At 71.4% G+C, this 55,554-nt stretch carries 51 protein-coding genes and 1 pseudogene (2 of these 52 cut by a window edge); 28 read left to right on the forward strand and 24 right to left on the reverse strand.

Going from position 1 to position 55,554, the window contains the following annotated elements; all coding sequences use genetic code 11:
- On the forward strand, positions 1-371 hold the 3' portion of the coding sequence (locus J2Z30_RS29120) for a response regulator (protein ID WP_044575969.1). 307 nt of this gene lie to the left of the window's left edge; 371 of the gene's 678 nt are visible here — the last part of the coding sequence; its start codon lies beyond the left edge, outside the window; it ends in the stop codon at positions 369-371.
- A gap of 222 nt (positions 372-593) precedes the next feature.
- Positions 594-1,805 (forward strand): alpha/beta hydrolase, encoded by a 1,212-nt coding sequence (locus J2Z30_RS29125; protein WP_044575967.1) that lies wholly within the window; start codon positions 594-596, stop codon positions 1,803-1,805.
- A 41-nt stretch (positions 1,806-1,846) separates the two neighbouring features.
- Here J2Z30_RS29125 and J2Z30_RS29130 read toward each other — a convergent pair whose 3' ends face one another.
- A complete protein-coding gene (locus tag J2Z30_RS29130; RefSeq protein WP_044575964.1) occupies positions 1,847-2,878 on the reverse strand; it encodes an aldo/keto reductase in 1,032 nt (343 codons plus the stop codon).
- A gap of 154 nt (positions 2,879-3,032) precedes the next feature.
- Between J2Z30_RS29130 and J2Z30_RS29135 the strand changes: the two genes are divergently transcribed.
- A complete protein-coding gene (locus J2Z30_RS29135) occupies positions 3,033-4,232 on the forward strand; it encodes an RNA-guided endonuclease InsQ/TnpB family protein (RefSeq protein WP_078956911.1) in 1,200 nt (399 codons plus the stop codon).
- Positions 4,233-4,262: 30 nt separating this feature from the next.
- Here the strand turns inward: J2Z30_RS29135 and J2Z30_RS29140 are convergent, their stop codons facing one another.
- Positions 4,263-4,727 (reverse strand): MerR family transcriptional regulator, encoded by a 465-nt coding sequence (locus J2Z30_RS29140; RefSeq protein WP_044575960.1) that lies wholly within the window; start codon positions 4,725-4,727, stop codon positions 4,263-4,265.
- Between the two features lie 407 nt (positions 4,728-5,134).
- On the opposite strand from J2Z30_RS29140, the gene J2Z30_RS29145 reads away from it, so the two are divergent.
- Positions 5,135-5,947 carry a serine hydrolase domain-containing protein gene (locus J2Z30_RS29145; protein WP_044575958.1) on the forward strand — a complete coding sequence of 271 codons (813 nt, stop codon included), beginning with the start codon at positions 5,135-5,137 and terminating at the stop codon, positions 5,945-5,947.
- A 40-nt stretch (positions 5,948-5,987) separates the two neighbouring features.
- On the opposite strand, the gene J2Z30_RS29150 is transcribed toward J2Z30_RS29145, so the two are convergent.
- The gene (locus tag J2Z30_RS29150) at positions 5,988-6,656 is read right to left on the reverse strand and encodes a pirin family protein (RefSeq protein WP_044575957.1); all 669 of its coding nucleotides are present in this window, start codon (positions 6,654-6,656) and stop codon (positions 5,988-5,990) included.
- Positions 6,657-6,766: 110 nt separating this feature from the next.
- Between J2Z30_RS29150 and J2Z30_RS29155 the strand changes: the two genes are divergently transcribed.
- The 5 genes from J2Z30_RS29155 (at position 6,767) to J2Z30_RS29175 (ending at position 11,713) form a co-directional block, all read left to right on the forward strand.
- Entirely contained in the window at positions 6,767-7,951 is a 1,185-nt protein-coding gene (locus J2Z30_RS29155) for a PucR family transcriptional regulator (protein WP_020871571.1), read from the forward strand.
- Positions 7,952-8,040: 89 nt separating this feature from the next.
- A complete protein-coding gene (locus J2Z30_RS29160) occupies positions 8,041-9,033 on the forward strand; it encodes an ACP S-malonyltransferase (RefSeq protein WP_044575955.1) in 993 nt (330 codons plus the stop codon).
- The gene (locus J2Z30_RS29165; protein ID WP_044575953.1) at positions 9,030-10,040 is read left to right on the forward strand and encodes a ketoacyl-ACP synthase III; all 1,011 of its coding nucleotides are present in this window, start codon (positions 9,030-9,032) and stop codon (positions 10,038-10,040) included. Before J2Z30_RS29160 ends, J2Z30_RS29165 begins: the two co-directional genes overlap by 4 nt.
- Positions 10,041-10,122: 82 nt before the next feature.
- Entirely contained in the window at positions 10,123-10,371 is a 249-nt protein-coding gene (locus J2Z30_RS29170; protein ID WP_020871568.1) for an acyl carrier protein, read from the forward strand.
- Between the two features lie 76 nt (positions 10,372-10,447).
- Positions 10,448-11,713: a beta-ketoacyl-[acyl-carrier-protein] synthase family protein gene (locus J2Z30_RS29175; protein ID WP_044575951.1), complete on the forward strand. Its 1,266-nt coding sequence runs from the start codon at positions 10,448-10,450 to the stop codon at positions 11,711-11,713.
- A 77-nt stretch (positions 11,714-11,790) separates the two neighbouring features.
- On the opposite strand, the gene J2Z30_RS29180 is transcribed toward J2Z30_RS29175, so the two are convergent.
- Together J2Z30_RS29180 and J2Z30_RS29185 are read right to left on the reverse strand one after the other, a co-directional pair.
- Positions 11,791-12,684, reverse strand: a complete 894-nt coding sequence (locus J2Z30_RS29180) for an NAD(P)-dependent oxidoreductase (RefSeq protein WP_044575950.1) — start codon at positions 12,682-12,684, stop codon at positions 11,791-11,793.
- A gap of 60 nt (positions 12,685-12,744) precedes the next feature.
- Positions 12,745-13,239, reverse strand: coding sequence for a DUF3145 domain-containing protein (locus tag J2Z30_RS29185; protein WP_044575947.1), 495 nt, complete (start codon positions 13,237-13,239; stop codon positions 12,745-12,747).
- A 325-nt stretch (positions 13,240-13,564) separates the two neighbouring features.
- On the opposite strand from J2Z30_RS29185, the gene J2Z30_RS29190 reads away from it, so the two are divergent.
- Positions 13,565-14,539 carry an SGNH/GDSL hydrolase family protein gene (locus tag J2Z30_RS29190; RefSeq protein ID WP_107073368.1) on the forward strand — a complete coding sequence of 325 codons (975 nt, stop codon included), beginning with the start codon at positions 13,565-13,567 and terminating at the stop codon, positions 14,537-14,539.
- 243 nt (positions 14,540-14,782) lie between these two features.
- On the opposite strand, the gene J2Z30_RS29195 is transcribed toward J2Z30_RS29190, so the two are convergent.
- A complete protein-coding gene (locus tag J2Z30_RS29195; protein WP_245388567.1) occupies positions 14,783-17,353 on the reverse strand; it encodes a glycoside hydrolase family 3 protein in 2,571 nt (856 codons plus the stop codon).
- A gap of 122 nt (positions 17,354-17,475) precedes the next feature.
- On the opposite strand from J2Z30_RS29195, the gene J2Z30_RS29200 reads away from it, so the two are divergent.
- The gene (locus J2Z30_RS29200) at positions 17,476-18,081 is read left to right on the forward strand and encodes a TetR/AcrR family transcriptional regulator (RefSeq protein WP_044581986.1); all 606 of its coding nucleotides are present in this window, start codon (positions 17,476-17,478) and stop codon (positions 18,079-18,081) included.
- Positions 18,082-18,115: 34 nt separating this feature from the next.
- Here the strand turns inward: J2Z30_RS29200 and J2Z30_RS29205 are convergent, their stop codons facing one another.
- On the reverse strand, positions 18,116-18,586 hold the full coding sequence (locus J2Z30_RS29205) for a DUF6299 family protein (RefSeq protein WP_052701605.1): 471 nt from the start codon (positions 18,584-18,586) through the stop codon (positions 18,116-18,118).
- Positions 18,587-18,852: 266 nt separating this feature from the next.
- On the reverse strand, positions 18,853-20,064 hold the full coding sequence (locus J2Z30_RS29210; RefSeq protein WP_044575945.1) for an MFS transporter: 1,212 nt from the start codon (positions 20,062-20,064) through the stop codon (positions 18,853-18,855).
- 115 nt (positions 20,065-20,179) lie between these two features.
- Here J2Z30_RS29210 and J2Z30_RS29215 point away from each other — a divergent pair, with 115 nt between their 5' ends.
- From J2Z30_RS29215 to J2Z30_RS29265, 11 genes are all read left to right on the forward strand, one after another.
- Positions 20,180-21,157, forward strand: coding sequence for an ArsR/SmtB family transcription factor (locus J2Z30_RS29215; protein WP_044575942.1), 978 nt, complete (start codon positions 20,180-20,182; stop codon positions 21,155-21,157).
- Between the two features lie 119 nt (positions 21,158-21,276).
- Entirely contained in the window at positions 21,277-22,239 is a 963-nt protein-coding gene (locus tag J2Z30_RS29220) for an erythromycin esterase family protein (RefSeq protein ID WP_044575940.1), read from the forward strand.
- Between the two features lie 214 nt (positions 22,240-22,453).
- On the forward strand, positions 22,454-23,614 hold the full coding sequence (locus J2Z30_RS29225) for a mandelate racemase/muconate lactonizing enzyme family protein (protein WP_044575938.1): 1,161 nt from the start codon (positions 22,454-22,456) through the stop codon (positions 23,612-23,614).
- Positions 23,611-24,642 (forward strand): zinc-dependent alcohol dehydrogenase, encoded by a 1,032-nt coding sequence (locus J2Z30_RS29230; RefSeq protein WP_044575935.1) that lies wholly within the window; start codon positions 23,611-23,613, stop codon positions 24,640-24,642. The genes J2Z30_RS29225 and J2Z30_RS29230 overlap by 4 nt, the downstream gene beginning before the upstream one ends.
- 214 nt (positions 24,643-24,856) lie before the next feature.
- Positions 24,857-25,846, forward strand: a complete 990-nt coding sequence (locus tag J2Z30_RS29235; RefSeq protein WP_044575933.1) for a hypothetical protein — start codon at positions 24,857-24,859, stop codon at positions 25,844-25,846.
- Between the two features lie 41 nt (positions 25,847-25,887).
- Positions 25,888-26,997: a multiple monosaccharide ABC transporter substrate-binding protein gene (chvE, locus tag J2Z30_RS29240; protein ID WP_044575929.1), complete on the forward strand. Its 1,110-nt coding sequence runs from the start codon at positions 25,888-25,890 to the stop codon at positions 26,995-26,997.
- Between the two features lie 14 nt (positions 26,998-27,011).
- Entirely contained in the window at positions 27,012-28,574 is a 1,563-nt protein-coding gene (gene mmsA / locus J2Z30_RS29245; RefSeq protein WP_044575926.1) for a multiple monosaccharide ABC transporter ATP-binding protein, read from the forward strand.
- Positions 28,571-29,803 (forward strand): multiple monosaccharide ABC transporter permease, encoded by a 1,233-nt coding sequence (gene mmsB, locus J2Z30_RS29250; RefSeq protein WP_044575924.1) that lies wholly within the window; start codon positions 28,571-28,573, stop codon positions 29,801-29,803. Before mmsA ends, mmsB begins: the two co-directional genes overlap by 4 nt.
- Positions 29,804-29,846: 43 nt before the next feature.
- Complete coding sequence (locus J2Z30_RS29255) at positions 29,847-31,016, forward strand: aldose epimerase family protein (protein ID WP_209468885.1); 1,170 nt, start codon at positions 29,847-29,849, stop codon at positions 31,014-31,016.
- Positions 31,017-31,093: 77 nt separating this feature from the next.
- Entirely contained in the window at positions 31,094-32,374 is a 1,281-nt protein-coding gene (locus J2Z30_RS29260; RefSeq protein ID WP_044575918.1) for a pyroglutamyl-peptidase I, read from the forward strand.
- Positions 32,375-32,459: 85 nt separating this feature from the next.
- Entirely contained in the window at positions 32,460-33,341 is an 882-nt protein-coding gene (locus tag J2Z30_RS29265) for an NAD(P)H-binding protein (RefSeq protein ID WP_044575915.1), read from the forward strand.
- 12 nt (positions 33,342-33,353) lie between these two features.
- Here J2Z30_RS29265 and J2Z30_RS29270 read toward each other — a convergent pair whose 3' ends face one another.
- The 3 genes and pseudogenes from J2Z30_RS29270 to J2Z30_RS29280 form a co-directional block, all read right to left on the reverse strand.
- Complete coding sequence (locus J2Z30_RS29270) at positions 33,354-34,184, reverse strand: EI24 domain-containing protein (protein ID WP_044575913.1); 831 nt, start codon at positions 34,182-34,184, stop codon at positions 33,354-33,356.
- A 61-nt stretch (positions 34,185-34,245) separates the two neighbouring features.
- Positions 34,246-35,145, reverse strand: a pseudogene (locus J2Z30_RS29275) (exonuclease/endonuclease/phosphatase family protein); the annotation flags it as partial.
- An 88-nt stretch (positions 35,146-35,233) separates the two neighbouring features.
- Positions 35,234-36,307, reverse strand: coding sequence for a pectate lyase family protein (locus J2Z30_RS29280; protein WP_372453323.1), 1,074 nt, complete (start codon positions 36,305-36,307; stop codon positions 35,234-35,236).
- Positions 36,308-36,633: 326 nt separating this feature from the next.
- On the opposite strand from J2Z30_RS29280, the gene J2Z30_RS29285 reads away from it, so the two are divergent.
- Positions 36,634-37,461, forward strand: a complete 828-nt coding sequence (locus J2Z30_RS29285) for an intradiol ring-cleavage dioxygenase (protein WP_372453324.1) — start codon at positions 36,634-36,636, stop codon at positions 37,459-37,461.
- A 78-nt stretch (positions 37,462-37,539) separates the two neighbouring features.
- On the opposite strand, the gene arfA is transcribed toward J2Z30_RS29285, so the two are convergent.
- The 3 genes from arfA to J2Z30_RS29300 form a co-directional block, all read right to left on the reverse strand.
- Complete coding sequence (gene arfA / locus J2Z30_RS29290; protein ID WP_044575907.1) at positions 37,540-39,048, reverse strand: arabinosylfuranosidase ArfA; 1,509 nt, start codon at positions 39,046-39,048, stop codon at positions 37,540-37,542.
- A gap of 191 nt (positions 39,049-39,239) precedes the next feature.
- The gene (locus J2Z30_RS29295; protein WP_044575904.1) at positions 39,240-40,352 is read right to left on the reverse strand and encodes an ABC transporter substrate-binding protein; all 1,113 of its coding nucleotides are present in this window, start codon (positions 40,350-40,352) and stop codon (positions 39,240-39,242) included.
- Positions 40,353-40,424: 72 nt separating this feature from the next.
- The gene (locus J2Z30_RS29300) at positions 40,425-40,823 is read right to left on the reverse strand and encodes a hypothetical protein (protein WP_044575900.1); all 399 of its coding nucleotides are present in this window, start codon (positions 40,821-40,823) and stop codon (positions 40,425-40,427) included.
- A gap of 170 nt (positions 40,824-40,993) precedes the next feature.
- Between J2Z30_RS29300 and J2Z30_RS29305 the strand changes: the two genes are divergently transcribed.
- A complete protein-coding gene (locus J2Z30_RS29305) occupies positions 40,994-42,397 on the forward strand; it encodes a glycoside hydrolase family 30 protein (protein WP_044575897.1) in 1,404 nt (467 codons plus the stop codon).
- Between the two features lie 64 nt (positions 42,398-42,461).
- Here the strand turns inward: J2Z30_RS29305 and J2Z30_RS29310 are convergent, their stop codons facing one another.
- A complete protein-coding gene (locus J2Z30_RS29310) occupies positions 42,462-43,481 on the reverse strand; it encodes an NADP-dependent oxidoreductase (protein ID WP_044575894.1) in 1,020 nt (339 codons plus the stop codon).
- Positions 43,482-43,569: 88 nt separating this feature from the next.
- On the opposite strand from J2Z30_RS29310, the gene J2Z30_RS29315 reads away from it, so the two are divergent.
- Positions 43,570-43,998, forward strand: coding sequence for a MarR family winged helix-turn-helix transcriptional regulator (locus J2Z30_RS29315; protein WP_044581982.1), 429 nt, complete (start codon positions 43,570-43,572; stop codon positions 43,996-43,998).
- 200 nt (positions 43,999-44,198) lie between these two features.
- Here J2Z30_RS29315 and J2Z30_RS51070 read toward each other — a convergent pair whose 3' ends face one another.
- From J2Z30_RS51070 to J2Z30_RS29330, 3 genes are all read right to left on the reverse strand, one after another.
- Entirely contained in the window at positions 44,199-44,966 is a 768-nt protein-coding gene (locus J2Z30_RS51070) for an SCO2400 family protein (RefSeq protein WP_209468886.1), read from the reverse strand.
- A gap of 142 nt (positions 44,967-45,108) precedes the next feature.
- Complete coding sequence (locus J2Z30_RS29325) at positions 45,109-45,984, reverse strand: SMP-30/gluconolactonase/LRE family protein (RefSeq protein WP_044575889.1); 876 nt, start codon at positions 45,982-45,984, stop codon at positions 45,109-45,111.
- Positions 45,981-46,757: an IclR family transcriptional regulator gene (locus J2Z30_RS29330; RefSeq protein WP_044575886.1), complete on the reverse strand. Its 777-nt coding sequence runs from the start codon at positions 46,755-46,757 to the stop codon at positions 45,981-45,983. The genes J2Z30_RS29325 and J2Z30_RS29330 overlap by 4 nt, the downstream gene beginning before the upstream one ends.
- 182 nt (positions 46,758-46,939) lie before the next feature.
- Between J2Z30_RS29330 and J2Z30_RS29335 the strand changes: the two genes are divergently transcribed.
- Positions 46,940-47,563, forward strand: coding sequence for a hypothetical protein (locus J2Z30_RS29335; RefSeq protein WP_044575884.1), 624 nt, complete (start codon positions 46,940-46,942; stop codon positions 47,561-47,563).
- On the opposite strand, the gene J2Z30_RS29340 is transcribed toward J2Z30_RS29335, so the two are convergent.
- From J2Z30_RS29340 to J2Z30_RS29355, 4 genes are all read right to left on the reverse strand, one after another.
- Positions 47,538-47,963, reverse strand: coding sequence for an OsmC family peroxiredoxin (locus J2Z30_RS29340; protein WP_044575881.1), 426 nt, complete (start codon positions 47,961-47,963; stop codon positions 47,538-47,540). The genes J2Z30_RS29335 and J2Z30_RS29340 overlap by 26 nt on opposite strands.
- Positions 47,964-48,020: 57 nt before the next feature.
- Positions 48,021-48,668: a histidine phosphatase family protein gene (locus J2Z30_RS29345; RefSeq protein ID WP_044575878.1), complete on the reverse strand. Its 648-nt coding sequence runs from the start codon at positions 48,666-48,668 to the stop codon at positions 48,021-48,023.
- Positions 48,661-49,101 (reverse strand): thioredoxin, encoded by a 441-nt coding sequence (gene trxA, locus J2Z30_RS29350; protein ID WP_044575875.1) that lies wholly within the window; start codon positions 49,099-49,101, stop codon positions 48,661-48,663. The genes J2Z30_RS29345 and trxA overlap by 8 nt, the downstream gene beginning before the upstream one ends.
- 106 nt (positions 49,102-49,207) lie before the next feature.
- Positions 49,208-50,908 carry an FG-GAP repeat protein gene (locus J2Z30_RS29355; protein WP_209468887.1) on the reverse strand — a complete coding sequence of 567 codons (1,701 nt, stop codon included), beginning with the start codon at positions 50,906-50,908 and terminating at the stop codon, positions 49,208-49,210.
- A gap of 179 nt (positions 50,909-51,087) precedes the next feature.
- On the opposite strand from J2Z30_RS29355, the gene J2Z30_RS29360 reads away from it, so the two are divergent.
- The gene (locus J2Z30_RS29360; protein WP_044575867.1) at positions 51,088-51,729 is read left to right on the forward strand and encodes a CatB-related O-acetyltransferase; all 642 of its coding nucleotides are present in this window, start codon (positions 51,088-51,090) and stop codon (positions 51,727-51,729) included.
- Positions 51,730-52,252: 523 nt separating this feature from the next.
- On the opposite strand, the gene J2Z30_RS29365 is transcribed toward J2Z30_RS29360, so the two are convergent.
- Positions 52,253-53,008: a GNAT family N-acetyltransferase gene (locus J2Z30_RS29365; RefSeq protein WP_044575865.1), complete on the reverse strand. Its 756-nt coding sequence runs from the start codon at positions 53,006-53,008 to the stop codon at positions 52,253-52,255.
- A gap of 429 nt (positions 53,009-53,437) precedes the next feature.
- On the opposite strand from J2Z30_RS29365, the gene J2Z30_RS29370 reads away from it, so the two are divergent.
- Positions 53,438-54,253 carry a polysaccharide lyase family 7 protein gene (locus tag J2Z30_RS29370; RefSeq protein ID WP_107073367.1) on the forward strand — a complete coding sequence of 272 codons (816 nt, stop codon included), beginning with the start codon at positions 53,438-53,440 and terminating at the stop codon, positions 54,251-54,253.
- A gap of 45 nt (positions 54,254-54,298) precedes the next feature.
- On the opposite strand, the gene J2Z30_RS29375 is transcribed toward J2Z30_RS29370, so the two are convergent.
- Positions 54,299-55,554 carry the 3' portion of a 6-phospho-beta-glucosidase gene (locus J2Z30_RS29375; protein WP_044575863.1) on the reverse strand. The gene runs 115 nt beyond the window's last position, so only the last 1,256 of its 1,371 coding nucleotides appear in the window; its start codon lies beyond the right edge, outside the window — the gene reads right to left on this strand; it ends in the stop codon at positions 54,299-54,301.

The raw sequence follows: 55,554 nt of genomic DNA on the forward strand, positions 1-55,554 counted from the left end.
CCAGCGGCTTTCTGCTGAAGGACGCCCCGCCGGCCGATCTGATCTCCGCGGTCCGGGTGGTGGCGGCGGGCGAGGCGCTGCTCGCCCCGTCCGTCACCCGCCGGCTGATCGCCGACTTCGCCCGCCAGCGCCCCGCCCCGCGCCGCGACGGCCCGGCCCTGCGGCGCAGCGGGCTGACGCCGCGTGAGACCGAGGTGCTGGAGCTGATCGCGCGGGGCCTGTCCAACCAGGAGATCGCCGAATCGCTGGTGCTCGCGGAGCAGACCGTGAAGACGCACATCGGCCGGGTGCTGGCCAAGCTGGGGCTGCGCGACCGCGCCCAAGCGGTGATCTTCGCCTATGAGTCGGGCCTGGTGACACCGGGCCAATGACCCCGGCCGGGCGGCCACCCCCTACTGGGGTATGACATCCCACTTGGCACCGGGGGGTGACGTACCGCCACCCGACACCTCTCTACCTTTCCCTCCGCCACCGACGGAACCACCGCCGGAACCACTCACGGAACCACCGACGGAACCGCCGACGGAACCACTCACGGAACCACCGACGGAACCGCCGACGGAACCGCTGCCGGAAGAGGGAAAGCCGCCGCCATGTCCCAGACGCTACGCACCAGGCACTACGCACGACGCCTGATCACCGCGGCGCTCACCATCACCGTCATGGCGGGGACGGCCGGCTGGACGGTGGCCCACGAGGAGCAGGCCATCACCGGGCCGCCGCCGGGGACCGCCGCATGGCTGGCGGACCATTCGCTGGGCGGGGCCGGGCGCGAGCTGCCCGATCCGGCCACCGCCTCGCCCGCCGGGATCGCCCGGTTCTTCGACCGGCTCACCGAGGTCCAGCGGAAGGCGCTGGTCATCCGGCACCCCGAGGTGGTGGGCAATCTGGACGGGGCACCGCTGAGCCTGCGGTACGAGGCCAACACCCGGGCGATCCGGGCCGCCTGGCACAAGGAGCGCAAGGCCGATCCGAAGAGCCCGCTCGCCGAGCGGTACGCGGCGCTGCTGGAGCCCGGCCGCCAGATCCTCGCCTTCGATCCGCGCGGGCGCGGCCAGGTGGCGGAGGTGTACGGGGACTTGGCGGCGGCCCGGCGTACGGCCGTGATCGTGCCCGGCTCGGACATCGACCTGGACGACTTCGACCGCACGGGCGACCCGTACGGCGCCCCGGCCGGGATGGCCCGGTCGCTGCGGGCGCGGATGGCCGAGGACGCGCCCACGACCCCGACCGCCGTCATCGCCTGGGTCGGCTACACCACCCCGGTCGGGCTGGGCCCGGACGCCGCCACCAGCCGGCTGGCCAAGGCGGGCGCGCCCCGCCTGGACCGGTTTCTGGCCGGGCTCGCCGTGACCACCGCGGCCACCGCCGACGCCCCGCCCGCCGTCTTCTGCCACAGCTACGGCTCGGTGGTCTGCGGTCTCGCCGCCTCCGCGATGGACCGCGCCCGCGTCTCCGACCTGGTGGTGCTGGGCAGCCCGGGGATGCGCGCGGACAGCGCCGAGGCCCTGCGCACCGGGGCCCGGGTCTGGGCGGCGCGCGACCGCACCGACTGGATCCGCCGGGTGACCGGCTATGACTTCCTGGGCCTGGGCCACGGCGACGACCCGACCGATCCGTCCTTCGGTGCCCGGGTGGTCTCCTCCGAGAGCGCCCACGGGCACACCGGCTACTTCGCGCCGGGGACGGATTCGCTGCGCAACTTCTCGCGGATCGCACTGGGGGACTTCGACGAGGTGCGGTGCGCGGAGGAGGACGGCGGCGGTCCGGGCACGGGGCCGGACTGCCGCCAGGGCCTCGACTGACGACCGTCCCGGGCCCGGCACCGTTCGTTACTCGCCGTTCGTTACTCCCGGCCCGCGCTCGTCGCGCTCATATCGGCGTAGCGGGCGCCCGCCACCTGGCCCGCGATCGGCTCCAGCGCCGCCAGTTCGTCCGCGCTCAGCTCGATCCGGGTCGCGCCGGTGTTCTGCTCGATCCGGGCGCGGGTGCGGGTGCCGGGGATCGGCACCACGGCGAGCCGGTGCACCTCGGCCTGCTGCTGCACCCAGGCCAGCGCGATCTGGGCGAGCGTGGCCCCGCGCGCCTCGGCGATCTTCCGGAGCGGCTCCAGCAGCGCGGCGTTGGCGGCCGCGTTGTCGCCGGTGAAACGGGGCTGATGGCGGCGGAAGTCGTCCTCGCCGAGCTCCTGCTCGGCCTGGACGAAGGAGCCGGTGAGGAAGCCGCGGCCGAGCGGCGAGTACGGCACGAGGGCGACGCCCAGTTCGCGGGCGGCCCCGACCACGCTCTCCTCGATGTCGCGGCTGAACAGCGACCACTCCGACTGCACCGCCGCGATGGGGTGCACCGCGTGCGCCGCGCGCAGCTCGTTCGCCGTGACCTCGCTCAGCCCGAGGTGCTTGACCTTCCCCTCGGCCACCAGCTCGGCCATGGCGCCGACGCTCTCCTCCAGCGGCACCTCGGGGTTGCGCCGGTGCATGTAGTACAGGTCGATATGGTCCACCCCGAGGCGGCGCAGGCTGCCCTCGACGGCCTGGCGGATGTACGGGCGGTCGTTGCGTATCCGCTGGCGGCCGAACGGGTCGCTCTCGTCGCGCTCGATGGCGAACTTGGTGGCCAGGGTGATCCGGTCCCGGTTGGCCCGGACGAAGGGGGAGATGAACTCCTCGTTCCGCCCGAAGCCGTAGACGTCGGCGGTGTCGAAGAGCGTGACGCCCAGTTCCAGGGCCCGCTCCAGCGTGGCCCGCGCCTCCGCCTCATCGTGGGTCGGTCCGTAGGCCCAGCTCATGCCCATGCAGCCCAGGCCCTGGACGCCGACCTCGGGTCCGCCGGTCCCCAGGCCGACGGTCGCGATGGTCTCGTTGGTGCTGTCGTTCATCTGGAACCTCCGAGGAAGTCCCCGCCTTCAGGCGGGGGAGGAATCGGACTCCTGCGGAGCAGGGCAGGGAAGCCGAATCGCCACCGGGGCGATCCGGCGTCCGCCATTGACAATCCGTCAGGCAGTCACTAGCTGATGTGCTAGTTTGTGAGTCGTGACCACTCACGTGAAGCGGGCGTATCGGTACCGCTTCTATCCGGCCGAGGCGCAGGCAGCGGAACTGTCGCGCACGTTCGGATGCGTGCGGAAGGTCTACAACATGGCGCTCGCGGCCCGTACCGAGGCGTGGACGTTGCGTCAGGAGCGGGTCAACTACAACGCGACGTCGGCGATGCTGACGGTGTGGAAGAAGAGCGAGGAGCTGGCCTTCCTCAACGATGTGTCCTCGGTTCCGCTGCAGCAGGCCCTGCGGCACCTCCAGGCGGCGTTCACCGCGTTCTTCGCCAAGCGGTCGAAGTACCCGCGGTTCAAGTCGCGCAAGAAGTCGCGCAAGTCCGCCGAGTACACCTCCAGCGCGTTCCGGTTCCGGGAGGGGGAGCTGACGCTGGCGAAGATGGCCCAGCCGCTGGACATCGTCTGGTCGCGTCCCCTGCCGGAAGGCGCCCTCCCCTCCACGGTGACCGTCTCCCAGGACGCGGCCGGGCGCTGGTTCGTCTCCCTCCTCGTCGAGGACCCCGCTGTCCAGCCGCTGCCCGCCGGCGGCTCGGCGGTGGGTATCGACGCCGGGCTCGACCACCTGCTCACCCTGTCCACGGGTGAGAAGATCACCAACCCCAGGCATGAGCGGCGCGACCGCGCCCGCCTCGCCCGCGCCCAGCGCGACCTCGCCCGCAAGGCGAGGGGCGACGGCGCCAACCGGGCCAAGGCGCGCCGCAAGGTCGCCAAGGTCTACGCCCGTATCGCCGACCGTCGCCGTGACCATCTGCACAAGCTGACCACTCGACTCGTGCGTGAGAACCAAACGCTCGTGATCGAGGATCTCACCGTCCGGAACATGCTCAGCAACGGCAAGCTGTCCCGGGCGATCTCCGACGCGGCATGGTCGCAGTTCCGGAGCATGCTGGAGTACAAGGCCGCCTGGTACGGCCGCGAAGTGATCGCGGTCGACCGCTGGTACCCCTCCTCCAAGCTGTGCTCCGTATGCGGCACCCTGCAAAAGAGGATGCCGCTGGGCGTCCGCATCTGGACGTGCGCCTGTGGTGCGACCCACGACCGGGACGTGAACGCGGCGAAGAACCTTCTGGCCGCCGGGCTGGCGGTGTCGGCCTGTGGAGCCGGTGTAAGACCTCAATGGGAGTCCTCCCGGACGGGGCAGTCGGTGACGAAGCAGGAATCCCCACGGCGCGAGCCGTAGGAATCCCCCTCGCTCACGAGGGGGAGGAAGTCAAACGGGGTCAAACCTCTCCGACGCCCTCCGGGCGTCAGCGTAGACATCGATCTTGAAGTCGAGGACTTCGAGCGTGCTCCGGAGCTCGGCGATCCGCTCCCGCACGTTCTCGCGGTGCGTGGTCAGCAGCTCCTCGCGCTCGGCGAAGGTGTGCTCGCCCTCCCGCACCAGCTCGGCGTAGCGGACCATGTCCGCGACCGGCATCCCGGTCAGCCGCAGCTTGCCGACGAGGTCGAGCCAGTCCAGGTCGCGGTTGGTGAAGCGGCGCTGGCCGGTGTGCGTACGGTCCACATGCGGCATCAGGCCGATCCGCTCGTACCAGCGAAGGGTGTGCGCCGTCAGCCCGGTGTGGGCGACGACCTCACTGATCGAGTATCGGTCCTGTCCGGTGGGCCGGGGGTGGCCGACCCTCCCCGCACAGTTCTTCCGCGCCTTCACCGGGGCGCTCTCCATCACGGTCATGCCGATTCACCTCTCGCAGGTCGCGGATCCGCACACCTCGTCGACGTCTTCAACGCTATTGACTTCGAGTGCACTCCAAGCAAGCGGAGATTTGGGGGAACCTTGGCGCCCGCGGCGAGCTGTTCCCCTCCCCGCCCCTTCCCGAAACTGGGGCTCCGCCCCAGACCCCGGCCGGGCGCGCCGGATGCGCACGGCCATCCACCCGGCCACCCGCCGCGCCCGCGCACCGACCGCGATCAGCACGCCGGTGCGGGCGTCCCCGCCCTTACCTCCCGGCCCGCCGACGCCCTGGCGCGGCGCCGCCGGCGCCCCGGCCGGCGAGCCGGGGTCCAGGGACGGAGCCCCTGGTACGGGAAGGGGCGGGGAGGGGAAAGAGCCCCCGCCGGGCACCCCGTAGGCTCTTGGGCATGGAGAGCCTGCGGATGATCGAGAACTGGCCGGTTCCGACGGCGGCGGCCGCCGTCGTGCGCGCGGACGGCACCCTGGCGGGATCGTACGGCCCGACCGGCCATCGGTTCCCCCTCGCCTCGGTCACCAAGCCGCTCGCCGCCTACGCCGCGCTGGTCGCCGTCGAGGAGGGCGCGGTGGAGCTGGACGAGCCGGCGGGGCCCGAGGGCTCCACGGTGCGCCATCTGCTGGCGCACACCTCCGGGCTCGCCTTCGACGAGCACCGCTCGGTCGCCGCGCCCGGTGACCGCCGGCTCTACTCCAACGCCGGGTTCGAGGTGCTGGGCGACCACATCGCCAAGGCCACGGACATCCCGTTCCCGGAGTATCTGCGCCAGGCGGTGCTGCAGCCGCTCGGCATGGTCGCCACCGACCTGCCCGGCTCGCCCGCCAAGGACGGCGTCTCGACCGTGGACGACCTGGTGCGCTTCGCGGCGGAGCTGCAGGCCCCGCGGCTGCTGGCGGCCGAGACGCTGGCCGGGGCCACCTCCGTGGTGCACCCGGGTCTCACGGGTGTGCTGCCCGGCTACGGACATCAGCGGCCCAATGACTGGGGGCTCGGCTTCGAGATACGCGACGGCAAGTCACCGCACTGGACCGGCGCCTCCTCCTCGCCCCGCACCTTCGGACATTTCGGCCAGTCCGGGACGTTCCTGTGGGTGGACCCGGACGCGGGCGCCGCCTGTGTGGCCCTGACCGACCGGGCCTTCGGCCGGTGGGCGATCGAGGTCTGGCCCATGTTCACCGACGCGGTCCTGGCCGAGCTGGGCTAGAGATATCCGGTCCGCCGAACACCCCGTAGCCCTCACCCCCTCAGCCGTAGCCCGGCTCCGCGTGCATCTCCCAGATCAGCAGCTCGGCGGGGCCCTCGGCGCGCACCTCAAGACCCTCCGCGGCGGAGATCCGCGCCGCGTCGCCGGGCGTGAGGGTCTCCCCGCCGATCCGGGCCGCGCCGCGCACCGCGTGCGCGTACACCCAGGGCACGTCCGGCAGGGCGGTGCGCTCACCGTCCACCAGCCGCCGCACATGCAGCACCGCCTCGGTGCGCTCCAGTGCGTACGGGGTGCCGTCGGCGATGCCGCGCACCACCTCGTACGCCGGGTCCGTGGCGGCTCCGGGGCCCGGCATCAGCCACATCTGGACGAAGGTGAGGGGTTCGGTACCCGCGTTGCGCTCGGTGTGACGCACTCCGCTTCCGGCGCTGAGCCGCTGGACGTCGCCGGGGCGCACGACGGTCCGCGCGCCGGTGGAGTCCTCGTGGGTGAGCTCGCCCTCGACGACCCAGGTGACGATCTCCATATCGCGGTGGGGGTGTTCGGCGAAGCCCGCGCCGGGGGCGAGCCGCTCCTCGTTGCAGGCCACGAGCGTGCCGAACCGCACGTTGCCGGGGTCGTAGTACCCAGAGAAGGAAAAGGCGTGGCGCGTCTCGATGCCCGCGCCCTCCCCGCCCGGATACCGTGCACCGGACCGCTGTATCCACATCACCCGGTCCACGGTAGTGCGCCCCTGACCGTCCGCCCCCGCCCCGTCCCTACCCCCGCGTACACCTCCCGCCCCCAGCGCTCACCATCCGATAAGGCAGTCTTGTCCTCGTGCCTGAACCAGCCTCGAACACCCCGCATCCACACAGTGCCACCCTGCGCCGCCTGGAGAAGTCCTCCGGGAAGCTCGCCGCCAACGCCATCGCGCGCATGGACGAGCAGCTGCCGTGGTACCGGGCGATGCCGCCCGAGAACCGCTCCTGGATCGGGCTGGTGGCGCAGGCGGGCATCGCGGCCTTCACCGAATGGTTTCGCCACCCCGAGGCACCCCAGGCGATCAGCACCGATGTGTTCGGCACCGCCCCGCGCGAGCTGACCCGGGCGATCACCCTGCGGCAGACCGTGGAGATGGTCCGCACGACCATCGAGGTCATGGAGTCGGCGATCGACGACGTGGCGGCCCCGGGCGACGAGTCGGTGCTGCGCGAGGCGCTGCTGGTGTACGCGCGGGAGATCGCCTTCGCCACCGCCCAGGTGTACGCGCAGGCCGCCGAGGCGCGCGGCGCGTGGGACGCCCGGCTGGAGTCGCTGGTGGTCAACGCGGTGCTGTCCGGCGAGGCGGACGAGGGGGCGCTGTCCCGCGCCGCCGCCCTGGGCTGGAACTCACCCGAACATGTGTGTGTGGTGCTGGGCACCGCCCCCGACGGGGACAGCGAGCTGACCGTCGAGGCGATCCGGCGGGCCGCCCGGCACGCCAAGCTGCAGGTGCTCACCGGGGTGCTTGGCGACCGTCTGGTGGTGGTCGCGGGCGGCTCGGACAATCCGCTCCAGGCGGCGAAGGCGCTGATCGGGCCGTATGCCCCGGGGCCGGTGGTGGCCGGTCCCGTGGTCTCCGACCTGCTGGCCGCGACCCGCTCGGCGGGGGCGGCGGCGGCCGGGCTGAAGGCGTGCACCGCCTGGCCGGACGCGCCCCGGCCGGTGCTCGCCGACGATCTGCTGCCCGAGCGCGCGATGGCCGGGGATCCGGCTGCCCGTGAGCAGTTGGTGGAGGAGATCTACAGACCGCTGGAGGAAGCCGGTTCGGCGCTGCTCGAGACACTGAGTGTGTACCTCGAACAGGCGAGCAGTCTGGAGGGGGCGGCCCGGATGCTCTTCGTTCACCCGAACACCGTCCGCTACCGGCTACGACGTGTGACGGACGTCACCGGATGGTCACCTTCCGACGTCAGGTCGGCGTTTACTCTGCGCATAGCCCTGATCCTGGGACGTCTCGCCGACGCGAACATATTGCCCTGACCGTTTGTTGGACCCCCACAATTCCCCTGACGGTTCTTCGTCCTTGTCCTCACGGGCGATTCGACCCGTCCGCAAGAGAGAGTGTGAGAGTGCTCGTACTCGTCGCTCCCGGCCAGGGTGCTCAAAAGCCCGGCTTCCTGACCCCCTGGCTCGACCTACCCGGCGTCACCGAACGTCTGACCTGGTGGTCGGCCGTCTCCGGTCTGGACCTCATCCACTACGGCACCAAGGCCGACGAGGAGGAGATCCGCGACACCGCGGTGGCCCAGCCGCTGCTGGTGGCCGCCGGTCTGGTCGCCGCCCACGCGCTGTTCGGCGAGGGCGCCGAGGGCGCGACCGGTCTCGCGGAGCTGCCGAACCGTATCGGCGCGGTAGCGGGCCACAGCGTCGGCGAGATCACCGCCGCCGTGGCCTCCGGTGTACTCACCGACGAGGCGGCCATGGTGCTGGTCCGCCGCCGCGGACTCGCCATGGCGGAGGCCGCGAGCCGCACCGAGACCGGAATGGCCGCCATACTGGGTGGTGAGCAGGACGATGTCGTCGCCCACCTCGACAAGCACGGACTGACCCCGGCGAACGTCAACGGCGCCGGGCAGATCGTGGCCGCGGGCACCGCCGAGCAGCTGGCGGCGCTGGCCGAGGACAAGCCCGAGGGGGTGCGCCGCGTCGTACCGCTCAAGGTGGCCGGCGCGTTCCACACCGACCACATGGCCCCGGCGGTCGCCGCCCTCGAGGCCCTGGTCGCGGGTCTCCCGGTGGCCGATCCGCGCACCCGATACGTCTCCAACCGGGACGGCGGGGTCGTGGCGACCGGGGCCGGGGTGATCGAGCGGCTGGTCGCCCAGGTGTCCAACCCGGTGCGCTGGGATCTGTGCATGGAGACCTTCCAGGAGCTGGGCGTCACCGGGCTCATCGAGGTGGCCCCGGGCGGCACGCTCACCGGCATCGCCAAGCGCGCGCTGCCGGGCGTCACCAATGTGGCGCTGAAGACTCCGGACGATCTCGACACGGCGCGTGCGCTGATCGAGGAGCACGCCGTTTCCGTCGACACACCGGCCGAAGAGGAGCTCCGAGAAGCATGACCGCGAAGATCAAGCCCAGTAAGGGCGCCCCGTACGCGCGCATTCTCGGCGTCGGTGGCTACCGTCCGACCCGGGTGGTGCCCAACGAGGAGATCCTCAAGCACATCGACTCCTCCGACGAGTGGATCCGCTCCCGTTCGGGCATCGCCACCAGGCACTGGGCCGGTCCGGACGAGACGGTCGCCACCATGTCCGTGGAGGCCGGAGGCAAGGCCATCGCCGACGCCGGTCTGACGCCGGAGCAGATTGGCGCCGTGGTCGTCTCCACGGTCTCGCATCTGAAGCAGACCCCGGCGGTCGCCACCGAGATCGCGCATCTGCTGGGCACCGGCAAGCCGGCCGCGTTCGACATCTCGGCGGGCTGTGCGGGCTTCGGCTACGCGCTGACCCTCGCCAAGGGCATGATCACCGATGGCACCGCGGAGCATGTGCTGGTCATCGGGGTCGAGCGGCTTTCGGACCTGACCGATCTGGAGGACCGGGCGACGGCCTTCCTGTTCGGCGACGGCGCCGGCGCCGTGGTGGTCGGCCCCTCCAGGGAGCCCGCGATCGGCCCGACCGTCTGGGGCTCGGAGGGCGACAAGTCCGACACCATCACCCAGACGCTGCCGTGGGACGTCTACCGCGAGCAGAACGCCGCCGATGTGCGCTTCCCGGCGCTGCGCCAGGAGGGCCAGGCCGTCTTCCGCTGGGCCGTCTACGAGATGGCGAAGGTCGCCCAGCAGGCCCTGGACGAGGCCGGGGTCAGCGCGGACGAGCTCGACGCGTTCATCCCCCACCAGGCCAACATGCGGATCATCGACTCGATGATCAAAACCCTCAAGCTGCCGGAGCACGTCACGGTCGCCCGTGATGTGGAGACCACCGGCAACACCTCGGCCGCCTCCATCCCGCTCGCCATGGAGCGGCTGTTGGCGACGGGGCAGGCGAAGAGCGGCGACACCGCGCTCGTCATCGGATTCGGAGCGGGTCTCGTCTACGCAGCGACGGTCGTTACCCTCCCTTAGGCTCCATAGTCCATATCCACGCAGCTCCGCAGAAGTCGGACGCTGCGCCACCACCGCAACACACCGAAGAAGGAGCGCCGCAATGGCCGCCACTCAGGAAGAGATCCTCGAGGGTCTCGCCGAGATCGTCAACGAGATCGCCGGTATCCCGACCGAGGACGTCCTGCTGGACAAGTCCTTCACCGACGACCTGGACGTCGACTCGCTGTCCATGGTCGAGGTGGTCGTCGCCGCCGAGGAGCGCTTCGACGTGAAGATCCCGGACGACGACGTCAAGAACCTCAAGACCGTCGGCGACGCCGTCGACTACATCCTCAAGCACCAGGGCTGAGCCCGTATCAAGACCGGTCGTCGCCGCCCGTGCGGTGGCAGGTCCAGCACCTTCTACACGTGGAGTAGGAATTCCTGTGAACTCGACCAATCGCACCGTGGTCGTCACCGGTGTTGGTGCCACGACGCCGCTGGGTGGCGACGCCCCGTCGACCTGGGAGGCCATGCTGGCCGGCCGGTCCGGCGTCCGCCTCCTGGAGGAGGAATGGGCGGCCGAGTTGCCGGTCCGTATCGCCGCGAAGATCGCGGTGGAGCCGGGCACGATCATTCCGCGTCCGCAGGCCCGCAAGCTCGACCGTTCCGCGCAGTTCGCGCTGGTCGCGGCTCGTGAGGCATGGGCGGACGCGGGCTTCACCGCCAAGGCGGGTGAGGACTCCTCGATCGACCCCGACCGGCTCGGCACGGTCATGGCGTCCGGTATCGGCGGGGTCACCACCCTGCTCGACCAGTACGACGTGCTGCGCGAGAAGGGCGTCCGCAAGGTCTCCCCGCACACCGTGCCGATGCTGATGCCCAACAGCCCGGCGGCGAACGTCAGCATCGACCTCAACGCCCGCGCGGGCGCGCACACCCCGGTGAGCGCGTGCGCCTCCGGCGCCGAGGCCATCGGCTACGCCATCGAGATGATCCGCACCGGCCGCGCCGATGTGGTCGTCGCGGGCGGCACCGAGGCGTCCATCCACCCGCTGCCCATGGTCGCCTTCGGCAACATGATGGCGATGTCCAAGAGCAACGACGACCCGCAGGGCGCCTCGCGCCCGTTCGACGTCGACCGCAACGGCTTCGTGATGGGCGAGGGTTCGGGCGCCATCGTCCTGGAGTCGGCGGAGCACGCCGCGGCGCGCGGCGCCCGGGTGTACGCGCGCGCCATCGGCCAGGGCATCTCGGCCGACGCCCACCACATCACCCAGCCGGAGCCGTCGGGCAACGGCATCGGGAACGCGCTGCAGAACCTGGTGGAGAACACCGGCATCAGCGGTACCGAGATCGCGCATGTCAACGCGCACGCGACCTCGACCCCGCAGGGCGACCTGGCGGAGATCAAGGCGCTGCGCAAGGTGTTCGGCGACGATGTGGACCACATGGCGGTCTCCGCCACCAAGTCCATGACGGGCCATCTGCTCGGCGGCGCGGGCGGTGTGGAGACGGTGGCCAGCGTGCTCGCGCTGTACCACCGGCTGGCCCCGCCGACGATCAACATCGGCTCGCTGGACCCGGAGGCGGACGCGGACGTCGTGACCGGCGAGGCGCGGGCGCTGCCGGCCAAGGGCCCGATCGTGGCGCTGAACGACTCGTTCGGCTTCGGCGGCCACAATGTGGTGCTGGCCTTCAGCACGGTCTGACCACATCGGTGGTCTGACGCTCTGATACGCGGGTGCGGCCCGCCTCCGGCTCCGGCCGGAAGCGGGCCGCTTCCGCGTCAGGGGGCTTCGCCGTCGAAGCTGGCGAAGTACGAGGCCACCATGTCCTCGTCGCCGTGGCCCGCCTCGATCGCGCGGCGGAACCGCTCCGCGCCCGCGGCCGCCAGGTCCAGCCGCACTCCGGCGCGCTCCCCCGCCTGCACGATCAGCCGGGCATCCTTCTCGGCGGTCTTGGTGGCGAAGCTGGGCTCGAGGTCGCCCCTGAGCACCTGGGCCGACTTGACCCGCATATAGCCGTTGTCCAGCGGGCCGCCCTCGACCGCGTCCAGGAAGCCCTGCCAGTCCACGCCGAGCCCCTTGGCGAGGGCGGCAGCCTCGGCGGTGGCGTGGGTGACGTTGAGGACCCAGCTGTTGAGCACCAGTTTGAGCCGGGTGGCGGCGGCGCCCTCCGCGCTGTCGCCGACCCACACCGTACGGCTGCCGATGGCGTCGAAGACCGGCCAGACGACCGGGCGGACGGGGTTGGGCCCGGCGGCCAGCACCAGCAGCTGTCCGTTCTCCGCGGGCTGCTTGGTGCCGAGCACGGGCGAGTCGATGAGGACGAGATCCTTCTCACGGGCGAACGCGGTGAGCGATTCCAGCGCCTCCAGCCCCGCCGTGGTGGCCTGGGCCCATGCGGTTCCGGGGCGCAGCGCGGGGGCGGCCTGCCGCATCGTCTCGAGCGCCACGGCGCCGTCGTAGAGGATGGTCAGGACGACATCGGCGCCGTCCACGGCCTCGGCCGGGGTGTCGGTGACGCGTACGCCGTCGTGGCTGAGCGGCTCGGCCTTGGATCGGGTGCGGTTCCACGCCCGGACCTCGAGCCCGGAGCGGGCGAGGTTACGGGCCATTCCGGAGCCCATGATGCCGGTGCCGAGGACCGCGACGGACGTTGCCGGGTGTTGTTCGGTCATCCCGCCACGCTAAAACCTGAAGCGGACTCCAAGCCAAAGGGATGGCGGCGCGTCAGGCGCTCAGACGACCTGGTGCAGCCAGCGGACCGGGGCGCCCTCACCCGCGTAGCGGAACGGCTCCAGCTCGTCGTCCCAGGGCTTGCCCAGCAGCTTGGCGATCTCCGCCTCGAGGTCGCTCTCGCCGCGGGCGGAGCGGGCGAGGGCAGCGCGCAGCCGGTCCTCGGGGATCAGGATGTCGCCGTGCATTCCGGTGACGGCGTGGAAGATGCCGAGCTCGGGGGTGGAGCTGTAGCGCTCGCCCTCGGCGGTGGCGCAGGGCTCGGCGGTCACCTCGAAGCGCAGCAGATGCCAGCCGCGGAGCGCGGAGGCCAGTTTGGAGGCCGTGCCGACCTCGCCCTGCCAGGAGAACTCGGCACGCCAGGTGCCGTTCGCCGCCGGCTGCTTGATCCAGTCGAGAGTCACACGCACGCCGAGGACGCCCGCGATGGCCCATTCGACGTGCGGGCACAGCGCGCGCGGAGCGGAGTGCACATACAGAACTCCACGGGTCGTCACCGGTGCCTCCTGTGCGGTTCGAGGTTCGCCTTCCCCAGCGGCCTCTCGCCCGTACCGGTCCCGCCCGGGACATCGGATCACATTCTGCCCTAGCGATCACTCCCACACCAGTCTCGACGTCACCTTCAGTGAAATTTATCGTGCAGAATTCTCTAGAAAGTGGACAGGATGTGACGGGGCGTAATGTGCTGGTACCGCATAGCGCGCCTTGTCACCGGGACGACGCTCATCTGGCGCAAGAAAAACGTACCGTGCGAGCCCGCCGGAGGAGTGACGTACCGTCGGTCCGGACAGATATCACCCAACAGCCGGAGGGGGAACAGCCATGCGGGTCAGCGCGACACGCCGGAAGCGATCGGCGGCCGCTTCCTCGACCACGCGTACGATCGTGCGCCCGTCCCCGCGCACCACCGGGCGCACCGCTGGACGGACGGGCATGGTGCTGTTCACCACCGCCGCCGTGCTGAGCTCAGCGGGCTGTTTCGGCAGCTCGGACGACCCCTCCCGGCACGGGCCGACCCGCGCGGGGAAGACGCCCGGCGCCAAGCGGTCCATCGTCTGGAACACCCGGCCGACGTCGATCGCCTCCGTGGGCGACTCCATCACCCGTGGCTTCGACGCCTGTTCGGTGCTCTCCGACTGCCCCGAGGTGTCGTGGTCCACCGGCACCGATGTGCAGAGCCTCGCCCAGCGGCTGCTGCCCTCCACCACCGCCGACGCGGGGACCCACGCCTGGAACTTCGCCAAGACCGGCGCGGTCGTGGCCGACCTCCCCGGCCAGATCGAGGCGGCCGCGGCCCGCAAGCCGAAGCTGATCACCGTGATGATCGGCGCCAATGACGCCTGCCGGGACTCGGTGGACGACATGACCTCCCCCGAGCAGTTCCGCACCACCTTCACCTCGGCGCTCACCCGGCTGCGCCGTGATCTGCCGAAGACGCAGGTGTATGTGGCCAGCGTGCCGGACCTGAAGCGGCTGTGGTCGGAAGGGCGGAAGAACGTCTTCGGGCGGCAGATCTGGAAGCTGGGCATCTGCCCGTCGATGCTGAAGGACTCCGAGGACCTGGACGCGGCCTCCAACGACCGCCGGCAGCGGGTGTCGGACCGGGTGACCGAGTACAACAAGGTGCTGAAGGACGTGTGCGGGCGGGATGTGCTGTGCCGGTACGACCCGGCGGTGCACAAATACCGGTTCACCACGTCCGAGCTGAGCAAGTGGGACTGGTTCCACCCCAGCAAGGCGGGCCAGGCGCAACTGGCCGACATGGCCTACCGCCGCATCACCGCTTCCGCGCCCTGACCCCCGGCCGCGGCCCGGCTCCCGGCCCGGGGGCCGGAAGCCGGGCGCGGGCCGCGGGGCACCCCTCCCTGTATGCGGCTCCGCCACACAGCAGAGGCTGTGCCCCTGGCCCCGGGGCCTGGGCACAGCCCCAGGTTCGGGAAGGGGCGGGGAGGGGAATGGCCCGCCACCGGCTTCGCGATGCGTCGGGCGCCCTCTGACCGGCGGACGCGAGCAGCCTCGCCGCGCGTCGGACGGGGTAGCTCAGGCTGTCGTCCGCACCGGCACCGGGGTCGACAGGCGGCGGTCGGCGACGCTGCGGGCCGCCTCCGCCGTGTAGGTGCCCGGGATCAGGCGCCAGGCGTCCTTTGTCCCGTCCCAGATCTCCGCCGCCCGGCGGGGCAGCGGGATGGTCGCCTCGGCCGTCTCCCCCGGGGCCGCGTCCACCGATGCGAAGCCCGCGAGGCGGCGCACCGGCCGCTCCACCCCGTCGTCCTCGGGCACGGCGAGATAGATCTGCACGACCTCGCGCCCCGCCCGGGGCCCCGTGTTGCGGACCCGCACGGTCACCGTGCCCAGCGCCTCGCCGTCGCCCTCCGCGGGGGTGAACTCCATCGCCTCGTACGCCCAGTCCGTGTAGCCGAGGCCATGCCCGAACCAGTACGCCGGAGCGGTCCCCTCCCGCCGCTCCCACGCGCGGTAGCCGATGAACACGCCCTCGTCGTAGACCAGCCGGCCCTCGCTGGGCGTGACCGCGCTGACCGGGGCGTCCTCGAGCCGTTGGGGCCAGGTCGTGGGCAGGCGGCCGCCGGGCTCCTCCGCGCCCAGCAGGACGTCGGCGAGCGCGGCCCCCGCCTCCTGGCCCGGGAACCAGCTCAGCAGCACGGCCGCGACCTCGTCCCGCCAGGCCATCTCGACCGGTGAGCCCGCGTTGACCACCACCACGGTGGGGGTGCCGGTGGCGGCGACCCGGCGCACCAGCTCGTCCTGACGGCCCGGCAGCCGCAGATTCCTGCGGTCGAACCCCTCGCTCTCGACCCGCTCGGTGGTGGCGACCACCACCACGGCCGCCTCGGCCGCCGAGGCCACGGCGACGGCCTCCTGGATCAGCTCCTCGGCATCCCGCTCCGGGGCGCGGTGCAGCAGGCTGAAGCAGACGGCGTCGAGAAGGGCGTCCTCGGGGCGCGCCACCGCGCAGGTGAGGCTGACCTCCACCGGTTCGCCCGCCGTGAGCTGCGCCTGGCCCCGGGGCACGGGCGAGCCCATGAACGCCTCGAAGGGGTCGCCGACGTCCGCCGGGTGCTCCTCCCCCTCGAAGAGCACCTTGCCGTCCACGGCCAGCCGGAGGCCGCCCAGTCCCCTGGTGCCGAAGGAGTGGGCACCGCTCTCGCGCGGGGTGAAGGTGCCGACGGTCTCGACGGTGTGCAGCTCCTCGAAGCTCACGCCGTCGGGGAAGTCACTGATCCACTGCACCTGCCCGCCGGCCAGCCGGGACTCGCCCAGCACCCGCCCGTCCGCGGCCCTGACCACGGCGCGCAGCGCGAACCCATGGGCGGCGGGGGCGAGTTCATCGGTGGGGTCGGCGCCCACGGCGTAGCTGAGCTCGACGCCCGGGGGCAGTGCGGCCCGCAGCCCGTCGAGCGGTGAGATCACATGGTCGGGGAAGACCACCGCCGAGCCGCCGCCCAGCACCCGGGCATCGCGCGCCGCGGCGCCGATCAGGGCCAGCGAGCGCACCCCGCCGGGGGCGCCGGGGTCGAGGGGCAGCACCGCTTCCCGGCCGTCCGCGCCCTCGTTCCGCAGCAGCACGAAGGACCGCCGGGCGATCTCGCGGGCCAGCGCGTCCCCGTCGATCGGGCCGGGCCGGTCGACGGGGGCGACGGCCGGGGCCGCGCCGTCCAGGACGCCGACCCGGGCGGCCAGGGTGAGCAGCCGCCGCACCGCCTCGTCCAGCTCCGCCTCGCCCACCCGGCCGTCGCGCACCGCGGCGGCCAGCGCCTCGCCGTAGACGGTCCGCGGGCCGGGCATCGCGACATCCAGCCCGCCCTTGAGCCCCCGCACGGTGTCACGGGCCGCCAACCAGTCGGAGACGATGAAGCCGTCGAAGCCCCATTCACCGCGCAGCACCCCCTGCTGAAGCTCGCGGTGCTCGGTCATGGTCGAGCCGTTGACCCCGTTGTAGGCGGCCATGACGCCCCAGGGGCGGGCGTTCTTGACGATGGCTTCGAAGGGCGCGAGATAGAGCTCGCGCAGCGCCCGCGCACCGATCGTGTTGTCGACGGTGAAGCGCTCGGTCTCGGCGTCGTTGGCCACGAAGTGCTTGACGGTGGTGCCCACTCCGCCGTCCTGCACGCCCGTCACATAGCCGGTGCCGATCTCGCCGGTGAGATACGGATCCTCGCTGTACGCCTCGAAGTGGCGGCCGCCCAGCGGGGAGCGGTGCAGATTGACCGTGGGCGCGAGCAGCACATGGACGCCCTTGCGCCGCGCCTCCTGAGCGAGCAGCCGCCCCGCCCGCCGGGCGAGCTCCGGGTCCCAGGTCGCGGCGAGCGCGGTGGGGCTGGGCAGGGCGATGGAGGGGTCGTCGGCGGTCCAGTGGACGCCGCGGACGCCGATCGGGCCGTCCGACATCACCAGGGAGCGCAGCCCGATCGCCGGAGCGGCGGGCAGGCTCCACATGTCCTGCCCGGACAGCAGCCGCGCCTTGGTGCCCAGATCCAGCAGGCCGAGGGCCTTCTCCACGGCCTCGGCCGTGCGCCCCTCGCCGCCCTCGCGGCCCTCGCGGCCCTCGCGGCCCTCGCCGTCCTCGCCGCCTTCGTCGATCGCGTCCGCCATCGCTCGCCCCTCCCGGTGCGGGTCCCCTCCGGTCCTCGTCCGGGGCCATGGTGGACCCGAGAACCTGTCAGCAGGTAGGTACCGTTATCGACTCGTTATCAAACATGCTCTACGGTACGAACATGGAGAGGGCGACCGAGCGCGGTACCAGACGTGGTGAGGAACGACGGGCGGAGATCGTCCGCTGCGCGCTCGAAGTGATCGCCGAGCGCGGCTACCGGGGCGCGACCCTCGGCGCGGTCGCCGAGCGGGTGGGCCTCACCCAGCAGGGGCTGCTCCACTACTTCCCCACCAAGGATTCGCTCCTCATCGCCGTGCTCGAGGAGCGCGACCAGTGGGACACCGGCTCCGCGCGGCGCGACGGAGGGCACGTATGGCCGCTGGACCTGCTCGCCTCGCTGGTGGACTACAACGCGATGCGCCCCGGAGTCGTCCAGACCTTCTCCGCGCTCCTCGGCGAGAGCGTCACCGACGACCACCCCGCGCGCGGCTTCTTCACCCAGCGCTATGACAAGGTGCGCGCCGACATGGCGGCCATCCTGCGCGGCGAGTTCGGCGACCGGCTCCCCGGCGGGCTCACCCCGGAGGCCGCCGCGCCACTGCTGGTGGCGGTGATGGACGGGCTCCAGTTCCAGTGGCTGCACGACCGGGACGCGGTGGACATGCCCGCCCTCTTCCGGGCCTTCGTCTCCCTGCTGGGGCAGGGAGACGTAGCGGCCGAGGGGTGACGGCCGTGCGGGCGGGCCGTCTCGTGACGGTGGCTCAGTCGTCGCCGCCCACCAGCCTGACCCCCCGCTCGACCCCGGCCACGTTCCTCGGCACCGGCACGAAGGAGCCGCCGGTGTCGAACCTCAGCAGCGTGACCTCGGCCTCCGCCGGTCCCGGTTCGTACCGCCCCGCGTCCACCGCGTCGATCAGCCAGCGGTGCCGCTGTCCGTCGCAGACCGCGTCATAGCCGCCGAGGCCGTGGCGCTCGCGGCCCTGGGTGAGGGTGACGAGCACACTCGCCCGCGGGTACTCCATCGCCTCCCGGACGCATCGGTAGCTGCCGTACAGCGTGACGGATCCGTCCGGCGTGACGTCCCCGGTGCGGTCGATGGTCAGATCGTCGGTCCAGGGCAGGGGCAGACGCGGCCCGTCGGGCCGGGCGTGGGCGGCGGGCGCGGCATGGGCGGCCGGTGCCGCCATGAGAAGGACGGTGAGGGCGCCGAGGGCGCGGCGGCGGTTGCGCATGGACGTACGTACCTCCTGGGGCGGGAGTTCAGTTGCCCGTACAGCTACCGGGCGGCCGAACCCGTCCGGGGGAACCTCACCCCCGTGCGGCGTGTCCGGCACCGCCCAACGGGTGGTTGCCGGGCACTCGGTTGACCCCTCGGCCCCGCGACCGGTTGACCCCGGTGACGCCCTTACGGTGCTCGCCCGCGTCCTTACGGTGCCCGCCCGCGCCCTTACGGTGCTCGCCCGCGCCCTTACGGTGCTCGCCCGCGCCCTTACAGTGCTCACTCCCGGACCGCCTCCTCCGACGGGGCCACTGCGCTCGGGCGTGCTGCCGCCGGATCGCCCCGCAGCCCCGGGGCCAGGGCCAGGGTGACGGCCACGGAGACCACCGCCAGCGCGGCCATCGCCACGGCCGGTGAGGTGGGCTGGGCCAGCGCGCCCGCGAGGGCGGCGGACACGCCCTGCATGGTGAGCATGCCGGAGGAGTGCAGCCCCAACGCCTGGCCGCTCATCTCGTCCGGTGTCAGGGCCATCAGCCGCTGCTGGAGCGCCAGCGTGGCCGAGAAGCCGATCGAGGCGAGGGCGACGGCGGCCAGCGCGAGCGGCAGCGGCGGGTGCAGCGCGAAGACCAGATACGGCACGGCGAGCAGCAGCCGCAGGGGCGCCGCGAGCCGCTCCCGCCGGTGCGGCGGCAGCAGCCGTCCGGTGAGGAGGTCCCCCATCAGCATGCCGAGGGAGCCCACTGCGAAGAGCAGCCCGGCGTGCCGGGGCGCGTAGGGCACGAAGAGGGACTCACAGCCGACGATCAGCCCGTTGGGCACCCAGAGCGCGTAGTAGACACGGCGGCGGGGCGCGGAGGACCACAGCCGGGCGTTGACGCGCCAGGTCTCGGCGACCGAGGGCCGTCCGCCGGCCCGCGCCGGACGCCCGCTCAGGCCGAACCGGGCGGTGGCCCCGGCCAGTACGTACAGCGCGGCGGCGGTGAGCAGGGTGCCGCGCGCCGAGAGGGCGGTCACGAGGAGGCCACCGGCCGCGTATCCGCCGATCTGCATGGTGCCGCCCGACATGTTGAGCACCGAACGGCCCAGCAGATAGCCGTCCTTGGGCAGGATCTCGGTGAGCAGCCCGTAGCGGACGGCCCCGCCGAGGGCGGCCGCCGCGCCCAGCCCGAACACGATGGCGAGGACGGCCGCCACGGGCAGTCCGGGGAGGGCCAACGCGGCGGTCCCCAGGGCGAAGAGCGCCGACAGCCCGGACAGCGCGGCGCGCGGCGGCAGCCGGTCGGCCGCCGACAGCAGCGCCAGCGCGCCCGCCACCTGCGCGAGCGAGGGGCCGAACATGCTGAGCGCGGAGAGCAGCGGAGAGCCGGTCGCGGCGTAGACCAGGGTGCCGAGGGCGAGTCCGCTCGCGGTCGAGGCGGCCACCTGGGTGGCGGAGACCAGGAACAGCGGGGTGAACTCCGGGACCCGGAACACTTCTCGATATGTGCGCATGGCCTTCAGGCTCGGGAGTCGCCGCGCGGCGGCGTTAATGTTTCGCGCGGACGCGAAACAACGCGGAACGACACGGAACGACGCGCGACCACGGAGTGACGGCGGGGGTGGCCGGATGGGGCTGTGGTTGGTGGACGCGGACACGCTCGCGGGCGGCCGGTTCGTCCTCTCCGCCCTGGCCGAGACCACCGCGGCCCTGATCATCCTGGAGCGGGCGAGCGCCGCGCACCCGGGCGAGCGGGTCTGGCTCGACGCCCATCTGCCCGCCTACCGGGCGCGGTTGGCCGACGACCCGGTGACCGCGCTGCTCGTCCGGGCCGCGCTGGGCCGGACCTGGCTCGCGGACTTCCTCACCCAGGCGCCGCCCGGCGAGGGCGAGCCGTCCTTCGAGGAGGAGCTGGCCCGCATCCGCACGACGGCCCCCGCCGCCGCCCGCTCCGACCTCACGGTCTCCCTGGGCCGCACCCCGCTCCCGGCCGCGCTGCGCCGCGACGATCTGCCGGGACTCCTCGCGGAGCTGCTGGAGTGGGTGTGGACGGAAGCCGTACGGCCCACCTGGCCGCGCCGCCGCCGGATCATCGAGGCCGATGTGGTGGCGCGCACCGGCCAGGTGAGCCAGGGCGGCTGGGCGGCCGTCCTGGACGGTATGCGGCCGGGGATGCGCTGGCTGGGCGGCAGCCGGCTGCAGATCAACGTCCACGACAACCCGCCCCGCGCGGTCCACGGCGCCCAGCTGCTCTTCGTCCCCGTCACCCCCGTCGCCGGATGGGTCTCCTGGGAGGCGCCGCACCGCTACGCCGTGATCTACCCGTGCGCCGGTGCCCTCGCCGTGTCCGACCCGCAGCCGGCCCCCGGCCCCCTCGCCCGCCTCCTCGGCCCGGCCCGCGCGAGCGTCCTGCTCCTCCTCGACACCCCGAAGAGCACCACCCACCTGGTGGCCCTCACCGGCCAGACCCTGGGCTCGATCGGCCGCCATCTGCGCGTCCTGCGCGAGGCCGGCCTGGTCCGCAGGCGCCGGGCGGGGCGATCGGTTCTGTACGACCGGACGACGGTGGGCGAGGCCCTGGTGAAGGCGCAGCGGAGCGGTTCGTAGCCGCCGTCGCCCCCTGTCTTGACCTCAACCTCGGTTCATGTCCGAGCCTGCTCTCGCCGCATCGGCCACCACCGGGGCGCGTCCCGAAACCAACCAACTCCGATCAAGGAGGTCCGGCCATGACCGAGATGGTGACCCGATGGATCGAGGATCACGCTCATCGCCTCACCACGCTCGATCCCGAGGCTCCGTTGACCGATCTCCTGCCGCTGGTCGACATCGTGGGCGACGCCGAGGTCGTGGCCATCGGCGCCTCGACCCGTCAGACCCATGAGCTCAGCGCCCTTTCGCACCGGATCGTCCGGCTGTTGGTCGAGGAACGGGGATTCCGTTCGCTCGCCTGGGAAGGGGACAACCCGTCGGGCATCGGCCTCGACGAGTACATCGGCACCGGGGCGGGCGACCCCCGGGCGCTGCTGGCCGAGGCCCGGTCGTTCTGGCAGACCGAGGAGTTCCTCGACGTCGTCCGCTGGATGCGCTCGTTCAACCGGCGCCACCCCGATGACCCGGTCCGATTCGTCGACACCGCCCCGACCGCCCAGGAGCACCTGTCCCAGCTCTCCCTGCCCGACGGCCTCGCCCGCATCGAGCTGGGTCTGGCCGAGGACACGATCCGGTGGCACGAGAACACCGCGGACCGGATCGTCTACTGGGGCGGCCTCGCGCACACCGTCAACGGAACCCCGCGGGCCGTCTCGCCCCCCTCGCCGCCGATGACGCACCGCAACGCGGGCAGTTACCTCCGGGAGCGCTTCGGAGCCGGTTACGTATCCATCGGCCTCACCTTCCATCACGGCATGGCCCCCGGTCCGGTACCGGCGCCGCCCGCGGAGTTCGCTGACGCGATCCTGGGAGGCACCGCGCTGGACGCCTATCTCCTGGACCCGCGCGCCGACAGCCCGGCTCCCGTGCGGACCTGGCTCACCACGCCGACCAGAACACGCCTGCTCGGCCCTTGCTACGACCCCGCCGCCGACGCCGCCCACCACCTCTCCGGCGGATCGCTCGCGGACTGGTGCGACGCCGTCCTCCATGTACAAGAGGTCACCCCGGCCCGTTTGCTCTCGCACACCAGAGACTGAGCCCCGCCGCACAGCGTCTCCAACGAACATTCCGGCAGGCATGTTGCCCAACGAAATGATCGGTCATGATGGTTCTTGATCGGTCATGATGGGTTGTCACGTTCGAACGTCATTCGACGCACAACCATTGACACCCCTGACGGGCCCTCACTACCGTCACGTCAAGATTTCGAACGAGTGACGAAATATCGAACATCGCGAAGGGTCGATTGCTGTGCGCATCACCGGTATCAGTACGCATGTCGTCGGCACCCCCTGGCGCAATCTCACCTATGTGCAGGTCCATACGGACGAGGGGATCACCGGCGTCGGCGAGACCCGCATGCTGGGGCGGACCGATGCGCTGCTGGGCTATCTGCGTGAGGCCGAGACCAATCACCTCGCCGGATCGGACCCGTTCGCGGTGGAGGACCTGGTCCGGCGGATGAAGTACGGCGACTACGGCCGGGCGGGCGAGATCGTGATGTCCGGCATCGCCTGTGTGGAGATGGCCTGCTGGGACATCAAGGGCAAGGCGCTCGGGGTGCCCGTCTGGCAGCTGCTCGGCGGAAAGGTGACGGACCGGGTCAAGGCGTACGCCAATGGCTGGTACACCGTCGAGCGCACGCCCGAGGCGTTCCACAAGGCGGCCTCCACGGTGGTCGAGCGCGGCTACCGGGCGCTGAAGCTGGACCCCTTCGGCACCGGCCACTTCGAGCTGGACCACGCCGAGACCCTGCACTCGCTCTCCCTCGTGGAGGCCGTACGGGACGCGATCGGGCCGGAGACCGAGCTGCTGGTGGAGATGCACGGGCGGTTCAGCCCGGCGACGGCCGTAAGGATCGCGGCCGAGCTGGAGCGCTTCCACCCGTCGTGGCTGGAGGAGCCGGTGCCGCCGGAGAACCTCAAGGCGCTCGCGAAGGTCGCGGAGAAGACGCGGCTGCCGATCGCCACGGGCGAACGCATCCACGACCGGATCGAGTTCCGCGAGCTGTTCGAGTCGCAGGCCGCCGACATCATCCAGCCCGACGTCGGCCATATCGGCGGCATCGGCGAGACGCGCAAGCTGGCCGCCACGGCCGAGACCCACTATGTGCTGATCGCCCCGCACAACGTGGGCGGCTCGGTGCTGACCGCCGCGTCGCTGCAGGTCGCCGGCTGCACCCCGAACTTCAAGATCCTCGAGCACTTCAACGACTTCGCCGACGCGGAGATCAAGAAGGTGGTCAAGGGCGCCCCGCAGGTCGTGGACGGCTACTTCCAGCTCTCCCACGAACCCGGTCTCGGCGTGGAGCTCGACACCGACGCGGCGGCCGAATTCCCCCAGCAGCAGGCCCACTTCGACCTGTGGGCCGAGGGCTGGGAGAAGCGGGACCCGAAGGGCGGACGGCAGTGACCGCGCTCGTCCTCGACGCCCCCGGCGCGTTCCGTCTCGTCGAGACCGGCACCGCCGCCGAAGAGGCCGCGCCCGGCCCCGGTGACGCGCGGGTGCGGGTGCACGCCTCCGGGATCTGCGGCAGCGACCGCGAGCTGTACCAGGGCAACCGGCCCGAGGGGTACGTCCGCTACCCCGTCACCCCCGGCCACGAGTGGTCCGGGACGGTCGAGGCGGTCGGCGAGGGCGTCCCGGAGGCGCTCGTCGGCCGTAAGGTCGTCGGCGAGGGGTTCCGCAACTGCCAGGTGTGCGACCGCTGTCACGCCGGGGACACCACCTTGTGCACGGCCGGGTACGAGGAGACCGGCTTCACCCAGCCCGGGGCGATGGCCGACACCCTGACCCTGCCCGCCCGGCTGCTGCACCCGCTGTCCGACGACGCCGACCTGGGCGCGGCCGCGCTGCTGGAGCCCGCCGCGTGCGTCGCCGCCGCCGCGCTCAAGGCCCGGACCCAGCCCGGTGAGCGGGTCGCCGTGGTCGGCACCGGCACGCTCGGCATGATCGCCGTGCAGTTCCTCGCCGCCGTCTCCCCAGCGCGGCTGCTGGTGGTGGGCACCCGCCCGGACCGGGAGCAGCTGTCGCTGTCCTTCGGCGGCACCGAGTTCCGCACCCGGGACCAGCTGTCCGATCAGCTCTCGGGCTATGACGTGGTGATCGAGACCGCCGGATCGGCCTCCGCCGCCCGTACCTCCGCCTCCCTGCTGCGCCGGGGCGGCCGGCTGGTGCTCACCGGCATCCCGGCGGCGGGCGCGGAGGGCCTTGACCCCACCGATCTGGTGGTCCGCCAGATCGAGGTGCAGACCGTCTTCGGGGCCCCGCCCGCCGCCTGGTCGCACGCCGTACGGGTCTTCGACGCGGGGCTGCTGAGCCTGCGGCCGCTGATCACCCATGAGCTGCCGCTGACCGAATTCGCCTCGGCGATCGAGCTGGTCGGCAGCGGCGATCCGGCCGTCGGCAAGGTGCTGCTGCGTCCGCGGGACCTCGACTAGCGCATGCGTGAGACCTCGCCGTGCCAGACCTCGCCACGTCAAGCCTCCCGCCCCCGGCTCCAGTCGTCCCACCAGCCTTTCGGACCCGAATCCAGTCATCCCACCAGTCCTCCGGACCGTCTCTAGTCATCACCCCAGCCCCACCCGGACAACGATGTCCTGGGCAGCACCAGCCGGACGCCGAACCACCGGCCATCACTCCACAGGGAGCACCGTGACCGCCGCCTCACCCGCCTCTTCCGGCCCCCGCCGCCCCGCCGACGCGGCCCTCGCCTCGCTCGGCCACGCCACGCCCGCCCCCGACCCCGCCGACGCCTCGGCGCACACCTTCCCCGACGGCGGCACCTGGCGCACCGAGATCCCCTCCGTCGAGGGCCCGGAGGCGCTGGCCACCGTGTTCAAGGAGGCCGGGCGGCTGGATGTGCCGATCCACCGGATCAGCCAGGGCAGCGGCGTCTGGATGCTCACCGATGCCGAGATCACCGAGATGGTGGAGTGCTGCGCCGAGCGGAACGCCGAGCTGTGCCTGTTCACCGGCCCCCGCGGCACCTGGGACATCGGCGCCGCCACCCGCTCCGACTCCGGCGGCGGGGGGCTGCGCGCCCGCGGCCATGACGCGGTGGCCGGTTGTGTGGAGGACGCGCTGCGCGCGGTCTCACTGGGCGTGAAGTGCCTGCTGGTGGCCGACGAGGGGGTGCTGTGGCTGCTGAACCGGTTGCGGGCGCGCGGCGAGCTGCCCGCGGACACCACCTTCAAGCTGTCCGCGCTCGTCGGCCCGGTCAACCCGGCCTCGTTCGCGGTGTACGAGCAGCTCGGGGCCGACTCCATCAACATCCCCTCGGACCTGACGCTGGAGCACCTCACCGAGATCCGCCGGGTCTCCCGCGCCCCGATGGACTTCTATGTCGAGGCCCCGGACGACCTCGGCGGCTATGTCCGGCTCTATGACGCGGCGGAGCTGATCCGGCGCGGTGCCCCCATCTATCTGAAGTTCGGGCTCAGCAAATCCCCGGGGATCTACCCGTACGGCGCTCAGCTGCGCGACGTGGCGCTGGGCAGCGCCCGCGAGCGGGTGCGCCGCGGGCGGCTCGTGCTCGACCTGCTCACCCGGCTGGGCGCGGACGGCGGGATGTCCCCGCTCGGCTCCCGGCTGCCGGGTCCGCTGCGGCGTTTCACCGCCGACGCGGACCTGCTCGATTCCTGACGTCCCGACGCAACGACGCCCCAGGGAAGGACCCCAACACCATGCGCACGGTAAGAGGAGCACGAGCCGCGGCGATAGGCGCCGGCCTCCTCGCGCTCTCGCTGACCGCCACGGCCTGTGGCCAGGAGGCGGTCGGCGGCAGCCGGTACAAGCCCAAGGAAAAGGGAGGCACGATCGGCATCGCGATGCCGACGAAGTCCTCCGAGCGGTGGATCACCGACGGCCGCAATGTGGCCAAGCAGTTCCAGGCGGCGGGCTACAAGACGGACTTGCAGTTCGGCGAGGACGACGTCCGCACCCAGGTGGCCCAGCTCGAAAACATGATCACCAAGGGCCACCGGCTGCTGGTGATCGCGCCGATCAACGGCGGGGCGCTCAACGATGTCCTGAAGCAGGCCCATGACGCCAACATTCCGGTGATCTCCTACGACCGGCTGCTGCTGGGCACGCCGAACGTCGACTACTACGCGACCTTCGACAACGAGAAGGTCGGCAGGCTACAGGGCCAGTACATCGTCAACAAGCTGGGGCTGGCCAAGGGCCGGAAGGGCCCGTTCTCCATCGAGCTGTTCGCCGGCTCGTCGGACGACAACAACACCCGGTACTTCTACAACGGCGCGATGAGCGTGCTCAAGCCGTACATGGACAAGGGTGAGCTGATCGTCCGCTCCAAGCAGAAGAGCCTCAACCAGCTCTACACCGAGAAGTGGAGCGGAAGCGCGGCGCAGGACCGCATGGAGGACCTGCTCAACAAGTCGTACAGCACCGAGGACGTCGACGCCGTCCTCTCGCCGTACGACGGCATGTCCATCGGCATCCTCTCGGCGCTCAAGAGCGCCGGCTACGGCACGAAGGCCAAGCCGTTCCCGGTGGTGACCGGCCAGGACGCGGAGCTGGCCTCCGTGAAGTCCATCACCCGGGGCCAGCAGACGCAGACCATCTACAAGGACCTGCGCAAGCTGGCGAAGGCGACCGTGCAGATAGCCAAGGCGGAGCTGACCGGCGGCAAGGCCCCGATCAACGACACCAAGTCGTACGACAACGGCAAGAAGGTCGTGCCGACCTACCTGCTCGACCCGGTCAGCATCGACAAGTCCAACACCCAGGTGCTGGTGGACCAGGGTTACTACACCGCGTCGCAGCTCAAGTAGGGCGGGTCCGGGCTATGAACACCATTCTCGAACTGCGCTCCATCACCAAGACCTTCCCCGGTGTCAAGGCGCTCTCCGATGTCAACCTCCATGTACGCCAGGGCGAGATCCATGCCCTGTGCGGGGAGAACGGCGCCGGCAAGTCCACCCTGATGAAGGTGGTCAGCGGCGTCCATCCGCACGGCAGCTACGACGGCGAGATCCTCTTCGAGGGCCGGCCGTGCGCGTTCAAGGACATCCGCGCGAGCGAACAGCGCGGCATCGTCATCATCCATCAGGAACTGGCCCTGATCCCCTACCTGTCCATCGCCGAGAACATCTTCCTCGGCAATGAGCACGCCAGGCACGGTCTCATCTCCTGGAACGAGACCCTGAAGCACGCCACCGCGCTGCTGAAGCGGGTGGGCCTGACGGATTCCCCGCAGACCCGGATCACCGACATCGGCGTGGGCAAGCAGCAGCTCGTGGAGATCGCCAAGGCGCTCTCCAAGGAGGTGAAGCTACTCATCCTCGACGAGCCGACCGCGGCGCTGAACGACGAGGACAGCGGCAAACTCCTGGATCTGCTGCTGGAGTTCAAGGCCCAGGGCATCTCCTCGATCATCATCTCCCACAAGCTGAACGAGATCCGCAAGGTCGCCGACTCCGTCACCATCCTGCGCGACGGCCAGACCATCGAAACCCTGACCGTCCGGGAAACCCCGGAGTCCGAACCGGAGGTCTCCGAGGACCGCATCATCCGCGGCATGGTCGGCCGCGACCTCGACCACCGCTTCCCCGACCGCACCCCGTACGAGGGCGAGGACGCCTCCGAGGTGGCCCTGGCCGTCGAGGACTGGACCGTGCACCACCCCATCGACCAGCAGCGCAAGGTTGTGGACGGGGTGTCGCTGAATGTCCGGCGCGGGGAGATCGTGGGCATCGCCGGGCTGATGGGCGCGGGCCGCACCGAGCTGGCGATGAGCGTGTTCGGCCGGACCTACGGCCGCTATGCGGGCGGCCGGGTCTTCCGCGACGGCCAGGAGGTCCGCACCCGCACCGTGCCCGAGGCCATCGACCACGGCATCGCGTACGTCACCGAGGACCGCAAGCACTACGGGCTCAACCTCGACGACACCATCAGTCGCAACGTCTCGCTCTCCTCGCTCGGCAAGGTGGCGCGCCGGGGTCTGGTCAACGAGCACGAGGAGTCCCGGGTCGCCGAGCGGTTCCGCAAGACGATGAACATCAAGGCACCCACGGTCTTCGAGCGGGTCGGCCGGCTCAGCGGCGGCAACCAGCAGAAGGTCGTGCTCAGTAAGTGGATCTTCGCAGGTCCGGAGGTGCTGATCCTCGACGAGCCGACCCGCGGCATCGACGTCGGGGCCAAGTACGAGATCTACACGGTCATCAACGATCTGGCGGCCCAGGGAAAGGCCGTCATCTTCATCTCCTCCGAGCTGGGCGAGCTGCTGGGGATGTGCGACCGGATCTACACGATGGCGGCCGGGCGGCTGACCGGGGAGGTTCCCCGGGACGAGGCGAACCAGGAAGTCCTGATGCGCCATATGACAAGGGACAGAGGAGACGAAGGATGAGCACGGCCACCCAGAAGACCGAGAGCCCGGCCCCACCGCCGGCCGAGGGCTCGCCCAGCGTCGGGACGTTGCTGCTCCAGGGCCTGCGGTCCAATATGCGGCAGTACGGAATGCTGGTCGCGCTCGCCCTGATCATCGTCATCTTCCAGATCTGGTCCGACGACATCCTGCTGCGGCCCGGCAACGTCACCAGCCTGGTGCAGCAGAACGGCTACATCCTCATCCTCGCGATCGGCATGATGATCGTGATCATCGCGGGGCATATCGACCTGTCGGTCGGATCGCTCGTCGCCTTCGTCGGCGCGGCCGCCGGCGCGATGATGATCAAACACGATATGCCGTGGGGCCTCGCGGTCGTCCTCTGTCTGCTGCTCGGCGCGGTGGCCGGGGCCTGGCAGGGGTTCTGGATCGCCTACATAGGCATTCCGTCCTTCATCGTCACCCTGGCCGGAATGCTGGCCTTCCGCGGCGGCACCCAGATCCTGCTGGACGGTCAGTCCCTGTCGCCGTTCCCCGACGGCTTCGAGAAGCTGAGCACCGGCTTCATCCCGGAGATGGGCCCGTACACGCAGTACCACAACCCCACCATGGTGATCGGCCTCATCGTCTGCGCCGCCGCCGTCTGGCAGGAGTGGCGGGGCAGGCAGCAGCGGGCGGCCTATGAGCTGGACGTGGCGCCGATCGGACTGTTCTTCGTCAAGTGCGCCGCGATCGTCGCCGCCGTGATGGCCTTCACCATGACGCTGTCCAGCTGGCACGGCGCGCCGTACGGGCTGCTGATCCTCGCCGGTCTCTTCGTGATCTTCAGCTTCGTGATGCGCAACACCGTCATCGGGCGCCATGTGTACGCCCTCGGCGGCAACCAGCCCGCGGCCAAGCTGTCGGGTGTGCGGGACAAGCGCGTCACCTTCATGGTGTTCGTCAACATGGGCATCCTGGCCGCCCTCGCCGGTCTGGTCTTCGCCGCCCGGCTGGGCTCCGCCACCCCCAGTGCGGGCCTCAACTTCGAGCTCGAGGCCATCGCCGCCGCGTTCATCGGCGGCGCCTCGGCCAGCGGCGGTGTGGGCACGGTGCTCGGCGCGATCATCGGTGGTCTGGTGCTCGGCGTGCTCAACAACGGTATGTCGCTGGTCGGCATCGGTACCGACTACCAGCAGGTGATCAAGGGTCTGGTGCTGCTGGCCGCGGTCGGCTTCGATGTCTGGAACAAGCGCAAGGTCGGGTCGTAACCCATCAGCTGTCCCTCATGGATCTAGCCTTATGGAGCCGCATATGACCACGAGCAGACGCACGGTGATCACGGCGGCGGCGGCCGGACTGGCGGCCTCGGCCGCCACGACCGGCACCGCCCACGCGAACAGCGGAGGGGACTCCGCGGGCAAGGGAGACGCGGTGAAGGAGCACTTCGGCACGCTCTCGGACGGCACCGAGGTCGATCGCTGGACGATCGAGAATGGCCGCACCCGGCTGCGCGTGCTCAGCTACGGCGGCATCGTGCAGGCCCTGGAGATCCCCGACCGCCACGGCCGCCGCGCCAATGTGTCGCTCGGCTTCGACGACCTGGACTCCTATGTGACGGACAGCCCGTACTTCGGCGCCCTCATCGGCCGCTACGGCAACCGCATCGCACGCGGCACCTTCACGCTGGACGGCAAGAAGTACCAGCTGCCGATCAACGACGGGCCGAACAGCCTGCACGGCGGCGACAAGGGCTTCGACAAGCACGTCTGGTCGGTGGAGCCGTTCCGCAAGGGCGCGGACGTGGGGCTCACCCTCCGCCGGGTGAGCCCCGACGGCGAGATGGGCTACCCCGGCACGCTCACCGTGCGCGTGGACTACACGCTCACGGCGGCGGGCGACTTCCGCATCGACTACGAGGCCACGACCGACAAGGCGACGGTCGTGAACCTCACCAACCACACGTACTACAACCTGGCCGGGGAGGGCAGCGGCTCCGTCTACGACCACCGGCTGGAGATCGCCGCCAGCCGCTACACCCCGGTCGACAAGACCCTCATCCCCACCGGCGAGCTCGCCAAGGTGGCCGGGACCCCGTTCGACTTCCGCCGCGCCAAGGAGATCGGCCGGGACATCCGGGAGGCGCACCAGCAGGTGCTCTACGGGCAGGGGATCGACCACAACTTCGTGCTGGACAAGGGCATCACCAGCCGTCCCGAGCACTTCCTGACGGTGACCGAGCCGGAGTCCGGCCGGGTGATGCGGATCGCCACGACCGAGCCCGGTGTGCAGTTCTACACCGGCAACTTCCTGACCGGCACGTTCGCGGGCACATCGGGGCGGGTCTACCGGCAGGGCGACGCCTTCGCCCTGGAGACCCAGCACTTCCCGGACTCGCCGAACCAGCCGTCGTTCCCCTCGACGGTGCTGCGGCCGGGGCAGACCTACCGGTCGACGACGGTGCACTCGTTCTCTACCCGCTGACCTCCGTTCTCCTCCTCCCGTCCCGCCTTCGCGCGGGGCGGGAGGTTCGTCGTTTCCCGCCATCCGAGAGGACCCCCATGAGACCAATACGCCCCCGGCTCGCCCTGCTCGGCGCCGCCCTGCTCGCCGCCGCTCCCCTGGGCCTCGCCGTACCGGCAACGGCCGCGCCGGACACCACCGCCACCCCCACCGTCGAGGAGCAGCGGCTCGACAAGGCCGCGCCCCAGGAGATCCTGCGGCGCAGCGGGTTCGACGACGCGGCGCCGGACTTCGCCCGCGCCCTGGCGGGCGTACGGTCCCCTGCCGAGGCCGAGCGAGTGATCGCACGCGAAGGCGGGCATCTGTGGAAGCGCGCCGTGGACCGTGTCCAGGGCCGGGGGCCCGCGGGCGGGGACCTCAGCCGGGACGACGACCGGCCGCTGTACTGGGCACGGCTCGGGATGACCCGGGCGCTCGGCCAGTGGCAGCCGGGCTTCCCGCTCACCGACGCCCGCCGCGCGGCGCTCCTCGACACGCTGGAGCGCACCTCACGCGGGGAGGACTCGATCGACCTCCCGGCAGGCAAAGCGGGTCAGCGCGTCAAGCGCATCGTGGTCACCGGCTTCGATCCGTTCCAGCTGGACGCCGACGTCCGCCGCTCCAACCCCTCCGGCGCGGCCGCGCTCGCGCTGGACGGGACGACGATCCGTACGGACAGCGGCCCGGCCCGCGTCGAGACGGCCGTCTTCCCCGTCCGCTGGGCGGACTTCGCGGACGGCACGGTCGAGCGGGCGCTGCTGCCCGCCTTCCGGCCGGGGCCGCGCCGGGTGGACGCGTTCCTGACGGTGAGCCAGGGCCGGGTGGGCCGGTTCGACGTCGAGCGCACCAACGGCGCCTGGCGGGGCGGCTACCCGGACAACGCGAACGTCTCCCGCACCGAGACCGTGCCCATCCCGGCCGGTGTGCCGACCCAGCGGCCCCAGCCGCAGTGGACGACGACCACCCTCCCCTACGAGAAGATCGTCGCGGCGAACACCGGCCCCGTCCCCGTCTACGACCACACCGAGGTCACCGAGATCCCGGCGGGCGGCTCCACACCCGTGGTCCGCCCGGACGGCCCGACCCCCGGCTCGACCGCCCGTGCGGGTGGTGGCGGCGACTACCTCTCCAACGAGATCGCCTACCGCGCCACGCTGCTGCGCGACGCGGTCGGTCTGAAGGCCCCGGGCGGCCATCTCCACACCCCGGTCCTGCAGTTCGGGCCGGGCAACACCGACCCCGCCACGGGCCAGGTCACCGACCCGGACTTCGTCCACGACCGCGAGGCCATCACCGCCCAGGTGCGCTCGATCCTCACCGTGGTCGCGGCCACGGCATGACGTGATGGGCCGTGACCCAGGTGGCGGTCCGTGATCCACTCCAATGTACGAGTTATGTCGTACATTGGACGGTGGAAGGAGGACCATGTCCCAACAGGCACATTCCACAGTGGCGGTCACGGGTGTCACCGGAGCGCTGGGCAGTCGGATCGCGGCCAGCCTCGCCGAGCGCGGCGTTCCCCAACTGCTCGTCGGGCGCGACCCCGACCGCATCCCCGAACTGCCGGGGGCCCAGCGGCGGGGTCCGGCCGAGTACGCCGACGCCTCCGCGATGCGCACCGCGCTCGCGGGGGCGTCGACCCTGGTGCTGGTCTCGGGGCGCCCCCGGGGCCGGCGTCTGGAGGAACACGCCACCGCCGTCGAGGCCGGGCGGGCGGTCGGGGTGGAGCGGGTGCTGTATGTGTCCCTCATCGGGGCGGCGCCCACCGCCACCTACCGCAACGCGCGCGACCACTGGCTGACCGAGCGGTTCCTGGCGGGGTCCGGGGTCCGCCACACGATCTTCCGGGCGGGCATCTACGCCTCGACGCCCGCCGCCCTCGCCGACGAGGACCTCCTGGTGAGCGGGCCCGGCGGAAACGGCCGGGCCGCCTTCGTCACCCACGACGACATCGCCGATGTGATCACGGCCGTGGCCCTCGACGAGGGGCCCCGCTCCGAACACGACGGGGCCACCCTGGAGGTCACCGGGCCGGAGGCCCTCACCCTCGAGGAGATGGTCTCCCGGATCGCCACGGCCACCGGCCGGCCCTATCGCTATGTCCCCGAGAGCGTGGAGGAGGCGTTCGCGCGGCGGTGGCGGCAGGGCGCCGACGGGGTGCGGATCGAGAGCTGGATCTCGTGGTACCAGGCCATCGCGAACGGCGACGTGTCCGCGGTGACCGATGTCGTCCAACGGATCACGGGCTCGCCCGCGACCCCGGTCGAGCGGGCCGGCTGGTGGCCCGAGCCGAAGACCGCGGGATAGCCGCTACGCCCCCTACGACCCGCCGTTGGCACCGTTGGCACCGTTGAAGCCGTTGGCACCGTTGAAGGCGCCCGCCGCCGTCTCGCCCCGCGGCGCCGCGGGCTCGTCCTCACCCGTCAGGTCGCGTACGAGCAGCGTCGCTCCCGCGACCGCGCCCGGCATCAGGAAGACCGCCACCAACGGGATCAGGAAGAGGACGGACAGCGGGACGCCGAAGCCGAGGGAGAGGAGGCGGCGGGAGCGGAGCAGGCGGCGGCGCTCCTTCAGCAGGATGCCGCGGCGCAGCAGGGCGATCGACGTCAGCTCCTCGGTGAGGAAGAAGGCGGTCACGCAGAAGGCCAGAACGGGGATCACGGTCTGGCCGACCCCCGGGATGAAGCCGAGCGCGAAGAACAGCACGCTCCAGAGGGCGACGCGGATGAGCAGTGCGATGGCCTCACGCAGCCCTATCCACAGCTCGGCCCAGGTCGACATCCCGGACTCGGGCACCGCGCCGCCCTCGGAGCGGTCGACCGCTTCGGAGAGCGACTCGTAGAAGGGCTGGCCGACCAGCAGCGTGACCGCCGTGAACGTGATGATGGCGAGGAAGAGGCAGGTGGCGGCGAAGAGGATCGAGAGCGCGCCGCGGAAGACGCCGAGCCAGGGTGAGGACCAGTCGTCGGCGAAGGGCGTGGCCCATGCGATGACGTCATCGGTCCAGAAGAAGAGGGCGACGAGGGCCGCCGCGTATCCGACGAGGGTGATCAGGGCGGGAATCATCCCGAACCCCCACCATCTCCCGTGCCGGGCCGCCCAGCGTTGCCCCTTCATCAGATAACCGAAGCCACTCACAAGATCACGCATGGGCCGAAGCCTACTGTCCTGGCGTGGCGCGATAAGAGCGCCGGGTTTATCGGTCTGCCAGGTGAATCTGCCAGGTGAAGTCCACGGTGTGCGGATAGTGGTCGGACAGCGGTTTGCCGTCGGCGTCGAGGAAGGCCGTATGCGCGTTGTGGTAGCGGGTGGCGGTGAGGGAGAGCAGCGGGCCGGAGCGGTAGAGGACCTTGTCCACGACCTCGCAGGTGTCGGTAACGTCGTCCGGGTCGCAGACGAGGGCGTCGGAACCGGCGGGCGGGGCCGAGCCGCCGCGTACGAGGTCCACCCAGGGGTCGGTGAGGCCGTTTCGGATGGCGAGGTCGCGGATGTTGTCGGCGGCGCGGGTGTAGCGGGTGTTGGTGTCGCCCATGACGAGCACCGCGTTACCGGCGGAGTGGGCGGCGATGTAGTCGGAGAACTGGGTGATGTTGGCCCGGCGGGCGGCGAGGTCGGCGTCCGTCGTCCCCGCGTTGGGGTGCAGGTTGTACAGGTCGAGGTAGGCGCCCTCGGCCAGCCGCACCCGGGCGAAGCTGAAGCCCTTCGGGGTGAGGCAGTCGGTGCCGTTGCACCGCTTCCACTTCACCCGCTCGAAGCCGTCGTACGGCAGGTCGGAGAGGGTGTTCAGACCGTCGCCGAAAACGGCGGGACCGCTGGTGGGGGTGCGGTACGGGTGGTCGTCACCGGCGTAGAGCGCGGCGTGGTAGTTGAAGTCCTCCTGGACGTTGACGATGTCGTACGCACCGAGCCGGGGGGATATCAGCGGGGTGTTCTTGGCGGGGTGGCTGGAGGACAGCCCCTCGGGGAGCCCCGCCACGTTGTAGGTGAGCACGTTGAAGGTGCCCGAGGTGGCCTGGTGGGTCCCGGTGTCGGCCACGGCGGGCGTGGCGCCGGATGTCGTGACGGTCGCGCAGAGGGCGAGCGCCGCCGCGGCGGCGACGGCCAGGCGTATGACGACGGGGCGTATGACGACGGGGCGTGTGACGGCTGAGCGTCCGATGCGTCTCAAGGGAGCGTCCTCTCGGCTGTTGACCATCGCTTCAGAGCTTTCCCGCGCCCGCCTGGGCGGTGACGGCCGCCACGACGGAGGACGCCGGTTCCGCCGTGTACGCGTATGGCGGGGTGGTGAAGCTGCCCGTCCGGGAGATCTCGGTGGCCGCGCCGCCCAGGTCGTTGCCGCGCAGCACCGCATAGCCGTCGACATCGCTGTCCCGGCTGGTGGTGACGGCCACTTCGGTGTCGCGGAAGACGTTGTTCTCGACCAGCGTCTGCGCACCCATCCGGGAGTGCACACCGGTCTCCGCGCCCTGCACGTAGTTGTCGTAGAAGTGGCCGGTGCCGAAGCGCAGGCTGGGGATGCGGGAGTACACGTCCGAGAACCAGTTGTGGTGGTACGTCACCTTGAGGTGCCCGGTGTCCTCGCTCGCGTTGTTGTCGCTGTGGCCGACCAGGCTGCCCTTGAAGTGGTCGGCGAACTTGTTCCAGGAGACGGTGATGTCGTCCGAGCCGTGGTTGATGTCCAGCAGACCGTCGTAGTAGTCCTTGTCGTGGTCGCGGTCGGCCGAGAAGGTGTTGTGGTCGATCCACACCTTGGTGGACTTCTGCACGGTGATGCCGTCGGACGGCTTCCGGGGCTTGCTGATGTCGAGGTTGCGGACGATGACGTTCGTCGACTCCTTCAGCCGCAGTCCGCCGCCGGTGAAACCGGAGCCCGAACCCGCGCCCAGCACGGTGGTGTTGGAGCCGATGTCCACCTGGCCGGTGAGGGAGATCAGCCCGGAGACCTTGACCACCTTGGCCTTGTCGCCGGTGACGGCGGACTTGAAGGCGTCCAGGGAGGTCACGGTGGTGGCGGTGGCGTTCCCGCCGCCCGTGGTGCCGGCGCCGAAGCCGATGGGGGTGGTCTCGGCGGTGGGACGCGTCCCCGTGGCGGAGCGTGCGGTGTCGGCCGGGTCCGCGCCATGGGCGGAGACCGTGGAGAGGCCGCCGAGGGCGAGCGCCGCGGTGACGCCCGCGGCGACCGCGGTCAGCCGGCGTCGGTCGCGGGCGGTGACGCGGGTGGCGTCCATGACATCGTCGTCGTCCGTGGTGCCGTGGTCGTGCGTCGAGCGCATGGGGGAGTCCTCTCATTCGGAGGATCTCCACACGGGAGGGTAATCGCTTGCGGGATGAGCGAGGGTGAGCGGCAAGCACGCTGATCACAAAGGCCGGTGGAGATCGCCAAAGGTTGCGGCTCTGACGGTGCGGGGCCCCGGCGCCGGGCGATGTGGTCAGGATCGCCCCGGCGGACAGCGGCCATCCCGGAAGAAGCTAGTAAGCGCTTGTTGCGCTGTCAACACCCGTACGAAGCAAGGGAGTTGGCCGTATCGAGAGTTGACGGGCGGGGACTTTGCCGAATCCACAGGCGGCCCACAGGAATCGCCTCTACCTTTCCATGCTCATGACAGACTTATCCCCCGCCCCCATGGGGCGCCGAAGAGTACTGCTCGCCGGAAGCGCCGCCGCGGCGGCCATCGGAATCGGCGCGGGCACGGCCGCCGCCCGCCCGGAGTCGGCCGCGGCGAGTGATACGGCCGCCGGATCCGCGGCCCCCGGGACCGCCACGGCCACCGGGACCACCACGGCCACCGGGCCCCGCGACGCCGCCGCCATCTGCACGCTCACCAAGGAGCTCACCGAAGGCCCGTACTACCTCGACCACGCCCTCGTACGCGCGGACGTCGCCGAGGACAAGAAGGGAGTCCCGCTCGAACTCGTCCTCACCGCCGTGGACACCGCCACCTGCGCGCCGCTCGACAAGGCGCTGGTGGAGATCTGGTACTGCGACGCGCTCGGCGAGTACTCCGGCTTCGTCGGCAACAACGGCCACCAGGAGCCGGACAACGGCAAGTTCCTGCGCGGCGGCGTGCTCACCGGCACCGACGGGGTGGCCAAGCTCACCGGGATCTACCCCGGCTGGTACCGAGGCCGCTGCATCCATGTCCACCTCAAGGTGCACACGGGTGTCACGCTCACCCCGGACGGCTCGTTCACCGGCGGCAACGAGATCCACACCGGTCAGCTCTTCTTCGACGAGAAGATCACCGAGGCGGTGGCCAAGCTCTCCCCGTACTCCACCAACACCGTCCCCCGCACTCCCCTGTCCGCCGACGGCATCTACGGCAACGGCGGCACCGCCGCCGGGCTGCTCGCCGTGACGGCGCTGGGCAGCACGCCGTCCGCCGGTTATCGCGGCACGCTCACGGTCGGCGTCGACCCGGACGCCTGACCGGCCGCCGCGCCCCGTCCCCCGTTCCGTCCACGCCCCCGCCCGGCACCCCGGGCGGGGCCTTCACGCCCGGGGTGCTCAGGCCAGGCGGATGACGTTCCAGGACATCGGCTCCAGCGTGGTGCGCAGGGCGCCGTCCGCGAGCTCCGTGCCCTCGCCGGGACGCGGGGTGACGCGCTCGGGGTCGGTGAGGGTGTTACGGGCCTCGGGGTCGGCGTCGGCGAGGACGGTGTGCTCGACCACGCGGGTCACGGGGAGGGCGCGCAGCGCGATCTCCAGCGGGAGCGGCCGGTGCTGATCGCGGTTGACCGCGAAGACCGTCACCGCGCCGGTGGACTCGTCGAGCACGGCGGTGGCGTGCAGCAGCGGCACCTCACCGTAGACGGAGGTCTCGTACGCCGGGCTGTCGGCCTCGACCCGCAGCACCCGCCCGCGCCCGTGGGCCGACGCCTGCGCGAAGGGGTAGAAGGTGGTCTGCCGCCAGGCGGGGCCGCCCGGTTCGGTCATGATCGGGGCGATGACGTTGACCAGCTGGGCGAGGCAGGCGACCGTGACGCGGTCGGCGTGGCGGAGCAGGGCGATCAGCAGCGAGCCGACCACGACGGCGTCGGTGACGGAGTAGTTGTCCTCCAGGAGGCGCGGGGCCTCCTCCCAGTTGAGCGGCTCGGCGTTGTGGTAGTGGGTCTGGTACCAGACGTTCCACTCGTCGAAGGAGAGGTTGATCCTCTTCTTCGACTTCAGCCGGGCGCCGATGTGATCGCAGGTGGCGACGACGTTCTCGATGAAGGACTCCATGTCCACGGCCGAGGCGAGGAAGGAGTCGCGGTCGCCGTCGCGCTCCTCGTAGTAGGCGTGCAGGGAGATGTGGTCCACCAGGTCGTAGGTCTGCGTGAGGACCGTCGCCTCCCAGGTGGCGAACGTCGGCATGGACTGGTTGGAGCTGCCGCACGCCACGAGCTCCACGTCCGGGTCGATCTGCCGCATCGCGCGGGCGGTCTCGGCGGCGAGCCGTCCGTACTCCTCGGCCGTCTTGTGGCCGGTCTGCCAGGGGCCGTCCATCTCATTGCCCAGACACCACAGTCCGATGCCGTACGGATCCTTGTCGCCGTGGCCGATCCGGAGGTCGGCGAGGGCGGTGCCGGACGGGTGGTTGGCGTACTCCTGCAGCTCAAGGGCCTCGGCTACGCCGCGGGTGCCGAGGTTGAGCGCCATCATGGGCTCGCCGTCGACCTTACGGACGAAGTCGATGTACTCGGAGAGCCCGAACCGGTTGGTCTCGGTGGAACGCCAGGCCGGATCGAGCCGCCGCGGCCGCTCCCCGACCGGCCCGACACCGTCCTCCCACTTGTAGCCGGAGACGAAGTTGCCGCCCGGATACCGGATGACGCTGACGCCCAACTCCCGGATCAGCGCGAGGACATCGGTGCGCAGCCCGGCCTCGTCGGCGGCCGGGTGGCCCGGCTCGTGGATGCCGGTGTAGACGCAGCGTCCGAGGTGCTCGACGAACGAGCCGAAGAGGCGGGGGTCGACGTCGCCGACGGCGAAGGCGGGGTCGAGGGTGAACCGGGCGGAATCGGTCTGCGGCATGACGGCCCATCTCTTCGGGTGTCGCGACTGCGCATATGCGCGCCCGCGCGACTATTCGACATATCGACCAGCGCTCGTTTCTTCGAACGCGACCGTAAGATCTCGCCACGGCGTGCGTCAATGGCAGGACGGCACCCGGTGAGCGGAGGCGCTGGGCGGCCGGACCCCCGTGCTCGGTCAGCCGTGCTCGGTCAGCCGGTGTGCAGGATCCGGAAGCGATCGCGTTCCGCCGGATCCCGATCAACGACCTGGATCGGCGGCCAAGTCCACTGCCACACGCCGCTGCCCGGCGTGCGGGAGAACCGGATCCGCCCGCGGGTGCCCTCGACCGCGACGCGCGGCCAGGACGCGGCGATGCGCGCCCGGTCCGTGCCCTGAGCACGCAGTACCTCGGCGAGGACGGCGACCGTGTCGTAGCCCTCGAAGGCGACGAAGGAGGGCGCCGCGGCCAGCCGCTCGCGGAGGGCCGTCTCGACGCGTGCGCCGAGTGGGCTGAGGCGCTTGGGCAGGTAGCGCAGGAACGGGATCGCGGCGCCGTCGTCGCCCAGCGACATCGCCCATTCGGCGAACTCCGGCTGCCCGGCCGGAGCCCCCATCATGATCTCGGCGAGGCGCTGGTCGCGGCGGACGGACCTGACGATCGACACGGCCGGCTCCGGGTGGCCGACCAGAAGCAGGAGGGCCGTCGCGCGATGGGCGACGAGTTCGTCGCACAGGGCCTCGGGGGCGAGCGCGCGCATGTCGAGTTCGATGACGGTGCCGCCGCGCGGAGCGAGATGGTCCCGCAGAAGGCGGGCCCCGGCCGCCCAGTAGACACTCGGCTCGGCTGCCACGGCGATGCGGCGGTGGCCCGCGCCGAGGAGGAAGTCCCCGTAGATCCGCCAGCCGTGGGACTGCGCCGGGGCGAGGCGCGCGACCCAGTCCGTCGGCTGTTCGGTGAGCGCGTCGAGAACCGCCGACGAGCAGAGGAACGGCAGGCGGAGGGCGTCGGCCCGGACGGCGGCGGCACGAGCGACGACGCTGTGATACTCCCCCGCCAGGGCGGCCACGCCCAGGTGGGCCAGTTCGTCCACGGCCGCCGCGGCCCGCTGGGGATCGGCCGCGGTGTCCCGGACCACCAGCTCGAGTGGTCTTCCGGCGATCCCGCCGTCGTCATTGACGTCGCGTACGGCCAGCTCGAGGCCCGCGAGCACGTGTTGGCCCGCCCCGACCCAGCCGGGCCGGGTCAGCGGAACGAGAGCACCGATCCGGACGGATGGTCCGTCTCGCCGTGGCGGGCGTGCCTGGGTGACCATGCCGGACATTGCATCCGCCGCCGTCGCCGACAGGCAACCGATTATGTGTTCGCCGCCCTGCCAGGCACCTCGCCCCGCTCCCTACGACGGGCGGATGCCGGTGTTGGACAGCCTCAGCCGGAGCTCCCGCTCCTGGTCGCCCGCCACCGCGCCCTGCTCGCGTACCTCGAAGGCACGGGCCAGGAGGTCCGCCATCCGCCGCACCGGGAGGGGACCGCCCTGGAGGTCGGCGGTGACGGGGGCCGTCAGGGAGGCCGGGCGCGGCTCCGCGCGTGGGTCGGCCACCTCGAAGACGGACGTCCACACCGTGGGCCGCCCCTCCCCCGCGTTCTGCGGAAGATTCGCCGTCGCCTGGTCGGACGCGTAAGCCGTGCGCAGCACGCCGAAGACGGTCTCGGCGTCGTCCCGCGAGATTCCGCTCACCGCCACCAGCACCTGCGAGGCGGACCGGGGCTGTTCCGGACCGGCCGTCGTGGACATGGGGCCACCTTTCCCGTCGTTCCGAGCTCTTTCGGTTCCCCGGGTACCCGCCCGCCCCCGACCCATCACCTCGTGAGCGATCCCTTGACCCACCTCACCGCCGCCTCTAGCGTGCGGCCGACGTTACGGAAACGTTCCGGAACTTTTCGGAGCCGGGAAGGGAAGTTTTCGTGATCACTTCGGTCCGCACAGCCCTCGTCGGCGCGCTCGCCGCCACACTGCTCCCGCTCATCACACCGTCAGCCGCCGCGGAACCACTCCGCGGCGGCACCGTGGATTTCGGAAGGCGTCTCCAGCCGATCGACGGTTTCGGCTTCTCCCAGGCGTTCCAGCGCGCCGATCTGATGCACGGCGCACAGGGCCTGACCCCGGAACACCAGCGCGAAGTGCTGGATCTGCTGCTGAACCGCGCCACGGGCGCCGGGTTGAGCATTCTGCGGCTCGGCATCGGCTCGTCGTCCGACGAGGTCTACGACCACATGAAGTCCATCCAGCCCACCGACCCGGGCGGCCCGGACGCGCCCCCGCGCTATGAGTGGGACGGCGACGACGGGGGCCAGGTGTGGCTGGCCAAGGAGGCGCGGCGGTACGGCGTCAAGCGCTTCTACGCCGACGCCTGGAGCGCGCCGGGCTATATGAAGACGAACGGGACGGACGCGAACGGCGGCACGCTGAAGGCGGAGTGGCGACGGGCGTACGCCGACTACCTGGTGCAGTACGCGAAGTTCTACCGCCAGGAGGGCGTACGCATCACCGACCTCGGCTTCACCAATGAGCCGGACCTCGCCACGTCCTACGCCTCGATGCGGTTCACCCCGGAACAGGCGGTCGAGGTGATCAAGGCGATCGGCCCCACCGTGCGGCGGGCCGGGATCAATCTGCTGTGCTGCGACGCGGCCGGATGGGACGAGCAGGCGTCGTTCTCCGCCGCGATCGAGGCCGACAGCACCGCCGCGGACCAGGTCGCGGTGCACACGGGCCACCCGTACGTCACCCCCTCCGACCAGCCCCTGCCGACGACCCGCCGCACCTGGATGTCGGAGTGGAGCCCCAACGGGACGACGTGGAACGAGGCATGGGACGACGACAGCGGCTATGACGGCTTGGCGGTGGCGGAGGCGATCCACACGACGCTCGCGGACGCGGGGGCGAGTGGATATGTGTACTGGTTCGGCGCGTCGGTGGGCGCCACCCGGGGGCTGATCCAGCTGGACGGCCCGGACTACCACGTCTCCAAGCGGCTGTGGGCCCTGGCCGCGTACAGCCGCTTCATCCGGCCCGGGGCGGTACGGGTCGCGGCGGACTCCGGGGCGGACGGGGTGAAGACGACGGCCTTCCGGAACCGGGACGGCCGACGGGTCCTGGAGATCCTCAACACCGGTGAGGAGCCGGTGCGCGGGGACTACGCGCTACGTGGCGGAGGAGACGGGGGCGGAGACGCGCGGGGCGCGGGCGCGGTCTACCGGACGGATGAGACCCATGCGCTCAGCCGCGTCGGAACCGCGCGGGTGCGCGACGGACGGCTGGCGGTCGAACTGCCGGGCCGTTCGCTGACGACGGTGGTACTGCGATAGCCGGGGCCGCCCCTGCCACACGGGTGGCAGGGGCGGCCAAGCCGACCTCGGTCCGCTCGAACCGTCAGTCCTCGAAGGCGACGATCATCTTGCCGGTGTTCTCCCCACGGAGCATCCCGAGGAAGGCGTCCACCGCGTTCTCCACACCCTTGATGACGGTCTCGCGGTAGTGCAGCTTGCCCTCGCGGATCCAGCCGCCGACCTCCTGGAAGAACTGCTCCTGAAGGTGCTGGTGGTCCCCGACCAGCATGCCCTGGACCCGCAGCCGCTTGCCGATGACCATCGCGAGGTTGCGCGGGGCGGGGGTCGGCTCGGTGGCGTTGTACTGCGAGATCATGCCGCAGACGGTGATCCGGCCGTGCGCCTTGAGGCGGCTGATGGCGGCTTCGAGGTGCTCACCGCCGACATTGTCGAAGTAGACGTCGATCCCGTCCGGCGCGGCCTCCTTCAGCTGGTCGGCGACCGGGCCGCTCTTGTAGTTGAACGCCGCGTCGAAGCCGTACTCGTCGAGCAGCACCCGGACCTTCTCGTCCGAACCGGCGCTGCCGATCACCCGGGATGCGCCCTTGAGCTTGGCGATCTGGCCGACCTCGCTGCCGACCGCGCCCGCCGCGCCCGAGACGAAGACCGCGTCGCCCTCCTTGAAGGAGGCGACCTCCACCAGCCCCGCGTAGGCGGTGAGACCGGGCATGCCGAGCACCCCGAGGTAGGCGGGGAGCGGGGCGACCTCGGGGTCGACCTTGACGGCGCTCTCGGCGTCCACCGTCGCGTACTCACGCCAGCCGCCGAAGTGCAGGACGTGGTCGCCGACGGAGATGCCCTCCGCGTTGGAGGCGATGACCTTGCCGACCGCGCCGCCTCCCATCGGCTGGTCCAGCTCGTACGGCGGCGCGTACGACTTCACGTCGTTCATGCGGGCGCGCATAAACGGGTCCACCGACATGTAGAGATTGCGGACCAGCGCCTGTCCGGAGTCCGGCTCGGAGACCTGGGCTTCGCGCAGCGCGAAGTCCTCCGGCTTCGGCCAACCCTGGGGGCGGGCGACCAGGTGCCATTCACGGCCGGTGGTGGGGATGACGGACATGGAAGGGGCCTCTCCTATGCTTCAGCAGATGAAACAATCATGCTGCTGGATATTTCATGTTGTCAAGTAAATGGGTACCCTGGTGGGCATGACGTCCCGCATCGACCCGCTGACCCTTGAGGTCGTCGAGCTCATCGGCACCATCGTGGCCCGCTATCACGAGGAATACGAGGAGGCGGCGGCCAAACACTCCCTGACCGGGGCACAGGCCCGGGTGCTGGGCCTGCTGACCGGCGGCCCGACACCGATGCGACGGCTCGCCCAGCAGCTGAAGTGCGAGCCGTCGAACGTCACCGGGATCGTGGACCGCCTGGAGTCGCGCGGCCTCGCCGAGCGCCGCCTGGACCCGGCCGACCGCCGGGTCAAGCTGGCCGCCGCCACCGAGGCGGGCCGCGAGACCTCCGAACGGCTCCGGGGCTCGCTCGACTTCGCGCGCGAACCGCTGGCGGAGCTCTCGGACGAGGACCGGACGGTGCTGCGCGACCTGCTCAAACGAATGCTGGGCACCACGCCGTAAGGCCGCGCCGCGGAGCCGCATACCGATGCTTTCCCCTCCCCGCCCCTTCCCGATACCAGGGGCCCGCTCCCTGGACCCCGGGGCCCGGGGCAGAGCCCCACCACGCGGCAGAGCCGCACATCGACACTCCGGGAAGGGGCTGAACCCCAGCCCGGGACCTCGGGCAGAGCCCCAAGGCGGCGCGATCGGGCGGGCGCTCCCTACGTGCACCACCACAGGAAGCGCTGGCAGGTCTCCGTGGGCGTCGGGGTCGGCGTCGGTGCGAGGGTCGCCGGGGCGGTGGGTCTCGGGTTCGACGGGGTGGTGGGCCGGTGGGTCGCCCCGGAGCCGCCCGGGGACGACGGGGAGTCGTCCGACGGGTCGGAGGACGAGGCGTCGTCCGGATCGGGCGAGGTGTCGTCGTCCTCGCCCTTGGACTTCCCACCGTCCTTGCCCTTGTCCTCGCCCTTGTCCTTGGACGACTTTCCGTCCTTGCCGTCCGCCGCCGAGGGGCCCGCGCTCGGGCCGTTCGTGCCCGTGACGATCGTCTCGGCGGATTCGGTCACACCGCCATCGCGGTCGGCCACCGGCTCCTGCCGCCTGTGCGCCGGGGAGGACTCCCGCCAGTGCCCCTCGGTGGCCAGCTCGGCCACGAACACCGCGACCAGCACCGGGCCGAGCACCGACGCCAGGATCGCCACCCGGCGCCCCCGGCCCCGGCGGGCCCGACGGGCGCGGCGGCCGAAGAGGCCCCGGGACTTGGGCTTCCGGCGCGAGGCGCGAGTGGTGCCGGAGGCACGGGAAGCGTGGGCCGTACGGCGGTCCGCCCGCCGTTCCGCCCGCGTGGCGGGCGCCTCGGCCCCACCGCCGCCCTCATCCGCCGCGTCCGACACGGCAGAGGGCAGCCCGAGTTCCTCGACGGGCCTCCCGCATCCAGGGCAGGAGACGGCACCGTTGAGATGGCGGCGGCAGGGAGAGCAGTAATCCATTTCGCCGGGCAGGTTATGTGACCAACGGGTAGGTCAGCAGGACGCGGGGTGTGTGGATCCTGTGCAAAGAACCGTACGAAGGCCCTCGTCAGGCCCCTGCCGTCCGGCGGGCCGGGGACGGCCGGGGCCCGCCAGGCCCCGCTCAGCCGCCGAAGGCGGGCTGTGCAAGGCCCTGCCCCGCACCCTGGATGACCAGCAGCGATCCGGCGAGGGGCGGTGCGGAGGCGCCGAGGCCGACGCGTGCCGAGGTCAGATACAGATCGGTGAGGTCCGCACCGCCGAAGGCACACGCGGTCGGGCGCGGGAACGGCAGCTCCACCACCCGATCGAGTGTCCCGTCAGGGGCGTAGCGACGGATCGCGGCGCCGTCCCACAGCGCGACCCACACCGCACCGTCGGCGTCCACGCACAGCCCGTCCGGGAAGCCCGCGCCCTCCTCGACCTCGGCGAACGGCCGCCGGCCCGAGACCACCGGACCATCGGGGTCCTCGACGTCGAAGACGTCGAAGACGTCGATACGGCGGGTGGGGGTGTCGATGTAGTACATGAGGCGGCCGTCCGGGCTCCAGCCGATGCCGTTGCTGACCGTCACCTCCGGCAGAAACTCCGTATGGGAGCCGTCGGACCCGATCCGGGAGAGCGTGCCGCCGCCGGCCCCCTCGTCGTAGCGCATGGTGCCCGCCCAGAGCGAGCCGTCGGGCGCGACGGCGGCGTCATTGCCCCGGCGGCCGGGGACCGCCTCGCGCAGCAGCCAGTCGAAGCCGCCGTCCGCCCCGTACACCCCGATGCCGTCGCGGAGGTTGACCACCAGGCCGCCGCCCGCGCGGGGCTTGGCCGCGCCGACGTGCTGCTCGGTGCCCAGGGTGGTACGGCGGCCGGTGGCGGGGTCGTAGGTGTGGACGCGGGAGGAGAGGATGTCCACCCAGATCAGCCGCTGGGCGGCGGCGTCCCAGGTGGGTCCCTCACCGAGCACGGCGCTCGCGCGCACCGCGATCTCGAGCGATGGCCGTGTGCTCATATGTCCCGCCTCCGATGTCCCAGGCGCACCGACAGTTCACCCGCGCCCTTGGCCGCCAGTTCCTCCAGCTCGGTCTGGCGCTCATCGCTCCAGCGGATCGTCGGCACCGAGATCGACAGCGCCGCGACCACCTTCCCCGCGGAGTCCCGTACGGGAGCCGCCACGCAGTTCACATCCGGGTTGGACTCCCGCTGCTCGACCGCGATGCCGCGCTCGCGCACGGTGGCGAGGTGACGGCGCAGTTCGTCGGGGGAGGTGACGCTGTTGTCCGTCATCGCGGGCAGCGGCTGCTCGCCGGACAGCCGCGCGGCCAGGGCGTCCTCCGGGAGGGAAGCGAGCAGCATCTTGCCGACCGAGGTGCAGTGGGCGGGCAGCCGGCGGCCCGCGGCGGAGACCATGCGGACGGCGTGGGTGGAGTCGACCTTGGCGATATAGATGACGTCCATGCCCTCGAGGATCGCGACATGCACGGTCTCGTCGCAGGTCTCGGCGACGCTCCGGGCCACCTGCTGGCCCTCGGCGGCCAGGTCGAGCTGCTCGGCGTAGCGGCTGCCCAGCTGGTACGGCCGGACTCCGAGCCGATAGCGGCCGGGCTGGTCGGGAACCTGGACCAGATAGGAGCGAGCGGCCAGAGTGGTCACCAGCTCATGGACCGTCGTACGGGGCAGCCCGAGCCGACGGGTGATCTCGGGTGCGGAGAGCGTGCCGTCCCCGTCCAGGAAGAGCTCGAGTATGTCCAGAGCCCGTGTCACCGCGGGCACCAGGCGTCCCATAGTGCTCGCCCTCCCCTTCTGGTTCAGATGGCAAGCGTTCGAGATTCCGGCCGGTGGCCGGTATCGCGAACACAGGTTATGCGGAGGGGACTTACCCCGGCAATGGTCCGGCAAAGCCACGATGTGCCGGGAAGCGCTTGCGCCACCGGACGGGGACGCACCCGTACGCCACGATAGGAGCCATGGATTCCGCGCCCGGCTCATTCGCTCAGCCCGACTCGTTCCCCACTCCCTTCCCCTTCGTCCTCGTACTGCTGCGCCGGATGGCCGACCATCAGCCGGGGCTGGTCGAGGACGCGCTGCGCGAGCTGGGTTTCGGGCGTGCGGTGATGCGCGAGGCCAACCGCCGCTGGCAGGCCATGCAGCGCTCGCCGCGGCGGCGCTCGGCGGTCGCCCGCTACCGCTCCGTGCTGGGCCCGCCCGAGTCCACCGCCACCCGCCGGATCGGCGATCTGACCTGCGAGGCACTGAGCTGGTCCGTGCCGCTGTGGCCGGATCTGCGGTTCGAGGTGCTCACCGCGCCGAACGGGGCGGTGTGGAACGAGTGGCTGGTGCGCGCTCCGGGCGCCCCCGGGCCCCGGTTGCGTACGGCCGCCGACCTCATGCCCTGGTCCTGCACGGTGGACGAGGTGGCGCGCGCCTTCGCGCCCGCACGGCCCATGGAGGGCTCGGCGCCCACCCGCTGGCGGCTCGCCTTCGACGCGCCGGAGGCGGAGAACGGTGAACTCCGCCACTATGTGGCGGAGTTCACCTGGGGACTGCTGCAGCGTATGGAGGACGTCAGGCCAGCTTCGCCGACAGCGTGATCTCCGTACCGGCGAGCGCCTGGCTCACCGGGCAGTTCTTCTTGGCGTCCTCGGCCGCCGCGGCGAACGCGGCCTCGTCCAGACCCTCCACCGTGCCCTCGACGGTGAGGTGGATACCGGTGATCCCGGTGCCGGGCTGGAAGGTGACCTCGGCCTGGGTGGTCAGCTGAGTGGGCGGGTTGCCCGCCTGGGTGAGGCCGTGCGAGAGCGCCATCGAGAAGCAGCTGGAGTGGGCCGCCGCGATCAGCTCCTCGGGGCTGGTCTTGCCGTTCGCCTGCTCGGCGCGGGACGGCCAGGAGACCGGCTGCTCGCCGATGCCGGAGGAGTCGAAGGTGACGGTCCCCTTGCCCTCGGCCAGATTGCCCTGCCAGACGGTGTGCGCGGTACGCGTCGTAGCCATGCTCGCTGTTCCCTGCTTCCTGTCGGACGTGCGGTATGCGTATACGGTCGGAGACGATCAACCGGCGGGGGTGACACCGCTTGCGGTGGCACCCTGTCCGGAGATCGACTCCGAGCCTACGTTCCAGGCGACCATGGCCGGGCGACCATGCTCACTTCCCAGTCGACTGACGGTCGCGGTGTCCAGCCGGAAGAGCGCACCGGCGGCCGGGGGCAGGCCCAGCCGCCGCGCGGTGAGCACCCGCAGGACGTGGCCGTGCGCCACCAGCACCACATCGGCGCCGTCGGCCGACTCCAGCTCGGGGGCGATCCGGGCGAGCACCCGGTCCACCCGGTCCCCGATCCGCTCGGGTGACTCACCGGGGTGGTCGGGACCGGCCGACGGCACGCCGTCGGTCCACAGGTTCCAGTCGGGGCGGGTGCGGTGGATCTCGTCGGTGGTGATGCCCTCGTAGCCGCCGTAGTCCCATTCGCGCAGGTCGGACTCGACGGTCAGATCCTCGAGCCCGGCGAGCCGCGCGGTCCGCAGGGCCCGGTCCATCGGGCTGACCAGGATCAGCCCGATCTTCCGTGCGGCGAGCGGCCCGCGCAGGGCCCGTGCCTGCTCCTCACCGCGTCCGGTCAGGGGCAGATCGGTCCAGCTGGTGTGCTTGTGCGCCCGGCTCCACTCGGTTTCGCCATGCCGGACCAGCAGCAGCTCAGCCACGGTCGCCGGATGCCTTCTCCTCGCCCGCGACGCCCTGCTCCTTCTCCTCGTCGATGGCGTGCTTCTCGTTCGCCGCGGCGGCGATGGAGGCGCGCACCGTATCCATGTCCAGGTCGCGGGCCTGGCCGATGAGGTCTTCCAGGGCCGGCTCGGGGAGGGCGCCGGGCTGGGCGAAGACCGCGATGTTCTCCCGCACGATCATCAGCGTGGGGATGGACTGGATGTCGAAGGCGGCGGCCAGCTCCGGCTGGGCCTCGGTGTCGACCTTGGCGAACAGCAGATCCTGGTGGTGCTCGGCGGCCTTCTCGTAGATGGGCGCGAACATCCGGCACGGCCCGCACCAGGAGGCCCAGAAATCAATCAGTACGAATTCGCTCCCGGACACGATCTCGTCGAAGTTGTCCTTGGTGAGCTCGACGGTGCTAGTGCTCATGCCTGCGTTACCCGCTTCCGTACGTCGGCAGATGCCACATGCACGGTAACCCCGCCACCGCCCGCCGTTATTCCGGGCCGGTGGCGGGTCGGCGCCATTTCCAGGGCTAGCCCGCCCGGAAGCGTATGCCCAGGTCGGCGGGGGTGAAGCGGCGTACGTCCCCGGTGGAGAGCCCGCGGTCGGTCCCCCGGAGGATCCAGAAGCCGCCCGTCCTGCCGCGGCCGTAGCCGGGCGCGGCGGCGACCACGTCCTCGTGTCCGTCCCCGTCGACGTCGAGCAGCGGGGGCTGCGGGGCGAAGGCGTCGAAGCCGTACGGGGTGTGCCGACCGGGCACCCCCGGGGTGTCCAGGTCCAGGGACTGGACCCCGCCGCGCTCCCGGCCGTGCCCCTGGCCGTGCCCCTGGCCGTGCTCCCGGCCGCGCCCCTGGCCGTGTTCCCGGTGCGAGCCCTTGGCCTGGTCGGGGGCGTACTCGCCGCCGCGCCCGTGCCGTGAGCCGGGCAGCAGGGTGAGCCGGCCGTTGCCGTTGTTCTTCTCCGGGGTGGCCACGACGAGGTCGGGGCGGCCGTCGCCGGTGATGTCGCCGACGGCCGGGGAGCCGCCGAAGCCGTCGCCGCGCCGTGCGTCACCGGGCATGCCCGGGGCGGACTGATCGACGGTGAGATCAGCACGCCCTCTCCCCAGACCGGGCTTGGCCCCGTGGACGACGGTCAGCCGTCCGGAGGCGCGGTGGCGGCCGGGGCCGAGGGTCCCCTGGCCGGGCGCGAGCAGATCGTCGATCCCGTCGTGGTCGGCGTCCCCGGCCGTGGGCTCGCGCGGACCGTCCTCCGTGCCGAGGGCGTGGGCCAGGCGCGCCTCGGGCCGCTTGTCCCGCACCAGGCCCTTGGGGCCGCCGCGGTAGTGGGCGACGGGGGTGTCGAGGGGGGCGGTGTCGCCGGGTTCCGGCTGGTCCGCCTGGCCGAGGCCGTAGCGGTAGGTCAGCACCACATCGGTGCGGTGGTCGCCGTTGAAGTCCCCGGCCGTGGCGGTGGCGGGTGCGCTGCGGCGAGGCCGGTCGGTGGGGCCGGTGGGGAGCGGGGCGGTACGGGCGGGGTGAGCCTTGGCGCCGAACGGCCCGTACAGCACGCGTACGGCACTCCGGCCGGCACCGCGGCCGGCGCCCCGGCCGTCACCGCGGCTGTCACCGCGGCCGGCACCGCGGCCGGCGCCCCGGCCGTCACCGCGGCTGTCACCGCGGCCGTCACCGCGGCCGTCACCCTGGCCGTCCGCCGCCGAGGCCAGCAGGTCGGCCGCGCCGTCCCCGTCGAAGTCCCCCACGGCCAGCGCCAGGAATCCGGCCCCGCCGCCGCCGAGCGGGCGCGGTGCGGCCAGCCCTCGGGGGCCGCCGCGCAGCACCACCGTCTCCCCCTTCCGCTCGGCCCGCGGCGAACTCCCGTGCCGGAACCGCGCCGTCACCAGGTCGGTGAATCCGTCCCGGTCGAGATCGGTGCGCAGCAGGGGGCCCACGTAGTCGTCCTCGGCGCCGTTCACGACGAGGCGGTGCCGCGGGTCGAGGCCGTGCGCCCCGCCGTAGACCACCGCGAGCCGGGCGGGCAGCGGTCCCCGGGATGCGCTGGTGGGGCGGACGGCGGTGGCGAAGTCGTCGTAACCGTCGCCGTTGAAGTCCCCGAGCGAGGCACCGGCCGCCCCCTTGGTGGTCCCCTCCACCGGCCTCCGCCCCTCGTGGCCGCCCTCGCTGCACCCGGCGAGCAGCAGCACGGACACGGCCACGGCCACGGCGGCGACGGGAACGGGAACGGACGAACGCACGGCGACACCTCGCAAGGCGAATCGAGCGGACGGGCTTCACCGCTCAAGGACTCCAAGGAGCGCGCTCGGGTTGCCTGGCGGCCGCCCCCGCCAAATACACGCGACACCGGGCGCCGACCTTGCGATCATGACGCCTGACCCCTGGCCCCTGGCCCCCGGACGAGAAAGGGCGATGCGCGATGCCGGCCATACCCGCCGACCCGACCGTGCTGCACCCGATGCCCGAGCAGCCACGGGTGGTGCTGCTCAAGCCACTGATCACCTCGCCGCTGATCGAGGTCGGGGAGTTCTCGTACTACGACGACCCGGATGAGCCCACCGCGTTCGAGACCCGCAATGTGCTGTACCACTACGGGCCGGAGCGGCTGGTCATCGGGAAGTTCTGCGCGCTGGGCGAAGGGGTGCGGTTCATCATGAACGGCGCCAACCACCGCATGGACGGCCCGTCCACGTTCCCCTTCCCCATCATGGGCGGCTCGTGGGCCGACCACTTCGACCTGATCACGGGCCTGCCGGGCCGGGGCGACACCGTGGTGGGCAACGACGTCTGGTTCGGATACCGGGCGATGGTGATGCCCGGCGTGCGTATCGGCCACGGCGCGGTCATCGCCTCCGGTTCCGTGGTGGTGGACGACGTTCCCGACTACGGCATCGTCGGCGGCAACCCGGCCAAGCTCATCCGCCGCCGCTACGACGACGAGGACATCGCCCGGCTGCTGGCCCTGGCCTGGTGGGACTGGCCGCTCGAGCACCTCACCGCCCATCTCCGCACGGTCATGTCCGGAAGCGTGGACGAGCTGGAGGCGGCGGCCCCGCGGTAGGGGGTGTCCGGGGGGCCTCGACGCCTGCGGGTGGTGACGCCTGGGGCGGGCTGCTCCCCTCCCCGCCCCTTCCCACAACTGGGGCTCCGCCCCAGACCCCGAGATCCAGGGGCGAAGCCCCTGACAGCCGGAAGGGGAAACCATCGGCTTGCGGCTCCGCCGCGTAGTGGGGCTCCGCCCCAGACTCCGGGGTCCAGGGGCGAAGCCCCCAACAGGGGGAAGGGGAAACCATCCACATGCGACCCCGCCGCATTGTGGAGCCCCACCCCAGACCCCGAAGTCCAAGGGCGAAGCCCCCAACAGCGGGAAGAGGAAACCATCCACATGCGACCCCGCCGCGTAGCAGGGCCCCACCCCAGACCCCGAAGTCCAAGGGCGAAGCCGCTGACAGCCGGAAGGGGAAACCATCGGCATGCGGCTCCGCCGCGTAGTGGGGCTCCGCCCCAGACTCCGGGGTCCAGGGGCGAAGCCCTTGGTAGCGGGAAGGGGCGGGGAGGGGAAAGATCCGCCCCCGCCCCCTACCTCAGCTCTCGAGGCTCATGTACAGACGAGCCCCCCGCGGCTCAAAACCGACGCGTTCGTAGACGCGGCGGGAGCCCTCACCCGAGTACTCCAGCCAGACCGACCGGGCCCCCCGGGCGAACATCGTCTCGGTCAGCGCGGCGGTGACCGCGGCGGCGACGCCCCGGCCGCGGAAGGCGGGCCGGGTGCCCACGCCCGCCAGTTCGGCGGTGCCCACGGCGGGAGCCGAGCAGATGGCCCCACCGGCGCAGCCCCCGTCGGGCGCCCGGACGAACCGGACCGCGCCGCCGTCCTCCTGGACGCGTCGCAGCCGGGCCGCCCCCTCCTCGGAGGCGGCGAACTCACTGGCGAACGCCTCGGACAGCGCGGCGTCGATCCCCCGGTAGTCCTCGTCCGTGGCCGGAACCGCCACCGGAACGGCCGCCGTGCCCCGCGGAACGGCGAGCCGTTCCGGGGTGCACACCAGATACGCGTGCGTGGCCTCCACGCCGAACCCCGCCTCCCGCAGCGCGGGCTCCACGTCTGGCGCGGCGTCCGGCGCGAACTCGAGCCGGGGCTTGAGTCCGCGCACCCGGAACGCCCCGACCAGCTCCATGACGTCCCGGGTGGTGGGCCGGGCGCCGGGAAGCGGGGTCGCGTAGTTGATGTACGGGCTGGTGGTGCCGGGATCGAACCCCGCCACAAAGCCCCCGACCTCGACAGTTGCGGGGCGGCGGCGGAGGTTGGCTACGGCGAAACTCTGGACGTCAGTGCCCATGGTGAAGTGACCTCACGGATCAACGCGGCGGAAGGCGCCGCGGAAGGAAGCGGTGTACGGATACATGGGGCCGCCGTGAGGAGACGGGTTGCCGGCACCGATCGCTCAGTGCCGACGGCGGCCGCTGGGGGACGCCGGGTCCATGGGCTTCAGTCCTTTGACGGATATGTGACAGATAGTGAATCGCCACGCGGAACATAACGCACGGCGTGGCCGGGTGACACATGGTTTTCGCGAGGCGGCGCGTCAGTCCGCCCACCGCTTGACGCGGCGTCAGTCGCCCAGCACGCCACGGAACTTGCCCGGAGGATTGACGCGGACACACCACGACTCTACCGTCTCGTCACATCTCGGCGTTCATAACGAAACACCAACTTCATATACATGGACACGCGGTCCATACCAACCCCCCACGGGAAGGCAATTCCCATGCGCATCCGTACGCTGCTCACCGCGCTGGCGACCGTGACCACCGTCATCGGTGGCCTGGCTCTCGCGGGCCCCGCCGGCGCCTCCCCCACGGCCACCGCCCCCACCTCCCCCACGGCCGCCTTCGCCGACCCGTCGAAGGCGCCGGGCGGCAACTTCGACCTCTCGGTGTGGCAACTCCAGGAGCCGGTCGGCTCCCCGGGCAAGCCGACGACCATCCCCTCGTCCCGGCTCCAGGGGGCGAGCGGTTTCCAGGACGACTACTTCTACACCGACAAGCGCGACGGGGCGATGACGTTCTGGGCGCCCGAAAAGGGCGTCACCACCCCGAACTCCAACTACGCCCGCTCCGAGCTGCGCGAGATGAACCGCAACGGCGGCGCCGCGGACTGGTCGCTCGGCGGCTCGCACAAGCTGCAGGCGACCCTGCGCGTGGTGTCGGTGACGAAGAACGTCTGCGTCGGCCAGATCCACCTCGGCTCGGGCGGCTCCTCCACGAAGCCGCTCGTGGAGCTGTACTACCGCGCCAACGGCGACATCGTCCTCGGCACCGAGAACTCCCCCGCCGGCGGCCAGACGCTGCACAACGTGGGCCATGTGTCGGTCGGCAAGACATGGAACTACACGATCGGCGTCTCCGGCGGCGACACCATCGACCTGACGGTCAACGGCAGCACGACGCACTACGACATCCCGTCGTCCTTCTTCCAGTACAAGCAGTACTTCAAGGCGGGCTCGTACAACCAGTCGTCCTCCGACAGCACGACGAACGGAGCGCGCGTCGGCTTCTACGGGCTGACCGTCTCCCACGGCTGAGCCCCAAGGCCCGGCGGCCAAGGCGGCCGCCGGGCCTTGTCGCCGCTAGGACGTCCGGCCGCCGAAGACCTCGGCCACCTCCGGGATGCGGTCGATGTAGCCGTCGAGCAGCTTGCGGCCGACGGTCACCGAGTCGACCAGCGGGTGGAGGGAGAACGCCTTCGCGGCATCGGTCCGGGAGCCGGTGACAGCGGCGCTGATGGTGAGCCGCTCGACCGCCTTGACCTGCTGCATCAGCCCGGTCTGGGACAGATCGGGCTGGGTGATGGTGTGCGGGTGGACACCGTTCGCGTCAACGGTCACGGGCACCTCGACGACGGCGTCGTGAGGGAGGCCGGAGACGGTGGTCCCGTTGCGCACATTGAGGATCATCGTGGTGCGTTCATTGCGGCTGATCGCGGCCATCACGGCGAGGGCGACCCCGGCATACCCCTGGTGCGCGGGGTCCGGCCGGAAGTTCTCGTCCGGCTGGGCCTCTCCCTGGACGGCGCCCTTGGCCTCGGCCATGTAGTTGGCGCTGCGGTCGGCGATGGTCTTCCGCCACAGCGACACGGCCGAGCCCGCGGCGGCCTCCGTCACCCGCTGGTAGAACTCCTGTTGCTGGCGGGCCAGGAACTCGCCGCGGGTCTGCGGAGCGTCGAGGATGGACCGCACGGCCTCCCGGTTGAAGTAGTAGTAGTACAGGTACTCGTTGGGGATCACACCGAGGTCGCGCAGCCACTCGCGCCCGAAGACGACGCCCTCCTCCAGGTCGCCGAGGCGCTGCTCGTCGGCGAGCAGACGGGGCAGGATGTCCTCGCCGTCGTGCAGGACGCGGCGCATCCAGCCGAGGTGGTTGAGACCGACGTAGTCGAACTGGGCCCGGGACGGGTCGAGGCCGAGGGTCGTGGCGATGCGGCGGCCCAGACCCGACGGCGTGTCGCAGATGCCGAGGACCCGATCGCCGAGGACGCTCTGCATCGCTTCGGTGATCATGCCAGCCGGGTTGGTGAAGTTGATGACGTAGGCGTGCGGGGCCAGGCGCCGTACCCGGTGCGCGATGTCGAGCATGACGGGGATGGTGCGCAGCCCATAGGCCAGACCACCCGGGCCGGTGGTCTCCTGGCCGAGGACGTCGAGGTCGAGGGCGACCCGCTCATCGCACATCCGTCCCGTCAGCCCGCCCACGCGGATGGCGGCGAACACGAAGTCGCTGCCCTCCAGGGCGTCGTCGAGCGACGTGGTGACCGTCACCCTGGGCGCTTCGGCATGGCCGTCGGCGAACTGGGCGAGCACTTCGGCCATGGCCTTGAGCCGGGCCG

It is taken from the genome of Streptomyces iranensis (assembly GCF_017874715.1).
Taxonomy (GTDB): Bacteria; Actinomycetota; Actinomycetes; order Streptomycetales; family Streptomycetaceae; genus Streptomyces; species Streptomyces iranensis.

Excerpts from the sequence above, each read along its gene's own strand:
- J2Z30_RS29205 (WP_052701605.1), bottom strand. The coding sequence starts at position 18,586 with ATGCGCAACCGCCGCCGCGCCCTCGGCGCCCTCACCGTCCTTCTCATG.
- J2Z30_RS29280 (WP_372453323.1), bottom strand. The coding sequence starts at position 36,307 with ATGCGCTCGACGCACGACCACGGCACCACGGACGACGACGATGTCATG.
- J2Z30_RS29330 (WP_044575886.1), bottom strand. The coding sequence starts at position 46,757 with ATGGGACGCCTGGTGCCCGCGGTGACACGGGCTCTGGACATACTCGAG.
- J2Z30_RS29165 (WP_044575953.1), top strand. The coding sequence starts at position 9,030 with ATGACCGCGAAGATCAAGCCCAGTAAGGGCGCCCCGTACGCGCGCATT.
- J2Z30_RS29265 (WP_044575915.1), top strand. The coding sequence starts at position 32,460 with ATGTCCCAACAGGCACATTCCACAGTGGCGGTCACGGGTGTCACCGGA.
- J2Z30_RS29210 (WP_044575945.1), bottom strand. The coding sequence starts at position 20,064 with ATGCGCACATATCGAGAAGTGTTCCGGGTCCCGGAGTTCACCCCGCTG.
- J2Z30_RS29255 (WP_209468885.1), top strand. The coding sequence starts at position 29,847 with ATGACCACGAGCAGACGCACGGTGATCACGGCGGCGGCGGCCGGACTG.
- J2Z30_RS29190 (WP_107073368.1), top strand. The coding sequence starts at position 13,565 with ATGCGGGTCAGCGCGACACGCCGGAAGCGATCGGCGGCCGCTTCCTCG.
- J2Z30_RS29340 (WP_044575881.1), bottom strand. The coding sequence starts at position 47,963 with ATGGCTACGACGCGTACCGCGCACACCGTCTGGCAGGGCAATCTGGCC.
- J2Z30_RS29130 (WP_044575964.1), bottom strand. The coding sequence starts at position 2,878 with ATGAACGACAGCACCAACGAGACCATCGCGACCGTCGGCCTGGGGACC.
- chvE (WP_044575929.1), top strand. The coding sequence starts at position 25,888 with ATGCGCACGGTAAGAGGAGCACGAGCCGCGGCGATAGGCGCCGGCCTC.
- J2Z30_RS29285 (WP_372453324.1), top strand. The coding sequence starts at position 36,634 with ATGACAGACTTATCCCCCGCCCCCATGGGGCGCCGAAGAGTACTGCTC.
- mmsB (WP_044575924.1), top strand. The coding sequence starts at position 28,571 with ATGAGCACGGCCACCCAGAAGACCGAGAGCCCGGCCCCACCGCCGGCC.
- J2Z30_RS29170 (WP_020871568.1), top strand. The coding sequence starts at position 10,123 with ATGGCCGCCACTCAGGAAGAGATCCTCGAGGGTCTCGCCGAGATCGTC.
- J2Z30_RS29200 (WP_044581986.1), top strand. The coding sequence starts at position 17,476 with ATGGAGAGGGCGACCGAGCGCGGTACCAGACGTGGTGAGGAACGACGG.
- J2Z30_RS29140 (WP_044575960.1), bottom strand. The coding sequence starts at position 4,727 with ATGACCGTGATGGAGAGCGCCCCGGTGAAGGCGCGGAAGAACTGTGCG.
- J2Z30_RS29145 (WP_044575958.1), top strand. The coding sequence starts at position 5,135 with ATGGAGAGCCTGCGGATGATCGAGAACTGGCCGGTTCCGACGGCGGCG.
- J2Z30_RS29310 (WP_044575894.1), bottom strand. The coding sequence starts at position 43,481 with ATGTCCGTCATCCCCACCACCGGCCGTGAATGGCACCTGGTCGCCCGC.
- J2Z30_RS29370 (WP_107073367.1), top strand. The coding sequence starts at position 53,438 with ATGCGCATCCGTACGCTGCTCACCGCGCTGGCGACCGTGACCACCGTC.
- J2Z30_RS29365 (WP_044575865.1), bottom strand. The coding sequence starts at position 53,008 with ATGGGCACTGACGTCCAGAGTTTCGCCGTAGCCAACCTCCGCCGCCGC.
- J2Z30_RS29270 (WP_044575913.1), bottom strand. The coding sequence starts at position 34,184 with ATGCGTGATCTTGTGAGTGGCTTCGGTTATCTGATGAAGGGGCAACGC.
- J2Z30_RS29180 (WP_044575950.1), bottom strand. The coding sequence starts at position 12,684 with ATGACCGAACAACACCCGGCAACGTCCGTCGCGGTCCTCGGCACCGGC.
- J2Z30_RS29315 (WP_044581982.1), top strand. The coding sequence starts at position 43,570 with ATGACGTCCCGCATCGACCCGCTGACCCTTGAGGTCGTCGAGCTCATC.
- mmsA (WP_044575926.1), top strand. The coding sequence starts at position 27,012 with ATGAACACCATTCTCGAACTGCGCTCCATCACCAAGACCTTCCCCGGT.
- J2Z30_RS29215 (WP_044575942.1), top strand. The coding sequence starts at position 20,180 with ATGGGGCTGTGGTTGGTGGACGCGGACACGCTCGCGGGCGGCCGGTTC.
- J2Z30_RS29150 (WP_044575957.1), bottom strand. The coding sequence starts at position 6,656 with ATGTGGATACAGCGGTCCGGTGCACGGTATCCGGGCGGGGAGGGCGCG.
- J2Z30_RS29125 (WP_044575967.1), top strand. The coding sequence starts at position 594 with ATGTCCCAGACGCTACGCACCAGGCACTACGCACGACGCCTGATCACC.
- J2Z30_RS29220 (WP_044575940.1), top strand. The coding sequence starts at position 21,277 with ATGACCGAGATGGTGACCCGATGGATCGAGGATCACGCTCATCGCCTC.
- trxA (WP_044575875.1), bottom strand. The coding sequence starts at position 49,101 with ATGAGCACTAGCACCGTCGAGCTCACCAAGGACAACTTCGACGAGATC.
- J2Z30_RS29195 (WP_245388567.1), bottom strand. The coding sequence starts at position 17,353 with ATGGCGGACGCGATCGACGAAGGCGGCGAGGACGGCGAGGGCCGCGAG.
- J2Z30_RS51070 (WP_209468886.1), bottom strand. The coding sequence starts at position 44,966 with ATGGATTACTGCTCTCCCTGCCGCCGCCATCTCAACGGTGCCGTCTCC.
- J2Z30_RS29335 (WP_044575884.1), top strand. The coding sequence starts at position 46,940 with ATGGATTCCGCGCCCGGCTCATTCGCTCAGCCCGACTCGTTCCCCACT.
- J2Z30_RS29325 (WP_044575889.1), bottom strand. The coding sequence starts at position 45,984 with ATGAGCACACGGCCATCGCTCGAGATCGCGGTGCGCGCGAGCGCCGTG.
- J2Z30_RS29295 (WP_044575904.1), bottom strand. The coding sequence starts at position 40,352 with ATGTCCGGCATGGTCACCCAGGCACGCCCGCCACGGCGAGACGGACCA.
- arfA (WP_044575907.1), bottom strand. The coding sequence starts at position 39,048 with ATGCCGCAGACCGATTCCGCCCGGTTCACCCTCGACCCCGCCTTCGCC.
- J2Z30_RS29300 (WP_044575900.1), bottom strand. The coding sequence starts at position 40,823 with ATGTCCACGACGGCCGGTCCGGAACAGCCCCGGTCCGCCTCGCAGGTG.
- J2Z30_RS29260 (WP_044575918.1), top strand. The coding sequence starts at position 31,094 with ATGAGACCAATACGCCCCCGGCTCGCCCTGCTCGGCGCCGCCCTGCTC.
- J2Z30_RS29360 (WP_044575867.1), top strand. The coding sequence starts at position 51,088 with ATGCCGGCCATACCCGCCGACCCGACCGTGCTGCACCCGATGCCCGAG.